51 protein-coding genes and 2 pseudogenes (2 of these 53 only partly in view) are annotated in these 57,671 nt (G+C 66.7%); 27 read left to right on the top strand and 26 right to left on the bottom strand.

What is annotated here, in order from left to right:
- Window positions 1-1,173: the 3' portion of an efflux transporter outer membrane subunit gene (locus tag WS61_RS09830; protein ID WP_059500285.1), read on the top strand. Its footprint begins 294 nt before the window's first position; 1,173 of the gene's 1,467 nt are visible here — the last part of the coding sequence; its start codon lies off the left edge, out of view; its stop codon occupies window positions 1,171-1,173.
- A gap of 87 nt (window positions 1,174-1,260) precedes the next feature.
- Here the strand turns inward: WS61_RS09830 and WS61_RS09825 are convergent, their stop codons facing one another.
- The gene (locus WS61_RS09825; protein ID WP_059500367.1) at window positions 1,261-2,436 is read right to left on the bottom strand and encodes a porin; all 1,176 of its coding nucleotides are present in this window, start codon (window positions 2,434-2,436) and stop codon (window positions 1,261-1,263) included.
- Between the two features lie 329 nt (window positions 2,437-2,765).
- On the opposite strand from WS61_RS09825, the gene WS61_RS09820 reads away from it, so the two are divergent.
- Window positions 2,766-3,038, top strand: a complete 273-nt coding sequence (locus WS61_RS09820; protein ID WP_059500284.1) for a DUF4148 domain-containing protein — start codon at window positions 2,766-2,768, stop codon at window positions 3,036-3,038.
- 275 nt (window positions 3,039-3,313) lie between these two features.
- Here the strand turns inward: WS61_RS09820 and WS61_RS09815 are convergent, their stop codons facing one another.
- The 4 genes from WS61_RS09815 to WS61_RS09800 all read right to left on the bottom strand — a co-directional run bounded on the left by WS61_RS09815 (window position 3,314) and on the right by WS61_RS09800 (window position 6,700).
- Window positions 3,314-3,997: a response regulator transcription factor gene (locus tag WS61_RS09815; protein ID WP_059500283.1), complete on the bottom strand. Its 684-nt coding sequence runs from the start codon at window positions 3,995-3,997 to the stop codon at window positions 3,314-3,316.
- Between the two features lie 58 nt (window positions 3,998-4,055).
- Window positions 4,056-5,474, bottom strand: a complete 1,419-nt coding sequence (locus WS61_RS09810; protein WP_059500282.1) for a HAMP domain-containing sensor histidine kinase — start codon at window positions 5,472-5,474, stop codon at window positions 4,056-4,058.
- Entirely contained in the window at window positions 5,467-6,144 is a 678-nt protein-coding gene (locus tag WS61_RS09805) for a response regulator transcription factor (RefSeq protein ID WP_034206160.1), read from the bottom strand. Before WS61_RS09805 ends, WS61_RS09810 begins: the two co-directional genes overlap by 8 nt.
- 361 nt (window positions 6,145-6,505) lie before the next feature.
- On the bottom strand, window positions 6,506-6,700 hold the full coding sequence (locus WS61_RS09800) for a hypothetical protein (RefSeq protein WP_257127229.1): 195 nt from the start codon (window positions 6,698-6,700) through the stop codon (window positions 6,506-6,508).
- A gap of 289 nt (window positions 6,701-6,989) precedes the next feature.
- On the opposite strand from WS61_RS09800, the gene WS61_RS09795 reads away from it, so the two are divergent.
- Together WS61_RS09795 and WS61_RS09790 are read left to right on the top strand one after the other, a co-directional pair.
- Complete coding sequence (locus tag WS61_RS09795; RefSeq protein ID WP_059500280.1) at window positions 6,990-7,295, top strand: DUF4148 domain-containing protein; 306 nt, start codon at window positions 6,990-6,992, stop codon at window positions 7,293-7,295.
- Window positions 7,296-7,726: 431 nt separating this feature from the next.
- Window positions 7,727-8,896 (top strand): porin, encoded by a 1,170-nt coding sequence (locus tag WS61_RS09790; RefSeq protein WP_059500279.1) that lies wholly within the window; start codon window positions 7,727-7,729, stop codon window positions 8,894-8,896.
- Between the two features lie 251 nt (window positions 8,897-9,147).
- Here WS61_RS09790 and WS61_RS09785 read toward each other — a convergent pair whose 3' ends face one another.
- Window positions 9,148-10,137: a quinone oxidoreductase gene (locus WS61_RS09785; RefSeq protein ID WP_059500366.1), complete on the bottom strand. Its 990-nt coding sequence runs from the start codon at window positions 10,135-10,137 to the stop codon at window positions 9,148-9,150.
- Window positions 10,138-10,269: 132 nt separating this feature from the next.
- Window positions 10,270-11,229, bottom strand: a complete 960-nt coding sequence (locus WS61_RS09780; protein ID WP_059500278.1) for an aldo/keto reductase — start codon at window positions 11,227-11,229, stop codon at window positions 10,270-10,272.
- 170 nt (window positions 11,230-11,399) lie between these two features.
- On the opposite strand from WS61_RS09780, the gene WS61_RS09775 reads away from it, so the two are divergent.
- The 5 genes and pseudogenes from WS61_RS09775 (at window position 11,400) to WS61_RS09755 (ending at window position 16,840) form a co-directional block, all read left to right on the top strand.
- Window positions 11,400-12,299, top strand: a complete 900-nt coding sequence (locus WS61_RS09775) for an AraC family transcriptional regulator (RefSeq protein WP_059500277.1) — start codon at window positions 11,400-11,402, stop codon at window positions 12,297-12,299.
- A 161-nt stretch (window positions 12,300-12,460) separates the two neighbouring features.
- A pseudogene (locus WS61_RS09770) lies at window positions 12,461-13,377 on the top strand (LysR substrate-binding domain-containing protein).
- A gap of 214 nt (window positions 13,378-13,591) precedes the next feature.
- Window positions 13,592-14,641 carry an Ldh family oxidoreductase gene (locus WS61_RS09765; RefSeq protein ID WP_059500276.1) on the top strand — a complete coding sequence of 350 codons (1,050 nt, stop codon included), beginning with the start codon at window positions 13,592-13,594 and terminating at the stop codon, window positions 14,639-14,641.
- 141 nt (window positions 14,642-14,782) lie between these two features.
- Complete coding sequence (locus tag WS61_RS09760; RefSeq protein ID WP_059500275.1) at window positions 14,783-16,063, top strand: MFS transporter; 1,281 nt, start codon at window positions 14,783-14,785, stop codon at window positions 16,061-16,063.
- A gap of 45 nt (window positions 16,064-16,108) precedes the next feature.
- Window positions 16,109-16,840 carry an ABC transporter substrate-binding protein gene (locus WS61_RS09755; protein WP_059500274.1) on the top strand — a complete coding sequence of 244 codons (732 nt, stop codon included), beginning with the start codon at window positions 16,109-16,111 and terminating at the stop codon, window positions 16,838-16,840.
- A gap of 31 nt (window positions 16,841-16,871) precedes the next feature.
- On the opposite strand, the gene WS61_RS09750 is transcribed toward WS61_RS09755, so the two are convergent.
- The 9 genes and pseudogenes from WS61_RS09750 to WS61_RS09715 form a co-directional block, all read right to left on the bottom strand.
- Window positions 16,872-18,074, bottom strand: a complete 1,203-nt coding sequence (locus WS61_RS09750) for an MFS transporter (protein WP_059500273.1) — start codon at window positions 18,072-18,074, stop codon at window positions 16,872-16,874.
- 213 nt (window positions 18,075-18,287) lie between these two features.
- Window positions 18,288-20,684 (bottom strand): dockerin, encoded by a 2,397-nt coding sequence (locus tag WS61_RS09745; RefSeq protein WP_257127228.1) that lies wholly within the window; start codon window positions 20,682-20,684, stop codon window positions 18,288-18,290.
- On the bottom strand, window positions 20,681-22,954 hold the full coding sequence (locus WS61_RS09740) for a LamG-like jellyroll fold domain-containing protein (protein WP_059500271.1): 2,274 nt from the start codon (window positions 22,952-22,954) through the stop codon (window positions 20,681-20,683). The genes WS61_RS09745 and WS61_RS09740 overlap by 4 nt, the downstream gene beginning before the upstream one ends.
- A gap of 405 nt (window positions 22,955-23,359) precedes the next feature.
- Window positions 23,360-23,762 (bottom strand): annotated as a pseudogene (locus tag WS61_RS33005) (M20/M25/M40 family metallo-hydrolase); the annotation flags it as partial.
- A 36-nt stretch (window positions 23,763-23,798) separates the two neighbouring features.
- Complete coding sequence (locus WS61_RS09730) at window positions 23,799-24,893, bottom strand: TrkA family potassium uptake protein (protein WP_059500269.1); 1,095 nt, start codon at window positions 24,891-24,893, stop codon at window positions 23,799-23,801.
- A 61-nt stretch (window positions 24,894-24,954) separates the two neighbouring features.
- Window positions 24,955-26,289: an FAD-binding oxidoreductase gene (locus tag WS61_RS09725; RefSeq protein WP_059500268.1), complete on the bottom strand. Its 1,335-nt coding sequence runs from the start codon at window positions 26,287-26,289 to the stop codon at window positions 24,955-24,957.
- A complete protein-coding gene (locus tag WS61_RS34820; protein WP_157692717.1) occupies window positions 26,286-26,486 on the bottom strand; it encodes a hypothetical protein in 201 nt (66 codons plus the stop codon). The genes WS61_RS09725 and WS61_RS34820 overlap by 4 nt, the downstream gene beginning before the upstream one ends.
- A 445-nt stretch (window positions 26,487-26,931) precedes the next feature.
- Window positions 26,932-27,207: a hypothetical protein gene (locus WS61_RS09720; RefSeq protein ID WP_059500267.1), complete on the bottom strand. Its 276-nt coding sequence runs from the start codon at window positions 27,205-27,207 to the stop codon at window positions 26,932-26,934.
- Between the two features lie 168 nt (window positions 27,208-27,375).
- Window positions 27,376-27,585 carry a hypothetical protein gene (locus WS61_RS09715; RefSeq protein WP_059500266.1) on the bottom strand — a complete coding sequence of 70 codons (210 nt, stop codon included), beginning with the start codon at window positions 27,583-27,585 and terminating at the stop codon, window positions 27,376-27,378.
- A 487-nt stretch (window positions 27,586-28,072) separates the two neighbouring features.
- On the opposite strand from WS61_RS09715, the gene WS61_RS09710 reads away from it, so the two are divergent.
- Both WS61_RS09710 and WS61_RS09705 read left to right on the top strand, forming a co-directional pair.
- Window positions 28,073-28,927 carry a helix-turn-helix domain-containing protein gene (locus WS61_RS09710; RefSeq protein ID WP_027780902.1) on the top strand — a complete coding sequence of 285 codons (855 nt, stop codon included), beginning with the start codon at window positions 28,073-28,075 and terminating at the stop codon, window positions 28,925-28,927.
- 118 nt (window positions 28,928-29,045) lie between these two features.
- Window positions 29,046-30,713 (top strand): ATP-dependent helicase, encoded by a 1,668-nt coding sequence (locus tag WS61_RS09705; protein WP_059500265.1) that lies wholly within the window; start codon window positions 29,046-29,048, stop codon window positions 30,711-30,713.
- 48 nt (window positions 30,714-30,761) lie between these two features.
- Here WS61_RS09705 and WS61_RS09700 read toward each other — a convergent pair whose 3' ends face one another.
- Window positions 30,762-32,321, bottom strand: coding sequence for a methyl-accepting chemotaxis protein (locus WS61_RS09700; RefSeq protein WP_059500264.1), 1,560 nt, complete (start codon window positions 32,319-32,321; stop codon window positions 30,762-30,764).
- A 230-nt stretch (window positions 32,322-32,551) separates the two neighbouring features.
- Between WS61_RS09700 and WS61_RS09695 the strand changes: the two genes are divergently transcribed.
- Window positions 32,552-34,066, top strand: a complete 1,515-nt coding sequence (locus tag WS61_RS09695) for an MDR family MFS transporter (RefSeq protein ID WP_059500263.1) — start codon at window positions 32,552-32,554, stop codon at window positions 34,064-34,066.
- 55 nt (window positions 34,067-34,121) lie between these two features.
- Here the strand turns inward: WS61_RS09695 and WS61_RS09690 are convergent, their stop codons facing one another.
- Window positions 34,122-35,120, bottom strand: coding sequence for a quinone oxidoreductase (locus WS61_RS09690; RefSeq protein WP_059500262.1), 999 nt, complete (start codon window positions 35,118-35,120; stop codon window positions 34,122-34,124).
- A gap of 131 nt (window positions 35,121-35,251) precedes the next feature.
- Here WS61_RS09690 and WS61_RS09685 point away from each other — a divergent pair, with 131 nt between their 5' ends.
- The 5 genes from WS61_RS09685 to WS61_RS09665 all read left to right on the top strand — a co-directional run bounded on the left by WS61_RS09685 (window position 35,252) and on the right by WS61_RS09665 (window position 38,699).
- Window positions 35,252-36,124: a LysR family transcriptional regulator gene (locus WS61_RS09685; protein WP_059500365.1), complete on the top strand. Its 873-nt coding sequence runs from the start codon at window positions 35,252-35,254 to the stop codon at window positions 36,122-36,124.
- Window positions 36,125-36,204: 80 nt separating this feature from the next.
- Entirely contained in the window at window positions 36,205-36,765 is a 561-nt protein-coding gene (locus tag WS61_RS09680; protein WP_059500261.1) for a GNAT family N-acetyltransferase, read from the top strand.
- A 9-nt stretch (window positions 36,766-36,774) separates the two neighbouring features.
- Entirely contained in the window at window positions 36,775-37,614 is an 840-nt protein-coding gene (locus WS61_RS09675) for a MerR family transcriptional regulator (RefSeq protein ID WP_059500260.1), read from the top strand.
- 378 nt (window positions 37,615-37,992) lie between these two features.
- Window positions 37,993-38,196 (top strand): cold-shock protein, encoded by a 204-nt coding sequence (locus WS61_RS09670; RefSeq protein ID WP_011549079.1) that lies wholly within the window; start codon window positions 37,993-37,995, stop codon window positions 38,194-38,196.
- 278 nt (window positions 38,197-38,474) lie between these two features.
- Entirely contained in the window at window positions 38,475-38,699 is a 225-nt protein-coding gene (locus WS61_RS09665; RefSeq protein ID WP_059500259.1) for a hypothetical protein, read from the top strand.
- Between the two features lie 213 nt (window positions 38,700-38,912).
- Here WS61_RS09665 and speB read toward each other — a convergent pair whose 3' ends face one another.
- Window positions 38,913-39,875 (bottom strand): agmatinase, encoded by a 963-nt coding sequence (gene speB / locus WS61_RS09660; RefSeq protein WP_059500364.1) that lies wholly within the window; start codon window positions 39,873-39,875, stop codon window positions 38,913-38,915.
- Between the two features lie 359 nt (window positions 39,876-40,234).
- Between speB and WS61_RS09655 the strand changes: the two genes are divergently transcribed.
- The 5 genes from WS61_RS09655 to WS61_RS09635 all read left to right on the top strand — a co-directional run bounded on the left by WS61_RS09655 (window position 40,235) and on the right by WS61_RS09635 (window position 45,505).
- Window positions 40,235-40,906 carry a lysoplasmalogenase gene (locus WS61_RS09655; RefSeq protein ID WP_059500363.1) on the top strand — a complete coding sequence of 224 codons (672 nt, stop codon included), beginning with the start codon at window positions 40,235-40,237 and terminating at the stop codon, window positions 40,904-40,906.
- Window positions 40,907-41,152: 246 nt separating this feature from the next.
- Window positions 41,153-42,736 (top strand): NAD(P)/FAD-dependent oxidoreductase, encoded by a 1,584-nt coding sequence (locus WS61_RS09650; protein ID WP_059500258.1) that lies wholly within the window; start codon window positions 41,153-41,155, stop codon window positions 42,734-42,736.
- 21 nt (window positions 42,737-42,757) lie between these two features.
- Window positions 42,758-43,684, top strand: a complete 927-nt coding sequence (locus WS61_RS09645; RefSeq protein WP_059500257.1) for an SDR family oxidoreductase — start codon at window positions 42,758-42,760, stop codon at window positions 43,682-43,684.
- The gene (locus WS61_RS09640; RefSeq protein ID WP_059500256.1) at window positions 43,681-44,586 is read left to right on the top strand and encodes a metal-dependent hydrolase; all 906 of its coding nucleotides are present in this window, start codon (window positions 43,681-43,683) and stop codon (window positions 44,584-44,586) included. Before WS61_RS09645 ends, WS61_RS09640 begins: the two co-directional genes overlap by 4 nt.
- Before the next feature lie 4 nt (window positions 44,587-44,590).
- Window positions 44,591-45,505 carry an alpha/beta fold hydrolase gene (locus tag WS61_RS09635; RefSeq protein WP_059500255.1) on the top strand — a complete coding sequence of 305 codons (915 nt, stop codon included), beginning with the start codon at window positions 44,591-44,593 and terminating at the stop codon, window positions 45,503-45,505.
- Here WS61_RS09635 and WS61_RS09630 read toward each other — a convergent pair.
- On the bottom strand, window positions 45,457-46,020 hold the full coding sequence (locus WS61_RS09630; protein WP_059500254.1) for a putative glycolipid-binding domain-containing protein: 564 nt from the start codon (window positions 46,018-46,020) through the stop codon (window positions 45,457-45,459). The genes WS61_RS09635 and WS61_RS09630 overlap by 49 nt on opposite strands.
- Before the next feature lie 123 nt (window positions 46,021-46,143).
- Between WS61_RS09630 and WS61_RS09625 the strand changes: the two genes are divergently transcribed.
- The 5 genes from WS61_RS09625 to WS61_RS09605 all read left to right on the top strand — a co-directional run bounded on the left by WS61_RS09625 (window position 46,144) and on the right by WS61_RS09605 (window position 53,684).
- The gene (locus WS61_RS09625; RefSeq protein ID WP_059500253.1) at window positions 46,144-47,034 is read left to right on the top strand and encodes an urea transporter; all 891 of its coding nucleotides are present in this window, start codon (window positions 46,144-46,146) and stop codon (window positions 47,032-47,034) included.
- The gene (locus tag WS61_RS09620) at window positions 47,012-47,785 is read left to right on the top strand and encodes a class II aldolase/adducin family protein (RefSeq protein ID WP_059500252.1); all 774 of its coding nucleotides are present in this window, start codon (window positions 47,012-47,014) and stop codon (window positions 47,783-47,785) included. Before WS61_RS09625 ends, WS61_RS09620 begins: the two co-directional genes overlap by 23 nt.
- Before the next feature lie 65 nt (window positions 47,786-47,850).
- Complete coding sequence (locus WS61_RS09615) at window positions 47,851-48,039, top strand: 4-oxalocrotonate tautomerase (protein WP_059500251.1); 189 nt, start codon at window positions 47,851-47,853, stop codon at window positions 48,037-48,039.
- A gap of 431 nt (window positions 48,040-48,470) precedes the next feature.
- The gene (locus WS61_RS09610) at window positions 48,471-48,692 is read left to right on the top strand and encodes a hypothetical protein (protein WP_059500250.1); all 222 of its coding nucleotides are present in this window, start codon (window positions 48,471-48,473) and stop codon (window positions 48,690-48,692) included.
- A gap of 150 nt (window positions 48,693-48,842) precedes the next feature.
- Window positions 48,843-53,684 (top strand): NAD-glutamate dehydrogenase, encoded by a 4,842-nt coding sequence (locus WS61_RS09605; protein ID WP_059500249.1) that lies wholly within the window; start codon window positions 48,843-48,845, stop codon window positions 53,682-53,684.
- Between the two features lie 25 nt (window positions 53,685-53,709).
- Here the strand turns inward: WS61_RS09605 and WS61_RS09600 are convergent, their stop codons facing one another.
- From WS61_RS09600 to WS61_RS09575, 6 genes are all read right to left on the bottom strand, one after another.
- On the bottom strand, window positions 53,710-54,570 hold the full coding sequence (locus WS61_RS09600) for a class I SAM-dependent methyltransferase (protein ID WP_059500362.1): 861 nt from the start codon (window positions 54,568-54,570) through the stop codon (window positions 53,710-53,712).
- A gap of 10 nt (window positions 54,571-54,580) precedes the next feature.
- The gene (locus WS61_RS09595) at window positions 54,581-54,931 is read right to left on the bottom strand and encodes a glyoxalase/bleomycin resistance/extradiol dioxygenase family protein (protein WP_059500248.1); all 351 of its coding nucleotides are present in this window, start codon (window positions 54,929-54,931) and stop codon (window positions 54,581-54,583) included.
- A 1-nt stretch (window position 54,932) separates the two neighbouring features.
- Window positions 54,933-55,109, bottom strand: coding sequence for a ribbon-helix-helix domain-containing protein (locus tag WS61_RS09590; protein WP_059500247.1), 177 nt, complete (start codon window positions 55,107-55,109; stop codon window positions 54,933-54,935).
- A 99-nt stretch (window positions 55,110-55,208) separates the two neighbouring features.
- The gene (locus WS61_RS09585) at window positions 55,209-56,036 is read right to left on the bottom strand and encodes an arylamine N-acetyltransferase (RefSeq protein ID WP_059500246.1); all 828 of its coding nucleotides are present in this window, start codon (window positions 56,034-56,036) and stop codon (window positions 55,209-55,211) included.
- A gap of 127 nt (window positions 56,037-56,163) precedes the next feature.
- Complete coding sequence (locus tag WS61_RS09580) at window positions 56,164-56,850, bottom strand: hypothetical protein (RefSeq protein ID WP_059500245.1); 687 nt, start codon at window positions 56,848-56,850, stop codon at window positions 56,164-56,166.
- Window positions 56,851-57,208: 358 nt separating this feature from the next.
- On the bottom strand, window positions 57,209-57,671 hold the 3' portion of the coding sequence (locus WS61_RS09575) for an amidase (RefSeq protein WP_059500244.1). It continues 1,022 nt past the right edge of the window; the window shows 463 of its 1,485 coding nt (coding positions 1,023-1,485); its start codon lies off the right edge, out of view — the gene reads right to left on this strand; its stop codon occupies window positions 57,209-57,211.

The following is a 57,671-nucleotide window of genomic DNA, read 5'->3' as shown; positions in this document are numbered from 1 at the left end:
TCGGGGCTGTTCCCGACCATCGGCCTCGGCGCGCAGGTCTCGAGCAACCGTCAATCGGCCACGCGGCCGCTGCGCGGCTCGAACCAGCCGAACGTCTATGGCGCCAACACGCTCGACGCCGGCTTCGACTACGACCTCGACTTGTGGGGGAAAGTCCGCAACGAGGTCGCGGCCGGGCGCGCCGACGCCCAGGCCAGCGCCGACGATCTCGCGTCGGTGCGGCTGAGCCTGCAGGCGAGCCTCGCCAGCGCGTACTTCAGCCTGCGCGGGCTCGATCAGCAACAACGGCTGCTGACCGACACGATCGACACCTACCAGCGCGCGCTGCGCCTGACGATGAGCCGGCACGCAGGCGGCATCGCGTCCGACCTCGACGTCTCGCGCGCGCGAACGCAACTCGATTCGGCCCGCGCGTCGGCCGAGGACGTACGCGCGCGGCGCGCGCTCTACGAACACTCGATCGCGACGCTCGCGGGCGTGCCGGCGTCGTCGTTCTCGCTGACGCCGAACCTGAACGTGGCGTATCTGCCGACGATCCCGCCCGGCATTCCCGCGACGCTGCTGCAGCGGCGTCCCGACGTGGCGGCCGCCGAACGGCGCATGGCCGCCGCCAACGCGAAGATCGGCGTGGTACGCGCGGCGTTCTTCCCCGACATCACGCTCGGGCTGGTCGGCGGCTACCAGAGCTCGGGCCTCGGTCACTGGCTCAGCGCGCCGAACGAGATCTGGTCGATCGGGCCCAGCCTCGCGCTGACGCTGTTCGACGGCGGCCGGCGCCAGGCGCTCACCGACCAGGCGCGCGCACAGTTGGCCGAGAACGGCGCGAAATACCGCGCAGTGGTGCTCGACGCGTGCCGCCAAGTGGAAGACAACCTCGCACTCGCGCACCACCTCGGCGACGAAGCCGAGCGCGAGCAGGAGGCGCTCGACGCGGCCGAACGCACGTTGCAGCTGTCGATGTCGCGCTATCGGGACGGCGTCGTCAGCTATCTCGACGTGGTGACGGCGCAGGCCACCGAGCTGGATACGAAGGTCGCGATGCTGGAGCTGGACACGCGCCGGCAACTGGCGGCGGTGGGGTTGATCGCCGCGCTGGGCGGCGGGTGGTCGGCGGATGAAGCCGCAGCCGGTACGCAAGCATCGGCCGCGCTGCCGGCTCGTTCAACGAACTGAATCCTTCGCGACATGGACGAGGCGTGTCGCATTTCAAGGCACCCGTCGCGAGGACGGGTGCCGTTTTTTTTACGTCGGACTTGCGGCTCAGAACTTGTGACGGATGCCGGCTGCGACCACGGCCTGACGATCGTTGCCTGACGCCGCCAGGTTGAAGATCCCCGCGTTGCCGAGCACCGCGACGCCATCGGCGCCTGTCACACGCTGGTACACGCCTTCCAGATAGAGATCGGTGCGGCGCGACAGCGCGTAGTCGGCCTGCAGCATGAACTGGTTCCACTTCGGCGCGATGCCGCGGCCCGCATCGTCGAAGCGGCCCTGCGTGAACGTATAGGCGCCGCCTAGCGAGAAGGCCGGCGTGACGAAGTAGCGTCCGTTCAGTTCGTAGTTGCTGAAGGTCAGCAACTGGCCGTTCACACGGCCGTATGCGCCGCCCTGCGACAGCTCGCGCGGGTCGTTCAGGATCGTTCTGGTATAGACCAGGCCGATCGACGCATGGTCGAACGCATAGTGCGCGCCGGCGCCGAACGTGCGCCAGCGGCCGCCGGCCAGCATCGCGTCGCCATCCGAACTGCTCAGCGAACCGCCGGTGTTCTGCGGTGCGTTCACGCCGCCCGGCTGGTTCGACTGCAGGTACGCGACGGCGAGGTCGACCGGGCCGTTCGCATACTGCGCGCCGATGCTGTATGCGTTGTTGTTGCTGAACCCGCCGCCCTGATTGCTGAAGCCGTACGCGCCGCCGAACGTGAAGCCGCCGTAGTTTGCACTGCGGAACTTCACCGCGTTGTTCATCCGCGTGTCATTGGCGAGGTTGTCGTTGTCGTACGGATGATCGGCGAGGTTGCCGCCAAATCCCGACCCCGTCGCCGACAGCGGCGCGACGAAGTCGACCAGGAAATCGTATTGGCGGCCGAGCGTGACGGTGCCCCACTGGCGGCTCGCGAGGCCGACCCACGCCTGGCGGCCGAACGCGTCGCCGCCGTTGCCGAACTTGCCGTTCGCGACGTTGAAGCCGTTCTCGAGGGTGAACACGGCGGCCAGGCCGCCGCCGAGATCCTCGTTGCCGCGCAGCCCCCAGCGCGACGTGCTGACGTTGCCGCTCTGCAGGCCGTAGACAGGCCCCGCGCCTGCGGCCGATTTCTGGTTGCTGATGTAGTCCAGGCCCGCGTCGATCGTGCCGTACAGCGTCACGCTGCTCTGCGCATGCGCCGAACTCGCCAGCAGGCACGCGACGGCTGCCGGAATTGCCAGATATTTCTTCATGATGGTTTCGTTGGAGTGGATCGGTCTGCTCGCATCGCCGGCCCGTGCGACATGGCCGCTCGTGCGCGATGCGATGGCGCCCAATTTAGGCAGCGGGCATGACAGCGCCGTTATCGAAACGGCCCGAAAAATGAAACCTGCTTCATCTTGACGACATGCCGGTTTCACGTCTCCGCGAATGCGCGCCTGTGCATGAATTTCTTTTCACGTTGCGTATGCCGATCCGCTAACGCCCCTCCTCTATGCTTGTCCTCAACCCGTGCGTGACGCCGACATCGACACGCCGCGCCCGGGGAGATGCCCAGTCGATCATCATGAGGACTCCAAACATGAAAACCACCAGCATCGTCGCCGCCGCCATGCTTGCGGCAATCGGCACGCTGTCCGTGCCCGCGTTTGCACTGACCGGCAGTCAGCCGATCCGGATGTCGCCGGCCGCCACCAAGGACGGCACGCCCGGCACGCAGGCCGCCGGCCAGTGGGTGCCGCCCTACGGCCAGCCGATCCACGAGAAGACCCGCGCCGAGGTCCATGCCGAGCTCGTGCAGGCCGAACAGGACGGGCAGCTCAAGTACCTGAATTCCACGCTCTATTCGCATTGATGGGTGCGACCGTGCGGCCGGGCGCGCTGCCCGGCGCACGCCGGCTGTTCCCCGCATTGCCCGCCATCCATGAAGCTGCTTTCCCTGCTCGCCCGTTCTGCCCGTCTCATGCTCCTCGCGATTGCCGCCGGCGCCATGTTGTAGCCCGACGGCCCCGGCCATTGTGTCGGCCCGCCCGACTTCTGCGTGCCCTTCTTCGGCTCGTAAACGCACGACGGGCACGCTGCCGCCGGCAGGGCGCCCGTCGCGTCGGTTGCGCGGCCGACACCGCGCGTTCATGCGTCCGGCAGCGTCACCTGGTAGCCATAGCGGCTCACCGTATCGATGCGGACGTCGGGCAGATGCCGCGCGAGCTTACGGCGTAGCCGCGACACCACGAGATTGACGCTCGACGGATCGACATCCTCCTTGTCCTGCCATACATACCGGATCAATTGGTCGCGCGGCACCGGCGCGTTCGGATGACGCATCAGGCATTCGAGCAACAGGAATTCCCGGCGCGTCACGGCGAGGCGCAGCTTGCCGTCCTTGAGCTCGCGCGCGAGTGTCCCGACCGCGGACGCACCCGCGATCGAACGGCCCGCATCGCGCGGCCCGGCCAGCCGCTGCAACGCCTCCAGGCGTTCGTGCAGCTCGATGAACGAATACGGTGCGCAGAAACATGCATCGGCGCCCGCGCGCAACATATGGATGCGTTCGCGCGCCGACGCCTCGCCGATCAGCACCACGAGCGCGGCGCCGCCGCCGTCGGCAACGAAACGCGGCAGCATCCCGAGCAACGCGGCATCGCTGCCGGGCTCGAACGCGGTCGCGACGATCGCGTCGAAAGCCTCCTGCGACGCGAGGAACAGGCCGTCGCGCAGATCGTCGGCGCGCTGCACGCTGTGCCCGCTTTCCAGCAGCGCCTTGTACAGCCACGACGCTTCCGGATGCGGCGAAGTCGCGAGCAGGATGCGCATCGTCAGCCGGCCTCGCGGTTGCAATATGCGATCGCGTGCAGCGTCGTCCGGACGGCCATCATCCCAGCGACCTCGGCCAGCATTCGATCGTCACGCGCGTGCCGGGTGCGGCATTGCCGATCCGCAGCGTGAAATCGTGCACGTTGACGACCGTCGACACGATGCTCAGGCCGAGGCCAGCCCCGCCGAGATGCCCGGTGCGACGGCTGCGGTAGCGATACCGCAGCACCGCGTCGCGCTCGTCGGCTGCGATGCCCGGGCCGTTGTCGATCACGTCGATGCGCGGACCGGACGGCGTGTCATGAAGCTCCAGGCGTACCGTATCGCCCGCCGTCGTGTACTTGAGCGCGTTGTCGAGCAAGTTGCTCAGCGCCTCGAACAACAGCGCGCGATCGCCGTGAATCCGCGCCACCGGCTCGACGGACTGCACGAACTGGATCGCGCGGCTATCCGCGAGCGGTTCGAACAACTGCCCGACGTCCACGACCAGATCCTCCAGCGACAGCTCCGCAAATCCGCCGCGCCGCTGCAAGGAGCCGATTTCGGCGATACGCAGCATCGCACGGAAACGATCGAGCAACACGTCGGTCTCGTTGCGTGCACGCGAGACGAGACGCTCCAGCACGGCATCGTCGAGCCGCTCCGCGCGCTGCGCCGCCTGCGCGAGCAGCGTGTGCACGTGTGCGAGCGGTGTCCGCAAGTCATGCGCGATGCCGTCGCAGACACCCTTTACCTCGTTCATGAGCCGCTCGATCTCCTCGAGCATATGGTTGACGAGATGGGACAGCAGATCGATCTCGTCGTGTCCGCCCACCGGCAGCCGCTGGCCGAGATCGCCCTGCGCAATGCACTGCGTGATGCGCCGGACTTCCTTCAGACGCCGCATTTGCCGCACGGTGAGCATCAAGCCGCCCACGACGCCCGTGCCAAGGCAGAGCAGCCCGCCGCCGACCAGCGCCTGGATGATCGCCGCGCGGATTCGCAGGATGTGCGTGAGGTCGCGTCCGAGCACCAGCACGTCGCCGTTTGCACGCCGCTCCGCCATCGTGCGGACGACCGGCGGCACCTGGTCTCCCGCGATCGGCATCGTGTGATCGAGCGTCACGCCGCTGCGGTTCGGCTGCAGGCCGGCGGGCAACGCCAGCACATCGCCGGCAATATGCCTGCCGTCCGCGGTAAAGAGCCCGTAGTAGTTGGTATGCATCCGCTCGTGCTCGATCCGGTGCAGGATCGCGGCAGCAAGCTGGCCGTCCTGTATCGAATCGAAATAGATCATCTGCCAATCGATCACCGTGTCGGTTTCCCGTTCCATGTCGTGCGTGATCACCGATGCGATGAAACCGAGCAGCAGCATGACCGACACGGAGAACGTGACGGCATAGACCGACACCAGGCGAAACGTACTCGAGTACCAGCGTCGCGCGGGTGCCGGCTGGACCTGTTGTGCGGCGCACGCCACGGTAGCCGGTTCAGCCAAGGCGATACCCCGCGCCGCGTACCGTCTGGATCATCTGCTTCGCATCGGGGGGATCGATCTTCTTGCGCAACCGGCCCATGTGCACTTCGATCAGGTTCGTGCCGGGATCGAAGTGATAGCCCCATACGGCCTCGAACAACATCGTCCGCGTAATGGTTTGCCCGGCATTGCGCATCATGTATTCGAGCACGCGATACTCGGTCGGCAACAGCACGATTTCTTCGCCGTCGCGAAACGCCTTGCGCGAGATCAGGTCGAGCTTGAGGGGGCCGACGACCAGCGTCGTGTCGAACGGAGCCGGCGCGGCCTGGCTCCGGCGCAGCAGCACCTCCAGGCGCGCGGCCATTTCCTCGGGATCGAACGGCTTGGTCAGGTAGTCGTCGCCCCCCGCACGCAGCCCGCGCACCCGTTCGTCGACATCGCCGAGCGCGCTCAGCATCAGCACGGGTGTGCGCACCCCGACGCTGCGCATCGTGGTCAGGATCGTGAGGCCATCGACGACCGGCAGCATCCGGTCTAGCGTGATCACGTCGAACTCGTTGCCGAGCGCGCGCGCCATGCCATCGCGCCCGTTCGCCACCCATTCGACCGTAAAGCCGCGCCCCTCCAGCTCCCTGACTATCTCGTTCGCGGTGATTTCGTCGTCTTCGATCGTGAGGACGTGCGCGATGGCCGTACGCTCCTCGGCCAGCGTGTCAGGCAAGTTGAGTTCGTTGCCCGGGGAAGCGGATGATGCCATGTACGATTCTCGTCTTCGTCGAAGGAACGTATGCGCGTCGATACCCGACGACCGAACGCGCTCGTGCAGAGCTTATGCGCGCACGCATAAAAGATGCACATCGGCTTCGTGAAGAAAGTTTCATATCCGGCAGCATGGCGCCCAGGCCGTCTTCGATCCTGGCCGATGCGTCGTCGCAACGGTGGCCGGGAACGACGCGGCATGCGGGCCTTTGCGACACGATGCCGTACCGCGACCATCAGTGCACACCGGCCGGCGCGACCGGCTACGAACCGAGCGACGCAACGCGCGATCAGCGCTGGTGAGATCGTGTGTCCGATCCGTCCGTACGATGCGACGCGAGATCGCGTGCGGCATCGATCGCGCGATCCGTCCGTTCGGCTTTCGCATGCGCGAGCGTCACGTCGGCGATCGCGAGCCCGGTTCCCTGCACCTTCGCGAACGCCGGCAGCGACGCACACATCAGCGCGACCAGTCCAGTCATCATGACCGTTGATTTCATTGCATTACCTCAGGCGTGTACCGCGCGGCGCACGGCATCGATCGATTCGTTGCTCGACGATACGCCGCAGCACCTAACCATCCGGAAACACGCACATGAAGGATTCTTTAAATTCCCATGCGACAGCCGATGCATGGACGGATCCGCGCTTGCCTAAAACATCTTTCATCATCGCGCTGCCGTTTAGATAGCCCACCGTGCCTAATCTTCGTCTCGCGGCCGACGCAGGCATTCTGCCGTTCGGCCTCTACCCAACGCTATCCAGGAGCCGAAGATGAATCATCCCGTCCGTTACCTCGTCTGCGCCGCCATGCTCGCATCGAGCGTCTGCGCGCATGCCGAGACGAAGCTCACGTCGGCGCAATGCCATGACTATCCGTTCGTGCATACGAAAGGCCCGGTCTCCCACCGGCAGCTCGTCAACGAACTGAACGAGCTGGAATCCGTCGGCTACAACCCGTCGTCCGGCGACGAGAGCAGCTATCCGGACGACATCGATTCGGCACAGGCGCGCCTGATGCAGAAGTATCAGCACGATTGCGCCGGTGCGGCCAACACCGTCGCGTCGAACGGCAACTGAATCGTCTGCGGCAACCGTTCTCCGAGTTTGCGCGCGAGCCTCGCGGCCGCGCGCGTTTTTTTTGGGTTGATGCGACTCGATCGTCGACGGCACACGCGACCGTTTCCTCGTGCGCTTTGCCCCGACATTCCGTTTCGATATGTCGACTTTTCACGCGAATAAAAACTTCATGTCAACCGGCGAAAAACAGAAAACAACACATCGCCAAGCGTTCGATATGCCAGGCGACTCCAGGGCACCCCATCTTTGCGCGTGAACGTCCATCGCCGCATGACACTTTCGAATACTGAAAGATAGTCTTTCCATGCACGTTGCGGCGCCCGCTTTTCCTCTGCCTACACTGCCTCGTCCGCCGAGATCGCATTTCGGGACGACATCGACGTCGGCGCCATCCGTCGCCGACTACCCAACCACACCATCAGAGCAACGAAATGAAACGTCAATCGATGAAACCGTGCTGGTTCGCATTCGCGCCGGCGCTCCTGCTCGCCGGTGCGGCGCACGCACAGCAGAGCATCACGCTATACGGGCTGATCGACGAAGGCCTCAACTTCACGAGCAACGCAGGCGGCCATCGCGCATGGCAGATGTCGAGCGGAGACACATTCGGCAGCCGATGGGGCTTGAAAGGCAGTGAAGACCTGGGCGGCGGCGACAAGGCCATCTTTCAGCTCGAAAACGGCTTCAACGTGAACAGCGGCAAGCTCGGTCAGGATTCGAGCATGTTCGGCCGCCAGGCGTTCGTGGGCCTGTCGTCTTCACGGTATGGCACGCTCACGCTCGGACGCCAGTACGACACCAGCGTCGACGCGCTCGGCTTCGGCGGTATCACGGCGGCCGGCAACTGGGCGGGTGACATCGCTACCCACCCGTTCGACAACGACAATACGGACTGGGATTTCCGCGTCGACAATGCCGTCAAGTATGTCACGCCGACATACCGCGGACTCACGGCGGAAGCGATGTACGGCTTCAGCAACCAGCCCGGCGGCTTCTCGAACAACCGCGTCTGGGGCGCCACGCTGAACTACCAGAACGGCAACCTGACGGCGGCGGCGTCCTACCTGAAGCTCGACAATCCGGGGCTCGCCGCGGGCGGCGCGGTCAGCAGTGGCGATCTCTTCAACGGGTCGTCGCAGCAGGACATCGGCGTAGCGGCTTCCTACCAGTTCACCCACGTACTCGTTGGCGCCGCGTGGTCCCATGTCGATGTCTACAACCCCGCCGGTAATGCATGGATCGACAATTCCACCCTGCAGAACGGTGCGACGTGGAATGCGTGGAAATTCGACAACTTCGAACTCAATGCTCAGTACTACTTTACTCATGCCCTATGGCTGGGAGCGTCCTATACGTTCACCATGGCGCATCTGTATACGTCCGACACGAAATATGTCCCCAAGTGGCACCAGATCGGCATGATGCTCGACTATGACCTGAGCAAGCGCACTTCGCTGTATCTGCAAGGTGCGTGGCAGCATGTCGTCAGCGCTCGTACCGGCACCGGCTTTGACGAAGCCCAGATCGTCGACGCATCGGCTGGTGCGTCGTCCGGGCCGAACCAGATGGTTTATCGCATCGGCATGTTGCATCGTTTCTAGCCCGCGAGACGCCCGCACCGGAACCCGCTCCCCGCGGCGTCGGTGCGGCGCCGGCATGTCGATCGGCATTCGATGCGAATCATCGTCATGAATTCGCTCGATTACACGCGGACACACGTGCTCAGTCTTCGTGCGGGATACCTTCGATCGGACACTCCGGCGTGCCCGGCGTAGCGCGCGTGAGCGTTTCGACACGGCGATGCCTGCGCATCGCCGGCCCGGCGTCCGCGTCGCATGAATGCCCGGTGGGGCTACCCGATGTCCATCACTGCCTTGCCCGACTGGCGGCGCTCCTCGAGCGCAGCATGCGCTTCTTCGACGTTCTCCAGCGTGTAGCGCCCGTTGATTTCCACATGCAACGCACCCTGTGCGACGGCGGCGAACACGTCGTCGGCGCGGCGCTGCACGGTGATCGCGTCGGCGAGATGATCGGCGAGCCGCGGGCGTGTCAGGAAAAGCGAGCCGGCTTCGCCGAGTTCGTAGGGATCGAGATCGCGGATCGGGCCGGTCACCGAGCCGTAGTTGACGACCAGCCCGCGCACCCGGGTCGCACGGAAGCTGTCGCGCAAAGTGGTCTTGCCGACGGCATCGAACACCACGTCCACGCCGCGACCGTCGGTCAGTTCGCGGATGCGGTCCGCGAAGCCGCCGTTCTCGTAGAACAGCACGTGATCCGCCCCGCGCGCACGCGCGATCGCGGCTTTGTCGGCCGTGCTCGTCGTGGCGAACACTTCGACGCCCCGCCGCTTCGCCAACTGCACCAGCAATTGGCCGATACCGCCCGAGGCCGCATGGACGAGGCAGGTCATACCGACTTCGAGCTTCCCGACGTCGTCGAGCAGATAATGCGCGGTCGAACCCTGAAAGATCGCTGCAGCGGCGAGATCGTACGCAATGTCGTCCGGGATGCGTGCGAGCCGCGCGGCGGGTACGACTGCATACTGGGCGTATGCCCCCCAGACGATGCACCACGCGACGCGATCGCCGGTGTGCACGGATGTGACGCCTGCCCCCACCTCGACGACCTCCCCTGCGCCTTCCATGCCGAGCGTGCACGGAATCCGCACGGGATAGGTACGCGAATCGCGGTACTTCCCCTGTCGCGTATGAACGTCCATGAAGTTGATGCCGGCCGCGACCACACGCACCAGCACTTCGCCCGCGCCCGGCTTCGGCACGTCGATATCCACTCGACGCAGCACGTCGGGGCCGCCGTATTCATGAATCTGAATGGCTCGCATGAGCATGTCTCCTTCGTTCGATCACGTTTGCACGACAGGCACGTCTTGTCGCGGCGCATCGACGAAACGGTGCGTCGACGTGGGGCGGCACGACATCGGCATCGACGTCGGCGACGACTGCGCGCACGGCATTCAGGCCTGCATCTCGTGTTCCCACCAGCCGCGCGTGTTCACGTCCGCAGCGTCGGCGAGCGCTTCCAGCCCGGCGATTTCGTCGGCGGCAAGCGCGATGCGGCTGGCTCGAACCAAGCCATCGACATGATCGGGCCTGGTCACGCCAACGATCGGCGTCGTTCCCTTGGCGATGGCCCAGGCCGTCGCGACATCGGACGCTGCTGCCCCGCGCGTCCGACCGATCGCGGCGAGTGCGTCCGTCAGCGCTTTCAGCCGGGGCAGCATGCGATTGTAGGTCTGCGCCCGGTTGCTGCCTTCCGGCAAAGGATGCGCCGGACCGTACTTGCCGCTCAACGCGCCCTGCTCGAGCACCATATAGGCGAAGAACGGGATGCCGCGATCGCGGCAATAGTCGAGGATGCCGGCGCGTTCGGAATCGCGATAGAGGAGACTGTAGTGGTTCTGGATGGCTTCGACCCGAAACCCGGCTTCGCCGAGAATCCGGTCGGCGTGTTCGATTTCGCTCAGGTCGTGATTCGAGACGCCGACGTGCCTGACCTTCCCGCTCTCGAGCAACGGAATCAGGTGCGGCGTCCATCGCGCCACATCGGCCGGATTGTGAATCCAGTAGAGGTCGATGTAATCCGTACCGAGGCGGGCCAGACTCTGCTCCAGCATGTCCGCCACCGGATCGGCGCCGGTTCCCGCGGCCTGCGGGGTGAATTTCGTGGAAAGCCGGTAGTCGCTGCGCGCGAAGCGCTTCAGCACTTCGCCGAGTAGGGTCTCCGAACGGCCCATGCCGTACACCATGGCGGTGTCCCAGAAGCCGAATCCGGCCGCATGGGCCTTGTCGGCGACTTCTTCCAGGCCAGCCCGGGTGAGGCTGCTGCCGAAGTAGCCATCGCCTGCCTCGCCGCTGTCGCCCCAGGCCCACGTGCCCAGCGCGATCGTGGGTGTCATCGTATTGTCGGTTGTCATGTCGGATCCCTGTTCGTCTGGCGACCGGGTTTGCCGTGCCCCGGCTGCCAGGAACACTATGCTGTACCGCGCCGCCGAACCGTGAGCCCGATACCCCGAAATAGCTGCACGATCCTCCGGAATCAGGTTCGCATTGCCGCCCTCCCGCGTGGCATGCGATAGTCGGACGCATGGAAACACTGACCGAAATCGCTTCCGTCATTGCCCGGCACATCTCGACGGATGGCTTCCAGGCCACCCCGATCGAGCGCGTGACGCTCGTTCGATCGTCCACGGTGACGATGCCGATGCCGAACGTCTACCGGCCGCAACTCTGCCTCGTCGCGCAGGGGCACAAGGAGGTCACGCTGGGCGAGCGCATCTTCAAATACGCACCGGGGCGCTACGGGGTCGTGACCTACGACCTGCCGGCAACGGGCCGCGTGGTCGACGCGACGCCCGACAAACCCTACCTGTGCCTGTACCTCGATTTCGATCCGGTCATGCTGGCGGATCTGGCACTGCGCGTGCCACCGCCGCCGGACGCGCCCTTCCCGCCGATCGGCAAGACGGTGTCCGACGCCGGCGCCGGCCTGCTCGACGCGGCGCTGCGCCTGTTGCGCCTGCTCGACGATCCGGCCGGGCTGCCCGTGCTCGGGCCGCTTGCCGAGCAGGAGATCCTCTATCACTTGCTCGCCGGCCCCGACGGCGCCAGGATGCGCCACATTACCGCCAGCCAGGGCCGGCTGGCTCAGGTCGGTCGCGCCATCGCATGGCTCGGCAAGCATTTCCGGGAACGGTTCAGCATCGAGCGGCTTGCCGCGGAAGCCGGCATGAGTCCGTCGAGCCTGCACGAGCATTTTCGCGCCGTGACGGCGATGACGCCGTTGCAGTTTCAAAAGCAACTCAGGCTGCAGCAAGCGCGCAGCCTGATGCTGGTGCACGACATCGACGTCACGACCGCCGCCTTCCGCGTGGGTTACGAGAGCACATCGCAGTTCAGCCGCGAATATCGCCGTCATTTTGGAGAATCGCCGGCACGCGACATCGCTCGCTTGCGCGCTTCGGCGGATTCGGCAGTGGTCACTTGAGTCGGGATGGCTTCGCACGCCGCGCACCGGGCAAGAATGGAAGCGGCGCGCCGCAACACGGGATGATCGCGCCGGCGAATTCGTGTGCCATACGCACGAATTGACAGCCCCGATCGGTGCACTGAAACTGAGCATCCCTTTCCATCGCGGCGATCACCGGAATGAATTTCGAGATATCGGACTTGCGGGCCTTCGTGGCGACGGCCGACCTCGGCAGCTTTCGCGCGGCGGCCGACACACTGCATCTGTCGGCGTCCGCGCTATCGCGCCGGATCGAAAAACTCGAGGAGGTGCTGGGCGTCAGGCTGTTCGAGCGAACGACGCGGAAGATGGACCTGACGATCGTCGGTCGCGGGTTTCTCGAGCGCGCTCACCGCATCCTCAACGAAGTCGACAACTCGATGCTCGAGTTCGACGATCTTGCACGCAAGATGACCGGCGAACTGACGGTCGCGTGCGTGCCGTCGGCGGTGCGCTACTTCCTTCCGGAAACCATTGCGACCTATCATCAGCGTTACCCGGGCATTCGCCTTCGTCTCATCGACGAGCCGTCGTCGATGGTTTTCCTCGCCGTCGCCCGTGGGGAAGCCGATTTCGGCCTGACTTACGTCGGCACCGAAGAGCCCGACATCGAATTCACGCCACTGCTCGACGACCCGTTCGTTCTCGCGTGCCCGCGCAGTCATCCGCTTGCAAAACGCAAATCCGTCGCCTGGGCGGAGCTCGCCAGCCTCGAGTATCTGGCCATCGCACAAGGCAGCGGCAATCGCGCGGTCATAGACGAAGCGCTGGCAGGCGTCGCCGACCGGCCCAAATGGTTCTGCGAGGTACGCCATGTACCCGCGCTCGTGAGCCTGATCGAAGCGGGGTGGGTGTCGGTGTCGTGCCTCGGCTCGCGATGCCCCGCGGCCCGCACAAGGTACTTGCCAGCGTCGCGCTCGTCGATCCACCGATCCGGCGAACGCTGGGTGTCATCCAGCGGCGCGGCCGCGGTCTGTCCTCCGCAGGCCGCTTCTTCCTTCAGCTGTTGACGGAGATGCGAGCGCCCGGTATGCCGCCCGCAAACGCTGCCGCATAGGCGAAGCGCCGGCCCCGACTCGAGACGGCCCGGCAAGGTCTTCGCGAGTAGGCCAGGGTTGGATTCGATTCGTGCGTACGACGCACCAATCGAACGAAAATATGCGTTTGTTGGGTGAACCGCTCCTGCACGATCATGTGCGAAACGCAAGCGTCGTGCCGTGCGCAGCCGCTTGAACCGCACAGCGTCCAAATCGAAGGAGACAACGCATTCCATGACCCAGCCCACTCCCACCCATGGCATCGTCAGCAAGGCCCATCTGACCGAGCTGACCGTCGAAGCACTCTGCGCGCTCGGCCTGACGCGCGCCGACGCGACGGACACCGCCACGATCCTCGTGCTTGCCGATCTGTTCGGTTTGCGCACGCACGGCACGAGCCGCATCGAGTCGTACGGCGCGCGACTGCGCATCGGCGGCATCAATCCCGCGCCTTCGATCACCGCCGAACAGGTGGCGCCGGCGCTTCACCGCCTCGACGGCGACAACGGCATCGGCCCGCTCGTCGGCTATCGCGCGCTCGATCTGGCGATGACCGCTGCACGCGAACATGGCATCGCCTGTGTGTTCGTGCGCGGCAGCAACCACTTCGGCCCCGTCTCTCCGTATTCGTACCTCGCCGCGATGCAGGGCTTCGCCAGCATCATCGGCAGTAACGCGACGACGACGATCGCGCCGTGGGGCGGCACCGACGCTCGCCTGGGCAACAGCCCCGTCGGCTTTGGCGTCCCGAACCCGAATGGCCGTCCGTTCATGCTCGACATGGCGATCAGCGTCGCGGCACGGGCGAAGATTCGCAACGCGCTCAAGCGCGGCGAACCGATTCCCGACGATTGGGCAACCGATGCACACGGCAAACCGACCACCGATCCGAAAGCCGCGCTCGATGGCTTTCTGCTGCCGATCGGCGGCCACAAGGGCTACGGCCTCGCGCTGGTGGTCGATCTGTTCGCGGGACTGCTTTCCGGCGCGGCCTATCTCACGCACGTCAAGTCGTGGGAAGACGATCCTGAACAACCGCAGAATCTCGGCCACTTCTTCATCCTCGTCGATACGGCCAAGCTCGGCAGCACCGAATGGCTCGCCACGCATATGGCCGACCATGCGGCGATCCTGCACGGCTCCAAACCCGCCGATCCGGACGCGCCCGTGATCGTGCCCGGCGAGATCGAACTCGGCCGCCTGGAGCGCCAGATGGCGGAGGGCATCGATATCGGCGCTGCCCAGCTCGCCATGCTGGAAGCGATCGCGCATCCGCGGCGCTGAACGCGTCGTTCGCGAGCGTGGCCCGCCACGCTCGCGCCGTTCCGAACACACGGCGCGGCGGCGAACCGACCAGGCGGCGGACCGGATGGCGCGTACGAGCGCCCGGCCGTCAAGCACATAACAAGCTCCAGGGAGCGACAGGTGACAAACATTCGATGGCGCATCGTCCTGCTGTTGTTCATCGCAGGCTTCATCAACTATCTCGACCGTGCGGCGCTGTCCGTCGCCGCGCCCGCCGTCATGCGGGAATTGCATATGTCGCCGAGCAGCCTCGGGCTGCTGTTTTCGACGTTCTTCATCGGCTATGCGGTATTCAATTTCATCGGCGGATGGGCGGCGGACCGCTGGGGCGGCAAACGGGTTTTCTCGGGCGCAGTCCTGACGTGGTCGTTGCTATGCGGCGCGACCGGCCTTGCCGGCGGCTTCGGATCGCTGCTGGCCGTGCGCACCCTGTTCGGCATGGCCGAAGGCCCGCTCGCGACGACGATCAACAAGATCGTGAACAACTGGTTCCCGCACAAGGAATCGGCGACCGCGTTCGGCTTCGCGAATTGCGGCCTGCCGCTGGGCGGCGCGGTGGCGGGGCCGGTAGTCGGCCTGCTGACGGCCGCTTACGGCTGGCGCGTCGCATTCGCCGGAATCGCGTGTTTCGGCCTGCTCTGGCTGGTGTTCTGGGTGTTCATGGCGACGGACAAGCCGTACCAGCATGCACGCGTCTCCGCTGAAGAACGCCGGCTGATCGAATCCGATCGAAGCGTCGCCGAAAGCCCTTCCGACCTGCGGCCCCTCGGCTTCTACCTCAGGCAGCCCGCCATTCTCGCGGCGATGATTTCGTACTTCGGTTACAGCTACATCCTGTTTTTCTTTCTCACGTGGTTCCCGACCTTTCTGACGATGGACCGTCACCTGAGCCTCAAAAGCATGAGTCTCGCGACGGTGCTGCCCTGGCTGCTGGGATTCGTCGGCTACGGACTGAGCGGCGTGCTGTCGGACCTGATCTTTCGCCGGACGGGCAATGCCCTGCTTGCGCGCAAGCGGGTATTGATCGCCTGTCTCGGCACGGCAGGCGTGTGCGTCACGCTGGCCGGCGCCGTGACCACGACGCTCGGTGCGCTGCTGTTGATGGCCGTTGCGGTGTTTGCCCTTTATCTGAGCGGCAGCGCCTATTGGGCGCTGATCCAGGACACGATCCCCGGCCCGAAACTCGGCAGTGTCGGCGGATGCGTACATGCGATTGCAAACTGCGCAGGCATCGTCGGCCCGGCTGCAACCGGCTTTCTCGTGCAGGAAAGCCATACGTTCCTCAGCGCGTTCTTTCTCGCGGGCGGTATCGCGCTGGCCAGCGTGCTCGCCGTGGCGATACTGCTGAGGCCTCGCGCGCCGGCGCCACGCGCATCGAGCGATGCGCGGGTCTGTGGTTGAAGGCCCCGCGCCCACCCATGAAAGTCAGTTCTTCTTACCATCGACATGAAACCCGATCCATCCGTCATTCGCGCATTCACCCCTGCCGGCAAGCTGCGGGCATCCATCAATCTTGGGAATCCCATTCTCGCGGGCAAGGACACCTCGGGCGCCCCGACCGGTGTGTCGGTCGACCTGGCGCGCGCCTTTGCCGCAACGCTCGGTGTCGCGCTCGAATTGGTGGTCTTCGATACGGCGGGCAAGTCCGTTCAGGCGGTCGGCGACGAGCGGGCAGACGTCGGCTTCTTCGCCATCGATCCACGGCGAGGAGAAACCATCGCGTTTACCGATCCGTACGTTCTGATCGAAGGCTATTACATGGTGCGCGATGCATCGCCGATTCGCACCAACGACGATGTCGACCGGCCGTCGATCCGCGTGGCCGTTGGCGAGGGAAGCGCTTACGACTTGTTCCTGACGCGCGAATTGAAGCATGCGCGGATCGTTCGTGCGCCGACGTCTCCGACCGTTGTCCGCACCTTCCTCGACCAGGGTCTGGAAGTCGCCGCCGGCGTCAAGCAGCAGCTCGAGGCAGACGCACGTCGAGCCCCCGGCCTGCGCTTGCTCGACGAGCGATTCATGGTGATCCGTCAGGCGATGGGCTTGCCGAAGCGCCGCGGTGCGGCGGCAGCCGAGACGTTGCACGCCTTCGTCGAGGAAGCGAAGACATCCGGGTTCGTCGCCGAGGCACTCGCGCGGCACGGGATTACCGGCGCGTCGGTTGCACCTGCCGCATAGGCCGATACGGCCCACGCGTCGCGGCCTGGCGTCAGTCCGGCACGCGCGCAGTCGATCGGGTTCGGACCACGCCGACGGCGACGAGCGCGCCGCCCAGTATCGCCATGCCGATCGACGTCAGCGTCACGACGAGTGCAACGCGCCCGTGATCGGAGAAGAGCCCGACGAGCAACCCGGCAAGCGGCTGTGTCGCGTTGTTCAGCAGGACGATGACGCCCGTCGTCTTGCCGTAGTCCCGAGCGGGGATGATCGCCTGCCGTGCGCTGCGGATATACACGTTGAACATCTTGTCGAAGCCGATGACCATCAGGAAACCGGCAACGTAAATCGCAATCGAACCCGACGTGCCCATCACGAGGCCGCCTGCCGCGATCGCAACGAAGGCGACGATGCCAAGCCGCACGCGCGATACCTCGATACGCGCGACGAACAACAGGATCGCGACCGTCGCGACGGCGCCCGCGACCTGCAGCCCGGCATAGAAACCGCCTGACTGCCGAAACGTACCGGTCACCATTGCGGCCGACGTCGCAAGTGTCGTCCCGATCACGAGGTTTTCCGCCGCCGCGAGCAGGACCAGCCGCAAGAGCCCCGGCAGCGTGACGACATGCGTCAGCGCCACGCCGAACGGCGCATACCATGGCCCCGTCGCGCGTTCGGGAGGCGCCACGCGCGCCGTGCTGGTCCGTTGCCATACGAACATCGCCATATCCGCCGCGACAAACAGCAACGCCGCGCAAGCGACGGCCCACTCCCAGGTGCGCCATCCCAGTAGCGCCGCCGCGACGATCGGCCCGAGCACGACACCCGACTGATCGGAGAGCTGCGTATGGGCCAGCACTTTCTCGAAACGCTGCCGCGGAAAAATCTGTGGCAGCAGCACCTCCCGGGCGACGAGACCTTGGCTCGTGAGTGCACCGCATACGGCGGACAGCGCGATCAACCAGCCGATTCCGCTCCAGGCGACATAGCCGGCGATGCCGATCAGGCAAGCGACGGCCCGGCTGGTCTGGCTCACTCGCAACACACGAATTGGCGACACGCGGTCGCTCAGTGCGCCGCAGATCGGAAAGGCGATGAATCGCGGAACCGTTTCGACGAAAAACGCGAGGCCGGACCATGTCGCTTTCTGAGTGACCTGAAAGACGACGAGCGGCACCAGAAAGAGCAGCATCTGGTCTGCCAGACGCGACAGAAAGAGAGAACCTAGAAAGGCCGGCTGCTCGACACGCATTGCGCGTATGCCTCTGCAAGATTGATCGGAAGGTGCCCGCTGGGTACGCCTGCTTCGCCGGACGCTCGGTACGTCGATCCGGACGCGCCGCCGATGTTGCGCGGCTCGGAGCGGACCCGCCGACAAGCACGAGATCCTCGCCCTTGCCGCCATTCAACCACGCGCTCCGTCCGGTTGCAAACCGCAACCGGACGGTCGACAGGCCGATCGACCTCAATTGCTGAAGATCAGACCGCGAGCGGCGCCATTGACGTAAATCCGGCCGTATGTGTTCCAGTCGCCAGCCATCACGCCGGAGTCGCCGAATTGGTGCGTGTCGTCGTTGAAGCGCGCCCACGTTGCGCCGCCGTCGTCGGAATGGTAAATGCCCCAGACACCGTTCAGCGTGCCTTCCACGTACACCGCGGCCGAGTACGGCGAACCGGTCGGCGCCTTGCCCAACGCGATCACCGTGGCGCCCGGCGTGCCGTTGGCCGACGCAAAGGCGCCGAGCTTCGCCCAGGTCGCCCCGGAGTCCACCGAGTGGTACACGGCCGTGCCGTCGGCCAGCCAAAGATCGCCCTCCGCGTTCGGATTGACCGCCATCGACGTATCCCGCCACGAATTCCAGGCCAGATTCGCGTTCACCGAGCCCTGGCTCAGCATGAACGTGTGGCCGCCATCGTTCGAGACGTAGATCTTGCCGCGCTGCCAGCTCCACGACGCACCGCCCGAATCGTACGCATAGACCTTGTTCGGGTTCTTGCGGTCCGCGGCCAGGCGATAGGCACGCGGGAAGCCGTACCAGGTGGCGCTGAACGCCGGCAGGTTGGTCGCCGTCCAGCTGGCGCCATTGTCGGTGGTGTACGACGGCACCGAGTCCGGCGGTGCCCAGGTCACGTTGTTGCGGGACGGGACCGCCAGGTTGCCCACGTTGCTCTGGCTTGCCGCGGCGCCGTTGGGCAGCGACGCGAACGTCGCCCAGCTATTGCCGCCGTTGCCCGACCAGAAGCCCTTGGTGGCATGGCCGTTGGCGTTGTCGACGCCCGCGGCAGCGATGTACGTCGGATCGGACCACGACATATCGGCCGAATTGCCGCTGCTCCACGTGTTCAACGGGCCTTTCGTCGGCCTCGTCGAGAGGTCCGTATTGACCCACGTGCCGATGTCGCCGGCGCTGTTGATGAAGTTGTACGACGCACCGGGCGGCGCCGTGACGAGTGCGAGCGTCACGGTTTCCTCGAGGTTGTCGACCTTGGGGCTCCAGGTTGGCGTGGGCGACGACGCGTTCATGGTTTCACAGATACCGCCGCCGTGGACGTGCATGATGTGATCGCGATTGGCGGGGTCGATGGTGACGCTTTCCACCCAGCCGGCGCAGCCATCCGAGGCCGTGCCCGTATGCGGCATGCCGGCCTCGATTTCGCGCCACGTGTTGCCGCCGTCGTCGGACAGCTGGATGGTCTTGCTGGTGTCGCTCCAGCCGGTCATGCCCAGTGCAATTCGGGCGGACGAGCCCAGACCGGAGACGGACAGGCCGCCGAAGCCGTTGCTGCTGGAACGGTTGAGCAGCGTCCAGTTGCCGTCGTTGCTGCCGCCGAACTTGTAGAGATAGCTCGGTCCGCCGATGCCCTGGCCGACGCCCGCGTTGAACACCACGTAGAAGTTGCCGTCGGACGTGCGCACGACGTGCGGGATGTAGTAGCCGGACACCGTCGGCGGGACGGACACCGGGGTCCACGAGAAGCCGCCGTTGGTGGACTTGTACAGCGTCGACGTCAGGCCCGCTGCGTTGGCGTAGTCCGGGGCGACGGTGGCCCACATGATCCAGGTCGGCTGGCCGCTGCCCTTGCCCGACGTATCGAAGATCACCTGTTCGACGCCGATCGGGGAATTGCCGCCGCCGATCGTGGTGGAGGACAGACCCGTGACCTGCGCCCACGTGCGGCCCGAATCGGTACTCTTCCACAGGCCGGCCGTGCGCGATCCGTAGAACAGCGTCGACGGATTGTTGGGGTCCACCTGCAGGCGCTCGCCGGTGGCCCGGCCGTTGTCGTTGCCGCCCACCGGGAACGGCAGATCGTAGTGCGTCCAGCTGTTGCCACGATCGCTGGAGATGTAGATGCGGCCGTTGTGACCTTGCGTCACGGTAATGCCGGCCATCATGTAGACGAGCTGGTCGTCGTTCGGGTCGAGTGCGAGGCTTTCGACGCCGTGGAAGTCGCCCTCGCCCGCGCCGAAACCGATGCCGTCGGTGATGGGTGCCCATGTCGAGTCGGTCGCGTTCCAGCGGTACGCGCCGCCGACGTCGGTGCGTGCGTACAGCAGGCTCGCGTTGGTCGGATGATAGATCAGGCCGGTGACGTAGCCGCCCCCGCCCCACTTGACGCTGGTCCAGCTGGCCGCCGGCAGGTTGCTGCCGCTGCCGTTTCCGCCGATCTGGTCAAGCTTGGCGGCGACATCGGCCCCCAGGCTGGACGTGCCTGTCGTGCTGTCGGATCCGCCACCACAGCCCCATAACGTACACGCCATCGCCGCGACTGCGATCCGTCGTCGAGAAAACACGGTCATCGGAGATATCCTTGAAGGAAGAGGTTCATCGCAGGGCCCGCCATGGGCCCGCGCAATCAATTCGCCATGAGCGATGCAATCTGCGCAGCGCCGAGCGCACCGCGATAGATGCGGAAATCGTCGATCAGGCCGTTGAACGTGGCGTCGGCACTGTATTGCGATTTGCCCAGCCAGTTCTGCGTGGTACCGCCAAGGCGGAACGGCGCCTGGAACATCGCCGTGTTGGTGCTGACGGGCGTACCGTCCACGTAGATCGTGCCGGTCGACCCCGACAGCGTGACGGCCACATGCACCCATCGCTTGCTCGGCAGCTCGGCGGGGGCGTCGATGACCTGTTCCGGAGGGCCGTCACCGGGGCCGTTGGCCGTCATGGCGAAGCGCATGCCGGCCCAGCCGTTGCGCGACTGCCCGCGCGGCGTGAACATCATGTAGCGGTGGAAGCCCGTGCCGAAGTCGAACAGGCGTGCCCACGTCTGCGAGCCGTTCCAGAACACCCAGCTGGCGATGGTGAAGTCCGACACATCGGTCAGCACATCGTCGGGCAACGCCACATACGCGCCCGAGCCGTTGAGCGAGACCGCGTTGCCGTTGCGCCCCGCTGCCCACGTTGCGCCGTTGAGCGTGCCATTGCGCCCGTTGCCCGAACGATCGGCGGCCGTGATGCCGCTGCCTTCATCGAAGGCGAGGTGCGCAAGCAGCTGCTGCGCCGTGATCACTTTCACTTCGTTGGAGTGCGCCGATTCGCCCGCAATCGTTTGCGCTGTCACGACATAAAAATACGTGCCGGCACCGGCTGGCATGTCGGTATAGGTCAGCAGATCGGTGATCCCGCTCTGGATGGTGCTGTACGGTCCGCCGGCAATGGTCGCGCGCTTGACGTCGTAGCTCGTGGCACTGCTGCTGCCCCACCACGACAGCACCACCTTGCCCGCGCTGGCGTAGCCGGTCAGGCCGGTCGGCGTGGCGGCAGCGGGGCCGGGGTCGAGCGTGCAGGTGAGCGTGCCGTAGCCGAGCTGGTCGAAGCCGCCACTGTTGGGGCCGTAGTTGCCGCCACCGCCTTCCGGTGCCACGAGTTCGGCTGCGCGCTTGGTGTAAGGCGCCGCCAGGCCCTTGCGGTTGATGTAGTGATTGGCCACCAGCGCCCAGCAGGGCCGCCCCAGCGCGCTGCCTTGCCCGCCGGCGGCGAACTGCGTCTGGATGACGCCGGCGCTGTTCTGGTACGTGACGAAAGGCACCGTGTAGAACGCGCCGTCTGCCTGCTTCAGGTTCGCCTTGGCCACGTATTCGGCGCCCGCCAGAAAGCGGTTGTTGTCGTAGCCGTACAGGTCGATGCCCTGATTCCACGCCATTTCGCAAATGGCGCCCGTCAGTGCAATGCCCAGCACACTGTGCCCCTGGTCCCGGCCGGCTTCCTGCCATTGCCCGAGGTTGCCGGGATGCATGTAGTACACGGCCTGGCGGATACAGCCGTTACTGCCACCGGTCTTGAAATGGGTGACGGCCTCGTCGACGAGCCCGGCATCGTCGCACAGCACGCCAATGGCGAGGACGCACGCGACGTTGGCCAGTCCCCAGTTGGCCCAGTAGTGCGTGTCCATCGCGGTGTCGATACGGGTCAGGAAAGCATGGCTGACCGGGTAGAAGACATTGCGCATCATCGCCTGAAACGCGGCGAGGCCGGCCGGGCTCCAACCGCTGTAGCTGCGCATGATTTCGGCTACGTTGGCGAACTCGTAGCCATAGATGCCGGCAGCGAGTGCCACGTCGCTGCCGCCGAGCGTCGTCAGCGTCGAGGCCCATCGGTCCAGATACTCCACTGCCTTGTCGGCGTAGCGCTTGTCGCCCGACACCTTCCAGCGCAGCGCGTCGCCGTAAGCGGCGGCGATGTCGTTGTAGAGGGCGCCGTAGTTCTGACCATGCGTCGGATCGTTGCCGCGATAGATGCCGACCTGCGGGTTAGGCTCGTTCGTCAGGCGCGTGTGACCGTTGGCAGCGAGCACGTTCCAGCTGTCGATCCACGGGGAAGCGTGCGCGCCGACTTTCGCGCGCATGCGTTCGAAATCCGCGTCGGTATGCAGCAAGCCAGGATGCGTGAAGGTGCGGGTTTGGGCAGTGCCTGCCGACGTCGCACCTGCGTCGATACCGTCCGAAGTCGGGGCCACGGCGGACGCTTGGCCGCCGCTGTTTGCCGATGCACGCTCACCGCCTGTAACCGCGTTCCCTCCGTCGCCGCCGCATCCGGCCAGAAGCGTTGCACCGAGCCCCATCACGAAATGGCGTCGTGCAACATTGTCGATGTCGCCAAGTGCGACGATTTCCCCGGATAGCATCGTCGATGCTCCCTTGTCTCGCATGTCTGGATCCCCTGTTTTTAGCTATCGTCAACGCGACGAAAATGTACTATCCGTTCCGTATCCATCAGGAACGGGGTGCATTCTATCCAGTGTGATAGGGATCCAATCAAGCGGAAAATAACAAATTCACCGATGACACGCACTTGTCACATCGGTGATGCAGGGATCGAGGAATGTGCGGAGCGGTCGGGTACAGCCGCAGAACTGGGCAAAGGTCGTCATCGCTTGCGAAGTACGAATGTCGCTTCATCATCCGACACCGACGCGAGACCTGAAAACTTTCACGGAATCCTTTCTATTCGTTAAACGAAATAAAATCGTCACCGGCCGTGATGTCGTGAAAAGCGGCGTCAACTCCCCTGCAGTGCCGGCACTGCCTCCCTACCGCCCCAAAACCCGCTCCACCAGCCTCACGAAATAACTCGCCCCCACCGACAGCAACGCATCGTTGAAGTCATAGCTGGCGTTATGCAGCAGGCAAGGCCAGCCGCCATGCCCGTGCACGCGATGATCGCTCGCCCCGTTCCGGAGAAACGCATAACAACCCGGCTTCTCACGCAGCATGAACGAGAAATCCTCCGCCGCCATAGTCGGCTCAACGGCTGCTCACCTGCGCGTCGCCCACCAGCTCACGTATCACCGTCACCGCCACCGCCGTCTGCTCGGCGTCGTTCACGGTCGCCGGATACTGGCGCTGGAAATCCACGTCGCTCTCGCAATCGAAGGCTGCGGCCGTCGCGGCCACCACGGCGCGCATGCGCGTCTCGATCAGATCGAGCGTCGCATGCCCTCATGGGCACATGACCCGAACCAGACGCCCTCACGCATCCGCATCCGGAATCCGCGCCGACTGAATCACCACCAGCGTATCGCCCGCCTCGATCCTGCACGGCGGATCCTCGTAAAACGAATGGATCTTCCCGCAGCGATCGAGCCCGACCACGATCGCGCCCGGCACGACGTTCGTCATGCAGCCGATTTCATGCGGCAACGCCTCGCGCTCCAGCAGCGTCGCGCGACCGCGCGTCGACAGCATGTCGTTCACGAACGGCACGATGTAGCGGCTATGGACCGCGTCCGCCAGCAACAGCGCGCCGATCTTCGTCGACGACACGATCACGTCCGCGCCGGCCTGCCGCAGTTGCCGCTGGTACAGGTTTTCCTGGATCCGCACGACGATCTTCGTATCGGGCGCGATGCTGCGCACCGACAGCGTCAGCAGGATCGCGGTCGGATCGTCGGTCACCGAGATGATCACGGCCTTCGCCGCGCGCACCTGCGCCTGCTGCAGCAGATCCTCGTGCGCCGGATCGCCGAGCAATCCCGTCACGCCGAGCGACGTCGCCGCTTCGAGGGCCTGCTGTTGCGAATCGATCACGATGATCGTGGCCGGATCGACGCCGCTCTCCAGCAACTCGCGCACCGCGATCGACCCCGACAGGCCATAACCGCACACGACGATGTGATCGGACAGTTGCTTCTGCAGGCGTTTCATGCGGAATTCCTCGACGACGCGCTGGATCACGAACTGATACGCCGTGCCCAGGAAAATGAACCAGATGCCGATGCGGATCGGCACGATGAAGAATGCATCGAGCAGGCGCGCCCGCGCCGTGACGGGCACGATATCGCCATAGCCGACCGTCGCGACCGTGACCATCGTGAAGTACACGAGATCGGCCACGGTCATCGGCGTGCTCTTGGTCGAATCGCGCAGGCCGTCGCGATCGAGATACAGCACGAGAAACGCAAGCGTGCACAACAGCACGACCGCGCCGAGGCGGAACAGCAGCGTGCGCCGCGGCGACGTCGCGGGACGCGTGAACAGCGTGCGTGCGCGCGGCGCCTGCCACGGATCGCGGGCGCGACGCAGACGCAAGCGCAACGAGCGGCGCTGATCGGATGGCGTTGCCAACGGGAAATCTCCTGAAGGATGCGGGCTCGATTCTACGACGGGAACGCGTGTGCGCGGCCGGTCACAGCATGCTGCGCGGCCGCACCATCGTCCCGTCGACGAAACGCCGCGCGCGAAACGCCGAGAGGTCGAGCGACGGCGCGCCCGTGTCGATCCATTCGGCGAGCAGCCGGCCGACGATCGGCCCCATCGCGAAACCATGCCCGCAGAACCCGGTCGCGATCGCGAGCCCCGCCGGCGTGCCGGGCGCATCGATCACCGGAATGCCGTCGGGCAGCACGTCGATCAGGCCGGCCCATGCCTCGACGACCTGCGCATCCTTCAGCGCGGGAAAGATCGCCTTGAGCTTCGCGAGCGCGCGCGGCGCATGTGCGCGATTCGGCTGGGGCTGCGGATCGCGCGGCTCGATCGGCCCGGTCGAGCCGTTGATGCGTGCGAGCACGTCGCGCCATGCGGACGCCCCCAGATGCAGCCGGAATTTGTCGCGCTGCGACCAGAATTCCGGCCAGAAGAGACTCAAGCCGCGCAGATGGCCGAGCGTCAGGTCGACGTCGACCTGCATGTCGTCGGCGAGATTGATCGCACCGTTCTTGCGCTGCCGGATGCCGAGACCATGGCCCCACACCGTCGCCGCGGACACCGGCGGAACCACGTTGGTGCGCATGCAGGTGCCTCGCACGGCCTGCTGCGGCAGCCGGATGCCGACGCCGTCGAGCAGCCGGAAACTGGTCGCGCCGGCCGCGCAGATCACGCGACGCGTGCGGATCGTGCCGCGCTCGGTCGCCACGCCGACGACCGCGCCGCCGGCCGTCTCGATCGCGGTCACACCGCAGCCTTCGAAGAAACGCGCGCCGGCCTCGGTCGCGCGCGCCGCGAATGCGGCGGCCACGCGACGCGGCTCGGCCTGCCCGTCGGTTGCCGTATACAAGCCGCCGAGGGTACGCGCGTGCGTCGACAGCCCTTGCACGCGCTCGTCGATCTGGGCGCGCGTCAGCGTGCGCGTGTCGAGCCCGTGCTCGCGCGCGACGGCGAGCCACGCCTGGAACGAGGCCCAGTCGTCTTCGTTGTCCGCCATGTAGAGGCAGCCGCCCTGCCGCCATTCGAGATCGAAGCCGAGCGCCTGCTCCAGGCCTTCCCATATCCGCATGCCGGCCATCATCAGCGGCACTTCGGCCGATTCGCGCCCCTGCTGTCGCACGAAGCCCCACGCGCGCGTCGATTGCTGCCCGGCGATGCGCGACTTGTCGAGCACGACGGCTTTCAGGCCGCGCAGGCCGAGGTAGTAGGCGGCCGCGCAGCCCATGATGCCGGCGCCGGCGACAACGACGTCGGCTTCGGATGGAAACGCCGTATCGGCGTGGCTCAATGCGTCGTGCAGCGGATAGGTGGTGGTCATTGTTTTCTGTCGGAGGTCGATGCATGCCCGGCGAAGCTTATCGCGGCGACGGCGTCACATGAAGCGATAAATTTCGGAAAACCGTCATTCGGCCATCCCTTCGGGTCCGTCATCGCATTGACGCCGACCGCGGTGGCGCGGCCTGCCGAAGCCATGGAGCCTGAGCCGGAGCCGCATGTTGCGCCGACGATTGCCATCGCTCGAGCGTCGATACCGGCACCGGTGGAATCGTCGGCCGATGCCGGCTCTCCGACACCCGGCGTCGTTGCGGAAATTCCATCCGACAATGCGGGGTCGCCGAGCGCAACGCGAACTGCTGCGTCGAGAGGAGCTCGGCGCCCGACGCGATCGCCTTCTCGCCCATCCGGATTTTTTATCGATAAGGACTACAAATGTAACGACAGGCAATACCCGATCAATGCCGGAGCTGTTCGCGCTGGATCAGCTTCGGCGGCTGCTGTCCGTCGAGCGGGACGACGGCGAGCCGTTCGCGTATATGCCGACGTAGCGCGAACGCGCAATCGATGTGCGTCGGCTCGGCGGCGTCGACGGCGACATGTCGAGCGCTCGATAAACCACGCGGCCGTTTCAATCGGGACTTAGCGGTCGGCGCGGCGGGAAGCCGCCGCCACGCCGGCGTCCTCAGTGCGAATAGCGCGTTTGAGTGCCTGCGGTGCGGTCGAACGGCTGCAGCCTCGCAAGCTGCTCGATCGACATCGTGACGACTTCGAGAACATGCCGCGCGATTTCGTCGTCGGCCATGCCCGCGTTGATGTACCGCTCGATGCTCATCGTGCGGGGCGGATAGCTGCCGGTTTCGTCATCGACGATGTCGATCCTGGCTGTACGCTGCTCGGGCGACAGCACGATCTGGACAGTTTTGCCGTGAACGACGGTCTGCATGCACAAAGTGGACATTCGCAGTCTCCGATTGCGTTGGCTTCGGACGATCGATACCTCACAACAGGAGTCGTCAATCTACAAATTTCCGGACGCATTCGCAATATTCAGGCACGAATTCCCCGTCGTTCGAGGCGCAGCACCGCCGGTCGACCCGATGCCCGCATTGCACGGGCATGCGCTGCGCTACGCATAGCGGCTCAGCCATTCTTCGGAGAATTGTCTCGCGTACGCGACCGCTTCGGCTTCGGTGTCGAATTCGCCCAGCTTGCGGAACGCAGCCTCACGGCTGAAACCCACTTTCGTGACCTCGACCTGCGCGGCGTATTTGCCGGCCTCCGTCATGCGCGGCTCGCAGTTCATTTCGTATCCGCGCATCAAGAATTTCTTCTGCATCGGTTCAACACGTTTTTTGAAACGGCGGAATCGTAGCACGCAGCTACGCCGGCCTGAAAAGTGTATCCGCGTCGGTCTCACTAGAGGAAACCGTCGATGGATCGCCTTCCACGAACTTCGACGATCCGTCGCGCGATATCCTGAAAAAATGGGGCGGATACGTCGGTCCGGCGCGTCCGCGCCCTGCGTTGGTGCATCGTGCGGCGATTACCTGCCGCCTCGTGTGGAATCGCATTGCGGCCGACAGGAATGCGGACCGAAAGGTGTCGAACGCGTCATCACAGGCATGCGCCGCGTCAAGCCTGGCGTAACTTCATGACACACCTTTCACACAAACGCACCTTTCACCGCACTGAATGACGACCATTTTGCGGTAAAGTTATCTTTTCCGTGCGTGGCCGGTCGGCTCGCCATTGGACGTCATGAAGACTGTCCGCCGAGACTGCCGCAAGGCGTCGTTCTGAACGTCACGATCCGTTCCCGTAGCATGACCACTGAAGCAATCACCACGGATTCCCTCGCGGTTGCCGAGCGCGTGCGCGAGCTGATGACCCGCAACGGCATCGGCAAGCGCCAGCAAACCACCGAGCTGTGCCGCATCCTCGATCTGAGTTTCTCGCAAGGCCACCGCAAACTGCGCGGCAGCAGCCCCTGGACGCTCGCGCAGATCAAGAAAGTCGCGGAAGCGTACGGCGAACCGGCCGCGCAGCTGTTCGGCGCGCAAACACTCGACCCCGGCATGGTCGGCGCCTATTCCCAGGAAGCCGTCCTGTATGCGGGCGTCGCCGAGATTCCGTGCACCGCCTGGATCGGCGCGCCGCTCGAAGCCGGTGCGCGCCCCGAGTTCGTCGCGTACGAACAGAACGGCCGCTGGCGCGTGCTGCGCCACACCGGCGTGCTGTACCAGAACGCGTACGACGTGCACAAGATAGAGATCTACCCGCGCCGCGCGGAGAGCGACAAGCTCGTCGTCGCGGTGATCGATCCCGATCGCGTCAGCGCGACCGAGCTGTGCCGCTATCTCGAACGGCAGGGTTTCGCGACGGCCGCGTTCGACGGGCTCGCAGCATTCGTCGACGCGCTGCAGGGCCAGGCCTTCGACGCGGTCCTGACCGAATGGCTGTTCGACGACGGGACGGCCGCGACCGCGATCAAGGCCGTGCGCACGTCCGACAATCCGGGCGCGCCGATTTTCGTGCTGACGGGCGACCTGCTCACCGGCCGCGCGAGCGAAGCCGACATCAGCGAAGTGATCCGCGCGTTCGACGTGGTGTGCTACGAAAAACCCGCACGCATGGCGATCCTCAGCGCCGATCTGGCGAAGCGCCTCGCGCGCGGCTGACGTCCGCCGGGCCGGCCGCCCGTCGAATGGCCAACGCATGCGCCGCGGGCATGAACCGGTTCCTCAGTACAATAGCCGCACCCGTTCACGCGCACGCCGGCATCCGCCGCCCGACTCCATGGCCCGCCTCATCCCCGACGACTGGAAAAGCCTCGCCGCGACCGGCGCGGCCGAACGCGAGCGCGAAACGCTCGCCGCGCTCGAACACGCGCTGCCCGACAGCTACACCGTGTATCACGGCGTCCACTGGACGCGCGCCGACCAGGCGTTCTCGGTGTTCGGCGAGGCCGCGTTCGTCGTCGTAAGTCCGGCCGGCCGCGTGCTGCTGATCGAGCAGAAGGCCGGCTTCCTGCGCGAAACGCCGAAAGGGCTCGTGAAGGTCTACCTGCAGAAGGAACGCAATGTCCCGATCCAGCTCGCGCGCACGCAGGAGACGCTGCACCGGCGCCTGACGGCCGCGCTCGGCGCGGGCGTCTACGGCGTCGAGGCGCTGCTGTACTGCCCGGACTATTCGATCCGCGATGCGTCGATCGCCGGCGTCGCGCCCGAGCGTATCGTCGATGCGTCGCGCAAGGCGCAGCTCGCGCAAGTGATCCTGCAGATCCTGCCCGAGGACGACGCGCCCTTTCCGAACGCGCCGAAGCTCCACCATTTCCTCGCGGACGAGCTCGCGCTCACGCCCGACACGAGCGCGCTCGTCGGACAGGCCGGCACGCTCGTCACCCGGCTGTCGGGCGGGCTCGCCGCATGGGCGCGCCAGCTCGCGTTCACGCCGTTCCGGCTGCGCGTCACCGGCACCGCGGGTTCGGGCAAGACACAGCTCGCGGTGCAGGTGATGCGCGATGCGGTCGCGGCCGGCCAGCGCGTGCTCTACGTATGCTTCAACCGGCCGCTCGCCGACTACATCGCGCGCATCGCGCCGCCCGGCGCGAAGATCGCGAACTACCACCAGCTGTGCGACTGGGTCGCGCGCGACGGCGGCTATACGCCCGACTTCCAGGTGCCCGGCGAATTCGAACGGCTCGAGGTGCGCTTCGCGCAAACGCCGATTCCCGAACGCTGGCGCTTCGACGTGCTGGTCGTCGACGAAGGGCAGGATTTCCACGCGCCGTGGGCGGCCGCGCTGGAGCGCCTGCTCGCGCCGGACGGCGCATGGTGGTGGCTGGAAGATCCGCTGCAGAACCTGTACATGCGCGAACCCGTCGCGCTGCCCGGCTGGGTCACGCTGAAGGCGCTCACGAATTACCGCAGCCCGCGCGACCTGCTCGAATTCGTGCGCGACGTCGTCGGCCGGGCCGAGCCGCTCGCGGCCGAACTGCGCTCGGGCAGCCCGTTCGACGGCTCCGATCCGTCGGTGTCGGCATACGGGGAAGATGGCGCGTCGGGCGACGCGTTGGCCCAAGCCTGCATCGATGCGACCAAGCGTGCGATCACGCATGCGCTGTCGCTCGGCTTTCGCAAGCAGGACATCGCGGTGCTGTCGTACCGCGGCCGCGAAAGCTCGGTGCTGGCATCCCTCGACCAGCTCGGCCCGCACCGGATCAAGCGCTTCACCGGCAAGTACGACCTGTTCGGCAACCCCGAGTATCGCGACGGCGACGTGCTGCTCGATTCGATCTACCGCTTCAAGGGCCAATCGGCGCCGTGCGTGATCCTGACCGAAGTCGATTTCGACACGCTCGACGCGCGTGCCGCGCGCAAGCTGTTCGTCGGCGCGACGCGTGCGACGATGAAGCTGCTGATCGTCGCGTCGTCGCGCGCGGCCGGGCAACTCGCGGCCGGTTGACGCGGCGCGCGGTGCGCCTGCCCGCCGCCGCGCCGCCGTCATTTCGCTTCAAGCGACCCGAAACGCCCCCACCGCGCGACGCAGCCCATCCGCCTGCTCCTCGAGCGACGCGGCAGCCGCGGCCGCCTGCTCGACCAGTGCCGCGTTCTGCTGCGACACCTGATCCATCTGCGACACTGCGCGGTTCACCTGCTCGATCCCGTCGCGCTGCTCGCTCGATGCGGCCGCGATCTCCGTCATGATGCCCGTCACGCGCCCGATTGCCTGCTGGATGTCCTGCATCGTCGCGCCGGCCGTACCGACGAGCCGCGAGCCGGTCGCGACACGCTCGACCGATTCGCCGATCAGCGTGCGAATTTCCTTCGCCGCGGACGCCGAGCGTTGCGCCAGCGTGCGCACCTCGCCCGCGACCACCGCGAAGCCGCGGCCCTGCTCGCCCGCACGCGCGGCTTCGACCGCCGCATTCAGCGCGAGGATGTTGGTCTGGAACGCGATGCCTTCGATCGTGCCGATGATGTCGGCGACCTTCTGCGAGCTCCGGTCGATCTCGTTCATCGTGCCGATCACCTCGCCGACGACCGTCGCGCCCCGCGTCGCGATCTCGCTCGCGCTGTCCGCGCAAGCCTGCGCCTCGAGCGCGTGGTCGGCGTTCTGCTTCACGGTCGCCGTCAATTGCTCCATGCTCGCGGCCGTCTCCTGCAGCGCCGACGCCTGTTCCTCGGTGCGCTGCGACAGGTCGGTGTTGCCGGCCGCGATCTGGTGCGTCGCCGTCGAAATCGCCTCGGAACCCTGGCTCACCTGGCGCACCGTATCCGCGAGGCTGCGCTGCATGCCGGTCACGCCCTTGACCAGTTCGGCCATCTCGTCGCGCGACGACCAGTGCACTTCCGACGTCAGGTCGCCGTCCGACAGCCGACGGAAATGCGACAGCAGGCGATTCACCGGCTGCGTGATCGCGAAATGCAGGCCGACCGCGCAACCGAGGCACGCGGCCAGGCCGAATGCGATGCCCGCGATCGCGCCCATGCGCATCCAGCCGTAATAGGTCTGCGCGGTGTCGTACACGTCCTTGCCGCGCGCGGCCTGGTATGCATCGAGCGCGTCGGTCGCCTGCGTGAGCGCGACCGACAGGGGCGGCGCGACCGTCATCAGCAACCGGTCGGCTTCGTCGCGCCGCCCTTCGCGAATCGCCTCGATCATCGGCTTCAGCGCCTGTCCGATCAGCGCCTGGCGCGCGGCATCGAGGCGGCTCGCCAGCGGGCCTTCGTCGTCGCCGTGCGGCATCGCCGCGTAGTTGCGCCACGCCGTGTCCGCCTTCGCGAGATAGCCCTCGGCCTTCTTCACGAGATCGGGCACCTCCGGCGCTTCCGGATGCAGCAGCGCACGGTCGAGCGTCGTACGCACGATCGTCAGGTTCAGGCTCGCCGCGGCCAGCGCGGTCTTCGCCGCCAGTTGCCGCGTATAGGCCTCGTCGAGGGCGCGGTTCGAGCTCTGCATGCCCGCGAGGCCGATCAGCCCCGACACGACGAGCAGCGCGGCGACGAGGCCGAGCGTGGAGAAAATCCGCGTACGGATCGAGAAACGGGAAAACAGGGCGTTCAGGTTCATGACGGCACGTGAGCGATGAAAAGCGCCGCGGCAATCGGTCCGCGGCAAGCTGTATTACGGTTTGCCTGCAAAAAACTTGAGTCCGTCCCTGCTTCGCGGCTGACCGCGATCAATTTTTCGGGCGGCAATTTCCTGTTACGACTGCAACATATCGAGTCTGGGCAGAAATTGACTAGGCAATCATCCATGGCTATATTTCGACTCAATTCCCTGCCATGGCAGATATTTCGATGACACCCCATACGCTCCTCACTTCCCCGTCCGCGGACGCGGCCCGCCGCAATGCGCCGACCGGGCTGATCGTCGCCGCGCTGCTGCTCGTGATGCTGCTGTCCGCGCTCGACCAGACGATCGTGTCGACCGCGCTGCCGACGATCGTCGGCGAACTCGGCGGGCTCGACCAGTTGTCGTGGGTCGTCACCGCGTACCTGCTGTCGTCGACCGTGGTGCTGCCGCTGTACGGCAAGCTCGGCGACCTGTACGGCCGCAAGATCGTGCTGCAGGTCGCGATCGTGCTGTTCCTCGCCGGCTCCGCGCTGTGCGGCATCGCGCAGGACATGACGCAACTGATCGTGCTGCGCGCGCTGCAGGGGCTCGGCGGCGGCGGCCTGATGGTCGTCACGATGGCCGCGATCGGCGATCTGGTCCCGCCCGATCGCCGGGCGCGCTACCAGGGGATGTTCGGCGGCGTCTACGGCCTCGCGACGATCGTCGGCCCGCTGCTCGGCGGCTTCCTGGTCGAACATCTTTCATGGCGCTGGATCTTCACGATCAACCTGCCGCTCGGTGCGCTCGCGCTCGCGGTGATCGGCATGGCGTTCCGGCCGCACACCGCGCACGTGAAGCACCGGATCGACTACATGGGCGCCGCGTTCCTCGCGACCGCCCTGACCTGCGTGATCCTGTTCACGAGCGAAGGCGGCTCGCTGCTGCCATGGACGTCGCCCCAGCTGTGGATGACGCTCGCGCTCGGTCTCGTCGCGATCGGCGGCTTCATTTACGAGGAGCGCATCGCGGCCGAGCCGATCATGCCGCTCGACCTGTTCCGCCATCGCACCTTCGTGCTGGTCAGCCTGATCGGCTTCGTGGTCGGCATCGCGTTGTTCGGCTCGGTCACGTTCATCCCGCTCTACCTGCAGGTCGTGAAGGGCTCGACGCCGTCGCAGGCCGGCATGCAACTGCTGCCGATGATGGGCGGCATGCTCGCGACGTCGATCGTCAGCGGGCGGCTGATCTCGCGGTTCGGCTCGTACCGGCTGTTCCCGATCGGGGGGACGCTGATGGGCGGCGTCGCGATGGCGTTGCTGTCGACGCTGGCGCTCGATACGCCGCTGCACACGATGTACGCGTACATGGCGCTGCTCGGGATCGGGCTCGGGATGGTGATGCCCGTGCTGACGCTCGCCGTGCAGAACACGGTCGAATTCCGGCACATGGGTGTGGCGACGTCGGGCGCGACGCTGTTCCGCTCGATCGGCGGCTCGCTCGGCGTCGCCGCATTCGGCGCGCTGTTTTCGCACGGGCTGCAGTCGCGGATGATGCACGCGCTGCCGGCCGGTACCGAGCTGCCGCCCGCGCTCGGCCCGGCCGCCGTGCACCAGTTGCCGGATGCCGTGCGCGACGCGTACCTGCACGCGTTCGCCGGTTCGCTGCACGTCGTCTATCTGTCGGCCGCTGCGGTGATCGCGATCGCGTTCGTGCTCGCATGGTTCGTCGAGGATGCACCGCTGCGCAAGCACCACTGAGCGCCTGCGGTTCGCGATGCGACCGCCGGGCCGCCGCGCGAGCCGCCCCCCACCGTCACGCCAGCAGCACGACCCCGCCCGTCGTCGCACGCGACTCCAGCAACCGGTGCGCGTCGGCCGCCTGTTCGAGCGGCAGCCGCGCGCCGATCTCGACGTGCATGCCGCCCGCCAGCCGGTCGAGCGTCGCACGCGCGGCGTCCCGATACGCGCCGACGTCGCGCGCGATGAAACCGAGCACGCTCGGCCGCGCGAGCGCGATCGAACGGGCCGGGCCCAATTCGTCGAGATCGAACGTCTGCCGCGCGCCGATCGCGGCCACCTGCCCGATGCTCGCGACCATGCCGAACGGACGAATCGCCCCGAGCGTGCGGGTCAGCACGTCGCCGCCGATGCCGTCGATCGCGTAGTCGACGCCCGCGCCGCCGCCGAACGTGCGCGCGGCCGCGACGAAATCCTCCTCGCGATAATCGACCACCGCTTGCGCGCCGTGCGCGCGCACGAGCGCGGCCTTCACGGCCGATCCGACCGTGCCGATCACCCGCGCGCCGAGCGCACGCGCCCACTGCGTCGCGAGCAGCCCGACGCCGCCGGCCGCCGCATGCACGAGCACCGTGTCGCCGGCGCCGACCTGCCGGACACGATGCAGCAGCATGTAGACGGTGATGCCCTTCAGCAGCCCGGCGGCAACGGCTTCGTCGCTCAGCCCGTCGGGAATCGGCAGCACGCGCTCGGCCGGCATCGTGCGCAGGCTCGCATAGCTGCCGGTCGGCAGGCCGGCATACGCGACGCGCTGCCCGGGCACGAGATCCGTCACGCCCGGCCCGACCGCGTCGATCACGCCGGCCGCCTCGACGCCGAGCGCTTCCGGCAGCGCGGGCAACGCGTGCGCGCCCGTTCGGAAATAGATGTCGACGAAATTCACGCCGATCGCGGTCTGGCGAATCCGCACTTCTCCGGCCCCGGGCGGCCCGACGGGCGCATCGACGCGGCGCAGCACGTCGGCGTCGCCGTAACGGTCGATCCCGATCCGGATGGCATGGGCGGTTTGGGTCATGGTGTTCCTCGCTATCGAATGAAGTGACACGATCATCTCATCGTGCATAATCGAACGGAATTCACGTTCAACGCCCATCTACTGTGCAAAATTCAACCGATCGAGATTCTGTGGCCGCGCCCATGCTGCCGATGAGCTGGGATGACATTCGCTATTTCCTGGCGGTGATGCGCGGCGGCAGCCTGTCGGCCGCCGCCCGGGCGCTGCAGGTCCAGCATTCGACGGTCGCGCGGCGGATCGACGCGCTGGAGTCGGCGCTCGGGATCCGGCTGTTCGACCGGCTGCCGCGCGGCTGGCCGCCGACCGACGAAGGGCTGCACGTCGCCGAGCATGCCGCGCGCCTCGAAGCCGACGCGCATGCGTTCGCGCGCGCGGCGCAGGGCGCGGCCGCGCTCGACGGCGTGGTGCGCGTATCGGCGTCGCCGGTATTCGCCAGCCATTTCCTCGCGCCGCGTCTGGCCCGCGCACAGCGCGCATGGCCGGCGTTGCGGATCGACCTGATGGGCGAGATGCATGCGGCGAACCTGTACACACGCGAAGCCGATCTCGCGGTGCGGCTGTCGCGGCCGAGCGAACCGGGGCTCGCCGCGCGCCGGCTCGGCACGATGCGCTTCGCGCTGTGCGCGGCCCGGGAATGGGCGGACGCGCCGCCCGATAGCTGGCCGTTCGTCGGCTACGACGATGCGCTCGCGCAAACGCCGCAGCAGCAATGGCTCGAACGCTTCGCAGCCGGGCGTCGTTTTGCGTTCATCGCCAACGACCTGGCCGCGCAGCATCGCGCCTGCGCAGCCGGGGCCGGCGTCGCGCTGCTGCCGCGGTTTCTCGTCGACGATCCGGCCGCGCACGCCGGCGCGCCGCTCGTCGAGCTGACGGCCGCGCCGCGCTGCGACATCGAGCGCGAGATCTGGCTCGTCGTTCACCCGGACGTGCGCCGGTCGCCCCGCGTGCAGCGCGTCGCCGACGCGATCGCCGATGCGGTTCACGCGGCGGACGGCAGGCTGTAAGCCGCCGAAACCGCAAACGGCTTTGCCACATTCGCCGGCGGCCGGCATAGTAGCGTTTTGATTTCATTCGCCCTAACGCCATGCCTGCCGCTCCCGCCTGCGTCGTTCGCGACGCGACCGACGCCGATCTCGATGCGATCCACGCGATCTATGCGCACCACGTTCACCACAGCGTCGCGTCGTTCGAGGAAACGCCGCCGGACCTCGCCGAACTGCGCGCACGCCGCGACGCAGTGCTGCGCCACGGGTTGCCGTATCTCGTCGCCGAATGCGACGGCCGCGTGGCCGGCTACGCCTACGCAACGCCGTACCGCACGCGCAGCGCGTACCGCTTCACGGTCGAGGATTCGATCTACATCGACGATGCGCAGCGTGGGCGCGGCATCGGCCGCGCGTTGCTCGCGGCGCTGATCGAGCACTGCGAACGCGGCCCGTGGCGACAGATGATCGCGGTGATCGCGGACGGCGGCACCGGCGGCTCGACGTCGCTGCATCGCGCGTTCGGCTTCGAGCCGGCCGGCCTGCTGAAAGCGGTCGGGTTCAAGCACGGCCGCTGGATCGACACGGCGCTGCTGCAGCGCCCGCTCGGCGACGGCGCGAACACGCGCCCCGCCTCGCCCGAGCCTGGCGCGGCGCGCTAGAATGGCCGCATGCCAAAACAGACTCATTCCACGCCCGACGAGGCCGCGCCGGATTCCCGCAACGAGTACACGGTCGACGAACTCGCGCGCGTGTCCGATACCACCGTGCGCAACGTCCGCGCCTATCAGGATCGCGGGCTGCTCGCGCCGCCGGAGAAACGCGGGCGCGTCGGCATCTACGACGACACGCACGTCGCGCGCCTGAAGCTGATCAACCATCTGCTCGCGCGCGGCTACACGCTGTCGAACATCCAGGACCTGATCAAGGCGATCGACGAAGGCCACGACCTGCGCTCGATCCTCGGCCTCGAAAACGCGATCGGCGGCCGCTGGTCGCACGAACTGCCGAAAACCTATTCGCTCGCCGCGCTCGCGCAGATGTTCGGCCCGCAGGCAACCACGCAACTGTCGCGCGTGACCGAGCTCGGGCTGTTGGAACGGCGCGGCCTGTCGTTCGTCGCGAAAAGCCCCGCGCTGCTCGAGGCGGCGGCCGCGATGACGAAGGAAGGGATTCCGCCGCGCGAGCTGCTCGACGTGATCAGCCTCGCGCGCCCGCATTTCGACGCGATCGCGCGGTTGCTCGTCGATCTCGTCGTGAAACGGCTCGACCGCTACGACGCCGGCACGCTGCCGCCGGCCACCGACGTGCCGGCACTGGTCGACGCGATCTGGCGCCTGCGCCCGCTCGCGGCCGTGTTCGTCGAGGCCGAGACGAACCGCGCACTCGAAACGGCCGCCAGCGCGTATCTCGGCGGACGGGTCGCGACGATCCTCGACAAGAAGCTCAGCGACGAAGCGGCACGGCAGGCCGGTACGAGCGAGACGCAAGGCGACGGCGACGACGCATAGGGCCGCCGCTTGCGTCGGCTCGTCGCTGACAACGCGCGCGTACCCGGTTCGCGGAAAGACCGGCGGCCGTTGCAGGCAGGAACCGCCGTTCTCATGGGTCGGCGAAAGGCCGGCAGCGCCGTTCGGCCCTCGTTCCCGCCGGACGGCACCGCATCGCTCCGCCTACGGTAACCCGCCGCGCCGCAACACAGTTACAAGTTATCGGTTGACGCTAACCCGCCCGGCGGTTACTGTATGCGTCGAAGTCCAAGAAGTCCGATTGCTGTTCATCAATTGCTCGCTCTCCCCCCAGCGGTATTCGTTGTCCTCTCCCTCCTTGACGCTTCAGGCGCTCTCCAACAGAGCAACTCCCCGTATATTTTTTCTCAAGGAATCTTCATGGATACCGGTATCGTCAAGTGGTTCAACGACAGCAAAGGCTTTGGCTTCATCACGCCGGACAAGGGCGGCGACGACCTGTTCGCTCACTTCTCCGAAATCCGCGCCGACGGCTTCAAGACGCTGGCCGAGAATCAAAAAGTGAGCTTCGAAACGAAGCAAGGCCCGAAGGGTCTGCAAGCGGCCAACATCAAGCCGCTGTAAAGTTTGAAGGGCCCGGCCTCCCGCGATGGACGCCGGGTCGCAGCGACATCCCCACGGAGCTTCGTCTCCCAAAGTTGGCGCGATCGGCTCGATCTGCATCTGTTCGGTCAGCAGCTTGCCCAGCGCCACACGTCTCGTTGCACTTCATCCCCCCTCCGGCCGCAACGCCTTATTTTCACTTTCCGACTGCGTCAGATTCCGCTCGCAATGGCGTTGAATCGGCGTACCCGTGCGTATGGCGCACGGCACGCGCGCACTCGGCCATCATTAAAATTAAAATGGACAACCAACGAATTCAACAGTACAACGGCTATGCCGTCCAACCCTCGGCGCATCGCCTGCCCGACGGGTGTTTTTCATCCAACCTGCTGCTCGAACGTACCGACAGCACGCACGACGAAGGCCGCTACCAGTTCTATTCGCTCGATTACTTCGCGAGCGAAGCGCAGGCGCTGGCGCATTCGGCACGCTGGGCACGCAACTGGGTCGATACGCGCGGCTGACGGCAGCGGCCCCAGTACCGGTGCTCATCGTGCATGAGCCGTCGGTGCGGTCGATTCGAACCTCCGGATCGTCCCTCCGACGTCGTCGTCATCGCTGCATCCTCTGCGCGCGGACGTCGACGACGTACTCGCGACATCAGTGCAGACGACCATCAAAAAACCGGCGGGCAATCTGCCCGCCGGCCTGCTGCATCACCCGTCCGTTCACCGACTTCACCGCCCCGCCACCTTCTTCTGCCGCCACAGACACAGCAGATCGCAAGCCACGTGCGCGGCCGCGATCGCCGTGATGTCCGCGTGATCGTACGCAGGCGCCACCTCCACCACATCCGCCCCGACCAGATTCACCGCCCCGAGCCCCCGCACGATCGCCAGCGCCTGCGCCGACGACAATCCGCCCGCGACCGGCGTCCCCGTTCCCGGCGCGAAGGCGGGATCGAGGCAATCGATATCGAACGTCAGATACGCAGGCCGCGCGCCGACGATCTCGACGACCCGCTCGACCGCCGCCCGCGCACCATGGTCATGCACCCACGCGGCATCGAGCCGCTCGATCCCGAGAAAGTCCTCGTTCCACGTGCGGATGCCGACCTGCACCGACGTCGCGGGATCGATGAGCCCTTCCTTCACCGCCTTGTAGAACATCGTCCCGTGATTGAGGCTGTCCGGATCGTCATCGGCCCACGTATCGCAGTGCGCGTCGAAATGGATCAGCGACAGCGGCTTGCCGTAGCGCTCCGCGTGCGCGACCAGCAGCGGATACGTGATGTAGTGGTCGCCGCCGAGCGTCAGCATCTTCGCGCCCGAGTGCAGGATCGTGCGCGCATGCTCGACGATCGCGGGCTTGATCGACAGCGGATTGTGCGCGTCGAACCAGCAGTCGCCATAGTCGACGGCCGCGAGGTCGTCGAACGGATCGAAGCCCCACGGGTACGGATGGAGCTCCGCGAGCTGCACGCTCGCCGCACGAATCGCGGCCGGCCCGAGCCGCGCACCGGAACGATAGGTCGTCGCGAGATCGAGCGGCACGCCGGAGATCGCGACGTCGATACCGTCGAGCGTGCGCGAGTAATTGCGGCGCATGAACGACAGCACGCCCGCATAGGTGTTTTCGATCGAGGAGCCGTACGGCGTCGTGCGACGGATCGCGCCGTCGCCGTGAAGAAGTTCGGTCATGGTCGGGTTCGGGTTCGTGGTGGCCGGGCCGCCCCGCTTCGAGCGAGCGCTCGGCCGGGCACGGCGTGGATACGTCATGCCTGCACCGGCTCGCGCATCCAGTCGCGAGGCGAGGCGGGACATCGACAGCGACAACGGCAATACCGCGGCGATCATAGCAAGCCGATCCGCCGCCGTTGCCCCGGTTCAGCCGGGGCAACGCGCGGAAAAATCCGCTGGCGGCGTCGCGGCCCGTCGCCGTCGTTTCCTAGAAGGATTCGCCGGTTTTCGCGCCCCCGTTCTTCCGGATAATGGCCGGCAGCCGCGCCATCGACCGCGCGCCGTCCGCCGCGGACGACAACGAACCGGAGACCCCCGCCTTGATCGCCACGCTTCCCGCCGCCTACCGCCGGCTCTGGCCGCTCGCCATCGCCGCGGCGCTGCTGTACGGGCTGTCGCTCGCCGCCGCGCCCTATCCGGGCCAGGCCGCCGCGAAAGCCGCGATGGGCATCCTGCTGCTCGCGGCGGGCAGCACCTGCGGCGCACCGCGCGAACGCACGTGGCTGTGCGCGGCGCTCGCGACCGCCGTGCTCGGCGACGTGCTCCTCGCACTGCCCGACTGGCCGCTGTCGTTCGTCCTCGGCCTCGGCGCGTTCCTGCTCACGCATCTGTGTTATTGCGCGATCTTCTTCCGGTGGCGCGCGCGGCCGCACGGCTGGCGCATCGTTGCGCTCGTCGGGCTGTGGATCGCCGCGCCGGCGTTTTACATGGCGTTCCTCCCGCATCTCGGCGAGCTGCTGGCGCCGGTCGCCGTCTACATGCTCGTGCTGTGCTCGATGGCGAGCTTCGCGCTCGCCGCCCGCACGCACGGCCCGCTGGTCGCAATCGGCAGCCTGGTCTTCGTCGGCTCCGACACGCTGATCGGCGTCGGTCGGTTCCTCGGCGGTTTTCCGGGTATCGACTATTGCATCTGGGGCCTCTATGCGCTCGCGCAGGTCACGATCGTGGCCGGGGTTTTCCATGAGACGGCCAACCGGCCGATCCGTCCCTGATACCGTTTCAAACAGGCCGCCGCGTGCCGGCGGCCCCACTTCTTCCGTGTCTCGCCCTGTCGACGGCCTTGTCCGCTCATCCCGCATCGCGGAAACCGGACCGTTCCAAACCGCGCTCAGCCTTTTCCCGCCTGGTTTTCGGCCCTTAGAGCGCCGCTTCTAGCCTCTTGCGGTTTCCGGGTTCACGCACTATCGTTACATCAACCAATGTAACATTAAAAAATGAGCCAAATCGGAGACACCCGGATGAATGCTCGCACGTTGCCTTTCGGTCCACCCGGCCATGACGGCCTGGACGAAACCATCGACATCGCCATCATCGGCACCGGCTTTGCCGGCCTCGGGATGGCGATCCGCCTGAAACAAACGGGCGTGACCGACTTCGTCGTCCTCGAGAAAGCCGCGTCGGTCGGCGGCACATGGCGCGACAATCATTACCCCGGGTGTGCATGCGACGTGCAATCGCACGTCTATTCGTTCTCGTTCGCGCCGAACCCGCGCTGGACGCGCATGTTCGCGCCGCAGCCGGAGATCCGCGCGTATCTGGAAGACTGCGTGCAGCGCTTCGGCGTCGGCCCGCACCTGCGGATGAATCACGAACTGCAGCGCGCCGAATACGACGAAGCCGCGCAACGCTGGCGCCTCACGTTCGCGAACGGCAAGCGACTATCCGCGCGCGTGCTGGTGTCGGGAATGGGCGGCCTGTCGCGCGCCGCGCTGCCGGCGATTCCCGGCGTCGAAACCTTCCAGGGCCGCGCATTCCATTCGCAGCAGTGGGATCACGATTACGCGCTCGAAGGCAAACGCGTCGCGGTGATCGGCACCGGCGCGAGCGCGATCCAGTTCGTGCCGCAGATCGCGCCGCGCGTGAAGTCGCTCGCGCTGTTCCAGCGCACGCCGCCGTGGATCATGCCGAAGCCCGACCGCAACCTGACCGGCTTCGAGAAATGGCTGTTCCGCACGCTTCCGTTCACGCAGAAGGTCGTGCGCAGCGGCATCTACTGGATGCTCGAATCGCGCGTGCTCGGCTTCGCGATCCATCCGTCGCTGATGAAGAACGTGCAGAAGCTCGCGCTGCGCCACATCCGCAAACAGATTCCCGACCCGGCGCTGCGCAAGACGGTCACGCCGAACTACACGCTCGGCTGCAAGCGCGTGCTGATCTCGAACGACTACTACCCGGCGCTGTCGCGCAAGAACGTCGACGTGATCACGACCGGCATCGATCGCATCGAAGCCGACGCGGTCGTGACGACCGACGGCAAGCGTCATGAAATCGACTGCCTGATCTACGGCACCGGCTTCCAGGTGGCCGACCCGTATCCGCGCGGGGCGATCGTCGGCCGCGGCGGCCTCGACATCGTCGACGCGTGGCGCGACGGCGCGCATGCGTATCTCGGCACGACGCTGCCGGGCTATCCGAACTTCTTCATGATCGTCGGCCCGAACACGGGCCTCGGCCACAACTCGATGGTGTTCATGATCGAATCGCAGATCGAGTACATCCTCGGCGCGCTGCAGGCGATGCACCGCGAACGCGCGGATGCGATCGAGGTGCGCCCGCTCGTCGAGGCGCAGTTCAACCGCGACCTGCAGGGCAAGCTGAAAAAGGCGATCTGGTCGACGGGCGGCTGCAAGAGCTGGTACCTCGACCCGCGCACCGGCAAGAACACGACGCTGTGGCCGGGCTTCACGTGGCGCTTCCGCCAGGCGACCGCGCACTTCTCGATCGCCGATTACCACACGTATCGCGCGCCGCAGCACGACACGACCGCGCGGCCCGTCGCCGCGCCGGCCGCTTCCGCTTCCACGTCCGCCGAAGCGGCCTGAGCCAGACAAGGAGCCATCGACATGAAAGATTTTGCCAACAAGGTCGCCGCGATCACGGGCGCCGGCTCGGGCATGGGTCGCGCGCTCGCGATCCAGCTCGCGCAGGCCGGCTGCCACGTGTCGCTCGCCGACAAGAACGGCGTCGGCCTCGCCGAGACCGAACGGATCGTCCGCGCGATCGCACCGAACGTGCGCGTGTCGACACGCGTACTCGACGTCGGCGATCGCGACGCGATGTTCGCGTGGGCCGACGACACCGCGAAGGAGCACGGCAAGGTCAACCTGATCTTCAACAATGCGGGCGTCGCGCTGTCGAGCACGATCGAAGGCATGGAATACGGCGATCTCGAGTGGATCGTGAACATCAACTTCTGGGGCGTCGTGCACGGCACGAAGGCGTTCCTGCCGCACCTGAAGGCATCGGGCGACGGCCACGTGATCAACACGTCGAGCATCTTCGGGATCTTCGCGCAGCCGGGCATGAGCGGCTACAACGCGACCAAGTTCGCGGTGCGCGGCTTCACCGAATCGCTGCGCCAGGAGCTCGACATGATGAAGTGCGGCGTGTCGGCCACCTGCGTGCATCCGGGCGGCATCCGCACGAACATCGCGCAGTCGAGCCGCGTCGCGAAGAACATGGTCGGCTTCATCGTCGAGAGCGAACAGCAAGGCAAGGACAGCTTCGAGAAGTTCTTCATCACGACCGCCGACGAAGCTGCGCGCACGATCCTCGCCGGCGTGCGCAAGAACAAGCGCCGCGTGCTGATCGGCCGCGACGCGAAGGGCGCCGACTGGATGGCACGCATCCTGCCGGCCGCCTACCAGGCGCTCGTCGTGCTCGCGACGCGCCGCGAGGCCGCGAAGGCCCGGCGCCATGCCGCGCGCGGCACGCCGGCGCCGGTGCACGCCACCTACAACAATGCAGGCAACCAGGGAGAACAATCATGACGACACCGAACATGATGCCCGTGCGGCGCGACATCCGTTTCGCGCTGCCGCCCGAACGCGCGAAGGACTGGCATGTGCAGGGCGTGCCGGTCACGCACTTCATGAACGCACTGTCGCTGCTGTTCCCGGCCGGCGAACGCTTCTTCATGGATTCGGTGCGCCACTACCGCGACCGGATCGAGGATCCCGAGCTGAAAAAGCAGGTGCTCGGCTTCATCGGCCAGGAAGCGATGCACACGCGCGAGCACATCGAGTACAACGACCTGCTGCAGGCGTCCGGCCTGCCCGCGCACAAGCTCGACAAGCGCCTGTGGACGATCCTCGGCTGGTTCAAGAAGGTGCTGCCGCACTCGATGCAACTGGCGATCACGATCGCGCTCGAGCACTACACGGCGATCCTCGCGAACCAGTTGCTGTCGGGCCACGAGCACCGGATCGACGGCTCGGTCGAAGGCTACCGGCAGATGTGGATGTGGCACGCGATGGAGGAAACCGAGCACAAGGCGGTGTCCTACGACGTGTGGCGCACCGTGATGAAGCCGGGCCTCGGCAGCTACCTGCTGCGCACCGGCACGATGCTGACGACGACCGTGTTCTTCTGGGCCATCGTGTTCGACTTCCACGTGCGGCTGATGCGCGCCCACCGTCGCGAACACGGCAAGTTCGGCGGCATGTGGCGCCTCGTGAAGTATCTGTACAGCCCGAAGAACGGCGTGTTCCCGAGCATCGCGCGCGAATGGCTCGACTACTTCCGCCCGGGCTTCCACCCGTGGGATCACGATAACCATCAGTACTTGCAGGAGCTCGACGCGCTGCTCGAGAACATCGACGCGACCAACGCGCGCTATGCGGCGCAAGCCGCCCCGCGCCGCGTGCCGCTGCATTCGGTGGCGCAGGCATGACGCCATGGCGCGCGCTCCCGAGATGCTGACCGTCCAGTCGGGCGACGTGAAACTCGCCGTCTACGCAAGCGGCTCGCGTCGCGCGCCGCCGCTGATCCTCGTGCACGGCTATCCCGACTCGGCGGCCGTGTGGGCGCCGATCCGCGCGCGGCTCGCGAAACGCTACCGCGTGATCGCATACGACGTGCGCGGCGCCGGTGCATCGGATGCGCCGCGCCGCCGTGCCGACTACACGCTCGAACGGCTCGCCGGCGACCTGAAGGCGGTGGCCGATGCGACCTGCGGCGGCCGGCCGTTCCACCTGGTCGGCCACGACTGGGGCTCGATCCAGTGCTGGGAAGCCGTGACCGATCCGGCGTTCCGCGGCCGCATCGCGTCGTACACGTCGATCTCCGGCCCGTGCCTCGATCACGTGTTCCGCGCGAAGATGCGCGTCAAGCAGAGCCTGAAGTCGTGGTACATCGCGTTCTTCCACCTGCCGCTCGTGCCGTCGCTGGTGTGGCGGCTCGGCGGTGCCGCGCTGTGGCCGCGCTGGCTCCAGCTCACCGAACGCGTGCGCGCCGAGCGCGATCCCGCGCAACTGAAGAACGCGCTGAACGGGATGCAGATGTACCGCGCGAATTTCCTCGCACGAGCCCGCAGGCCGCGCGAACGGTACGCGCAGGCGCCGGTGCAGATCCTGGTTCCAGTGCGCGACCGCTACGTGACGCCCGAAATGTCGGTCGACCTCGATCGCTGGCTCGGCGACCACGTGCGCGAGGAAATCGACGGCACGCACTGGATCGTGCTGCGTCACCCGGACATGATCGCGTCGCGGATCGACCGCTTCGCATCCGCGCAGGAGCGGCCGGCGGCGACGCACGCCGCGGTTCAGCGTGCCGTCGGCGGCGCCGGCAGGCGTCTGAACAGCGTCTCGTAATCGACGACGAGCCCGTCGTCGTCGATGTCCATTTCCGCGGTGAAATTCCGGAAGATCCCTTCGTAGCGATAGCGACGGCCCGGTTCGATGCACGCATAAGCCTGCTTGACCGGCTTGACGGTCAGGTCCGGCGTCGAGATGTAGGCGACGTCGATCGGCCGTCGCTCGCCGCGCGCGAGCCCAAGACGGCCGATCGGCAGCGAATTCGTGAACGGCGTCGCCGCGATGTCGATGTCGATGCAACCCTCCAGTTCCGGCAGTGCACGGCATGAACCGTCGCGCCAATGCCCGGCCCCGTCGCCGCGCAATTCGAGCGTGCCGCCGCCCATTACCTTGAGCACTGCGTAAGTCACGCGCCATTGCGCATCGCACTCGACGCGATACGCAAGCCCATACGCGCGACCGTACCGCTGGCCGACCACCGCGCTTTCGACGACGAGCGCGCCGCCGCTCCGGTCGAACGTCAGATGTTCGACCCCGTCGCCTTCGAGCGACGCCCACCGCACTTCACGCATCGTTCCGCCTCCCGGTTTCCCATTGCAGGGCATCGTCGCACAAATCCCGACTATCCAGAATTCCCTATTCCGGTGCATGGGATTGTGTCCTATGCTCGCGGCTCATCCTGTTCCGCCGTCATCATGCCTACCGCCCGCCCTGCCTCGCCGCCGATCGACCTGCGCATTCTGCTGCGCGGCATCGGGCAGGTCGTGCTGCAGGCGAACGCGCTCACCGGCACGCTGCTGCTCGCCGCGCTCGCGCTGACCGACCTGCGGCTCGCGTGCGCGGCGCTGGTCGGCACCGCCGCCGCCAGCATGACGGCCGTGCTGACGGGCGCCGAGCGCCGCGACGTCGAACAGGGGCTGCACGGCTTCAACGGCGCGCTGGCCGCGCTGATCGCCGTGCTGTTCGCGCCCCATCAACTCGCCGCCGTCGCGCTGGCGCCGCTGGTGGCGATCGGCGCGGCGCTCGTGCAACGCACGATGCGGGGATCGCTCGCCCGCTGGCGCCAGTGCCCGTATTCGAGCCCGTGCCTGGCCGTCACCGCGCTGTGGTTCCCGTTTATCGCACTGCAACAGGCGGACGGCGTAACCGCCGGCCCGCTGCTGACGCCGGCTTGCGCCACCGACGCGCTGCTGTCCGGGATCGCCCAGACCACCTTCGCGCAGGGCGCATGGGCCGGCGCGCTGGTCGTCGCCGGCCTCGCCGTCGCGTCCCGCCGCGCCGCCGCGTTCGCGCTTGGCGGCGCGGCCGTCTCGACCGTGCTGCTGGTCGCACTCGGCGCAAGCGGCGCGTCGTTCGCCGGCGGCCTGCTCGGCTTCAACGGCGCGCTCGCCGCCCTTGCGCTGATGTCGCGCGGGCCGCGTGCGGCGTTCGCGGCCGCCGCACTCGCCGCGCTGATTCAATGGCTCGCGATGCGCGCGGGCATCCCGGTGTTCACGGCCCCGTTCGCGCTCGCGTCGTGGGCAACCGTAGCAGTCGCGCGCCGCCTCACCCTCGGAGAACCCGATGTCGTTCGCACACCGTCCTGATGCCGTGAAGCCCGGCGGCCCGATCTCGGACGCCGAGCGCCGATTGCGCGTCGACCTCGCCGCCGCATACCGGCTCGTCGCACTGAACGGCTGGGACGACCTGATCTACACGCATCTGTCCGCGACCGTGCCCGGCGAGCCCGGCCACTTCCTGATCAACCCGTTCGGCCTCACGTTCGACGAGGTTCGCGCATCGAACCTCGTGAAGATCGATCTGGCCGGCCAGCGGATCGGCGACGGCGAGCACGCCGTCAACGTGACCGGCTTCGCGCTGCATGCGGCCGTGCACGCCGCGCGCGCCGACGCCGTCTGCGTGATGCACCTGCACAATACGGCCGGCATCGCCGTGTCGATCCAGCGCGACGGGCTGCTGCCGGCGTCGCAGCACGCGTTACGCTTTCATGGCGATCTCGCGTACCACGACTACGAAGCGCTCGCGTTCTCGCCGGCCGAAGGCATGCGGCTGACCGCGAGTCTCGGCGCGAAATCCGCGATGCTGCTGCGCAACCACGGCACGCTGACGGTCGGCCGCACCGTCGCCGAAGCCTATGTGCTGATGGATACGCTGATCAAGGCGTGCGACATCCAGGTGCGCGCGCAGGCCGGCGGCGGGCCGCTCGTGCTGCCGGAGCCGGCCGTCGCCGAGCGCACCGCCGAACAACTGCGCGACGGCGGCGCGATCGAAGGCGAACTGGAATGGCCGGCGCTGCTGCGCCGGCTCGACCGGATCGATCCGTCGTATCGCGACTGACGCCGCCTCCACACCCGACCGAATCGTTCGTCGTCAATCGTTCAATCCCAACCGGAGCATCTGTCATGCCGACTTTCAATATCCAGCTCTTCGAAGGCCGCACCGTCGAGCAAAAGCGCGCATTCGTCGAAGCAATCACGCGCGTCACGTGCGAAACGCTCGGCTGCACGCCGGGCTCGGTCGATATCATCCTGACCGACGTGAAGAAGGAGAACTGGGCGACGGCCGGGAAGCTGTGGAGTGACGAGCGCTGAAAGCGCGTCGCACCAAAACGGCGCGCTTCCGAAACACGGGAGCGCGTCGTCATCGTCCGATCGCGACGCGGTTCCGATCCGACCGCCCCCTCAGTCGACATCCCGCAGCGTCTTCAAATATCCGATCGCATCAGCTATCTCGAAATATCGCCGTTGACAACGATTCTCGCTACCACTAACTTTCGGGAACATCGCGGCGTCCAGCGAGCATTCCGATCCAACTGCGAAGTGAATCAAAGGCTTTTCTCAGATTTTTGTGAAAATACCTTCGCATAACGAATCATTGCTTCTGCCTTGGCACGCGAAGCAGCGTTGTTGTTTTCGTCGGCAACCCGACCATCGGCAACGCACTTGGGCCCCTACCGCAGCCCCGAATGCGGAGAGAAATATGCGAGCAAATACTCGCCAATGACCGTACCGACAGGCAATACATGATCTCGGACCAACACGTCGCACGTGCGCTGAACGATCTGATCCTGCAAATGGGCGCCGATCTGGACCGCTCCTTGCTAACAGTGAAAGCGTCGTGTCCCGACGCCGAGTTCGTGATCTATCGCAAATTCGTTTCGTCGCTGTTGACCACGATGCTGGTCGACTTCATGAGTCCGCTCCATGCACGGCACCCCGACCTGAAGCCTCCCGAACTCTCGTGATCCCGGCCCACGCCGCCCGTCACGGGCGGTGCGGGCGGCTTTCGCGGCGCGGGCCCTCGCCCATTGTGCGCCCGCACATCGCTTTGTCACGCAATCGGCGCATAATGCCGGACAGACGCAGCAGCCAATGGCCACCCGACGGAGACCGCCATGGAAGCGAAGAACGAGGAAGTCGTCGCACACCTGCTCTCCGACGTCGTCGAATTCGCGCGCGCTCGGCTGCCCGAAGCCACGTTCCGGATCGTCGAACCCTTCCTGCGTCACTACTACGATTTCGTCGACGCCGACGATCTGCAGAACCGCAGCATCGCCGACCTGTACGGCGCCGCGATGGCGCACTGGCAAACCGCCCAGAAATTCGTGCCCGGCAGCGAACGCCTGCGCGTGTACAACCCGATCCTCGAACAGCACGGCTGGCATTCCGACCACACGGTGATCGAGATCGTCAACGACGACATGCCGTTCCTGGTCGACTCGGTGACGATGGCCGTCAACCGTCTCGGGCTCGCGCTGCACTCGGCGCTGCACCCGGTGTTCCGCATCTGGCGCGGTGCCGGCGGCGGCATCGAGCGGGTCGACGCGGGCGGCGCGACGTCCGCCGACGGCCAGTCGCAACTCGCGTCGTTCATCCATTTCGAAGTCGACCGCTGCGGCGACGCCGCGTTGCTCGACACGCTGCGCGAGGACATCGCGCGCGTGCTCGGCGACGTGCGCGCGTCGGTCGAGGACTGGCCGAAGATCGTCGACATCGCCCGCGCGACGATCAAGGAGATGAAGGCGCGCGAATCGACCGCGGAGGACATCGAGGCGCGCGCGTTCCTCGAATGGATGGCCGCCGATCACTTCACGTTCCTCGGTCAGCGCGACTACGCGCTCGTATCGGACGGCACGGGCTTCGGCCTGCGCGGCATCGAGGGCTCGGGCTTCGGCATCCTGCGCGAATCGCTGCGCACGTCCGATGCGCCCGACGTGACGCCGCTGCCGCAGGCCGCCGCCGACATCATCACCGGCGCATGGCCGATCTTCCTGACCAAGGCGAATTCGCGCGCGACCGTGCACCGCCCCGGCTATCTCGACTACGTCGGCGTGAAGCTCGTCGGCGCCGACGGCAAGGTCACCGGCGAGCGCCGCTTCATCGGGCTCTACACGTCGACCGCGTACATGGTGTCGAGCGCCGAGATCCCGATCGTGCGCCGCAAATGCGCGAACATCGTGCGGCGCGCGGGCTTCTTGCCGAAGGGGCATCTCGGCAAGTCGCTGGTGACGGTGCTCGAAACCTATCCGCGCGACGAACTGTTCCAGGCCGACGAAGACCAGCTCTACGACATCGCGCTCGGCATCCTGCGCCTGCAGGAACACCAGCGCACGCGCCTGTTCGTGCGCCGCGACCGCTTCGACCGCTTCGTGTCGTGCCTCGTGTTCGTGCCGCGCGACAAGTACAACACCGACCTGCGCCGCCGCATCGCGAAGCTGCTCGTCGATGCGTACAACGGCGTGAACGTCGAATTCACGCCGCTGCTGTCGGAATCGGCGATCGCACGGATTCATTTCGTCGTGCATGCCGAACCGGGCACGATGCCCGACGTCGACACGCGCGAACTCGAAACGCGGCTCGTGCAGGTCACGCGCCGCTGGCAGGACGACCTCGCCGACGCGCTGCTCGACGCATTCGGCGAAGAGCAAGGCAACCGTCTGCTGCAGCGCTACGCGGAATCGTTCCCGGCCGGCTATCGCGACGACTATCCGGCGCGTACGGCCGTGCGCGACATCGAGCTGATCGAGCGCGTGAAGGATTCGGGCCAGCTCGCGATGAACCTGTACCGGCCGATCGAGGCCGAGCCGCGCGCGTTCCGCTTCAAGGTCTATCGCGCGGGCGACCCGATCGCGCTGTCGCGCAGCCTGCCGATGCTCGAACACCTCGGCGTGCGCGTCGACGAGGAGCGGCCGTACCGGATCCAGACGCAGGACGGCACGCATGCGTGGGTACACGATTTCGGGCTGGAGCTCGCCGACGATACCGAATTCGACATCGAGCGCGTGAAAGGCCTGTTCGAGGATGCATTCGACCGGATCTGGAGCGGCCGGATCGAGAACGACGACTTCAACCGCCTCGTGCTGCGCGCACACCTGAGCGCACGGGAAGTGACGATCCTGCGCGCATATGCGAAATACCTGCGGCAGGTAGGCTCGACCTTCAGCGATGCCTATATCGAACGCGCGCTGACCGGCAATCCGGCGATCGCGCGGCAACTCGTCGAGCTGTTCCTGCTGCGCTTCGACCCGCACATCGGCAACACGCGCGACGTGCAGGCCGAACGGCTGCTGAAGGCGATCGAAGGCGCGCTCGACCAGGTGCCGAATCTCGACGAAGACCGCATCCTGCGCCAGTTCCTCGGCGTGATCAACGCGACCGAGCGCACGAACTACTTCCTCGCCGACGCGAACGGCGAATCGAAGCCGTACCTGTCGTTCAAGTTCGATCCGGCGAAGGTGCCCGGGCTGCCCGAACCGAAGCCGATGTTCGAGATCTGGGTGTATTCGCCGCGTGTCGAGGGCGTGCACCTGCGCGGCGGCCGCGTCGCGCGCGGCGGCCTGCGCTGGTCGGATCGCCGCGAGGATTTCCGCACCGAGGTGCTCGGGCTGATGAAGGCGCAGATGGTGAAGAACGTCGTGATCGTGCCGGTCGGCTCGAAAGGCGGCTTCGTCGTGAAGAACCCGCCGCCGCCGAGCGATCGCGAAGCATGGATGCGCGAAGGCATCGCGTGCTACCAGACGTTCCTGCGCGGGCTGCTCGACCTGACCGACAACCTCGCCGGCAACGCGATCGTGCCGCCGCCCGACGTCGTGCGTCACGACCCCGACGATCCGTACCTGGTCGTCGCCGCCGACAAGGGCACGGCCACCTTCTCCGACTATGCGAACGCGATCTCGCACGAATACGGCTTCTGGCTCGACGACGCGTTCGCATCCGGCGGCTCGGTCGGCTACGACCACAAGAAGATGGCGATCACCGCGCGCGGCGCGTGGGAATCGGTGAAGCGGCACTTCCGCGAGATGGGCGTCGACACGCAGACCACCGACTTCACCGTGGTCGGCATCGGCGACATGTCGGGCGACGTGTTCGGCAACGGGATGCTGCTGTCGCCGCATATCCGGCTCGTCGCCGCGTTCGATCACCGGCACGTGTTCCTCGACCCGAACCCCGACCCGGCGACGAGCTTCGCGGAGCGCCAGCGCATGTTCGCGCTCGAACGCTCGAGCTGGGCCGACTACGACACGGCCGCGATTTCGCCGGGCGGCGGCGTGTATCCGCGCACCGCGAAGACGATCCCGCTGTCGCCGGCCGTGCAGGCCGTGCTCGGCATCGACGCGCACGCACTGCCGCCGACCGAGCTGATCCGCGCGATCCTCCAGGCGCCGGTCGACCTGCTGTACAACGGCGGCATCGGCACCTACGTGAAGGCGACGCGCGAAACTCATGCGCAGGTCGGCGACCGCGCGAACGACGCGGTGCGCGTGAACGGCGCGGACCTGCGCTGCAAGGTCGTCGGCGAAGGCGGCAATCTCGGCTGCACGCAGTTCGGCCGCATCGAGTTCGCGCAGCGCGGCGGCCGCATCAACACCGATGCGATCGACAACTCGGCCGGCGTCGATTGTTCGGATCACGAAGTCAACATCAAGATCCTGCTCGGACTCGTCGTCTCCGACGGCGAGATGACCGAGAAGCAGCGCAACGCGCTGCTCGCCGAGATGACCGACGAAGTCGGGCTGCTCGTGCTGCGCGACAACTACTACCAGACGCAGGCGCTGTCGATCGCGGGCCGCCATGCGGTCGAACTGCTCGACGCCGAGGCGCGCCTGATGCGCTGGCTCGAACGCGCGGGCCGCCTGAACCGCGTGATCGAATTCCTGCCGACCGACGACGAAGTCGCCGAGCGGCAGGCCGCGAAGCTCGGCCTCACGTCGCCGGAGCGCGCGGTACTGCTCGCGTACAGCAAGATGTGGCTCTACGACGCGCTGCTCGAATCCGACGTGCCCGAGGATCCGCTGGTGGCCGCGATGCTCGTCGACTACTTCCCGAAGCCGCTGCAACAGCGCTTCAGCGAGCCGATGCGCCGCCATCCGCTGCGCCGTGAAATTCTCGCGACGCACCTGACCAACGCGCTCGTGAACCGCGTCGGCTGCGCATTCGTGCACCGGCTGATGGAGGAGACCGACGCGAAGCCCGGCGACATCGTACGCGCGTGCATCATGGCGCGCGACGTGTTCGACCTCGATGCGGTATGGCGCGACATCGACGCGCTCGACAACCGCGTCGCCGACGACGTGCAGGCGCGCATGTTCGTCGACGTCGCGCGGCTGCTGGAGCGCGCGGCGCTGTGGTTCCTGCGGCATCTGCAGTCGGGTGCGGTGGCCGACGGCGGCGTCGCCGGATTGATCGCGCGCTGCCGCGACGCGGTGCAGCGCATCGCGCCGCAACTGCCGTCGCTGCTGCCGGCCGACGATCTCGATGCGCTGTCCGAGCGGCAACGCGTGCTGGTCGACGCCGGCGTCGACGCCGCGCTCGCCGGGCGCGTCGCGAGCGGCGACATCTCGGCCGCGCTGCTCGACATCGCCGAAGTGGCGGCGACCTGCCATCGCAGCCTCGAACTGGTCGCGGGCGTCTACTTCTCGCTCGGCACGCTGCTCAACTACGGGTGGATCGGCGAACGCGCGGCCACGCTGCCGACGCCGACGCACTGGGACATGCTGGCGCGCGCGGCCGCGCTCGCGGAAGTCGCGCGGCTCAAGCGCACGCTTGCCACCAGCGCGCTGGCGGAATCGCCCGATTCGACCACGCCGGACACGATCGTCGGCGCGTGGCGCGCGCGCCGCGAGACCGCGCTCGCGCGCTACGAGCACCTGCTCGCCGATCTGCGCGCGTCGGGCGGCGCGAGCCTCGCGGTGCTGCTCGTGGTCGTGCGGGAGATGGCCGTGCTCGAACGGGCGTGAAGCTCACACGCGCGGCACGCCGCGGTCACACCGTCGCGACGAGCAGTTCCTCCGCGCGATTCGGCGGGCGCAACCCGTCGGTACGATCGGCGAAATAGCGGCGCGTGAGGTCCGCCGCCGACACGTGCTCGGCCCGCGTGAAGCCGGCTTGCGTCGCGAGCGCGCAAATCTGCGCCGGCGTGAAGAAACTGATGAACGGCGTGCCGCTCTCGCGCGCGCCCTTGGCGGCCATTTCGAGGCCCGGGCGCACGTCGGGATCGGCATGCTCGAGCGGCAGCAGGAAGGTCATCGCGAACGTCGAGCCCGGCGCGAGCGACGCCACATCGCGCAACGCCGCCACGTTCGCTTCGTGCGTCAGGTACATGCTCACGCCGGTGGACACCACGACTGCCGGTTTGTCCGCATCGAAGCCCGCCCGCACGAGCGCGTCGTGCCACGATTGCTTCGCTTCGAAATCGACCGGCACGAAGCGCAGCCAGTCCGGCACGCCGAAGCCGAGTTCGATCAGGCGGCGGCGTTTCCACGCCTGAGGCGCGGGCGGATCGACCTCGAAGACGGTCAGTTGCGACGCCATCTCGGGCCGGCGCTGCACGAAACTGTCGAGGCCCGCGCCCAGGATCACGTACTGGTTCACGCCCCGCGCGGCCTCGTCGACGACGAGATCCTCGATGAAGCGCGCCCGCGCGACGATCGACGCGCGAAACGGCCGCGTGAAGCGCTGATCCATGTCGCCACGCCGCTGCCAGCCGGGCGGCGGCGCGAGCAGACGCAGGCCGACTTCATCGGCGAGCACGTGCGGCGGCTCATCGAGTTCGACGTGAAGCGCGCGCCACAGCGCGACGCGCTCGGCGGTGCTGTCGGGCCCATCCTGATGGCGGTCGGTCATCGTCATCACCTCATGCACCGGACTTGCCCGGCGCCTGCAGGCGCCACACGCGCCCGTCCGGATCGCGCACGGTCATGTCGCGCGTGCCCCAGTGCGTATCCTCGAACGGCGTGACCACGTCGACGATCGGTTGCGGCCGCACGGCCTGCTCGTCGGGCACCTTCAGCACGACCTGCATGTCGGGCTTCTCGCTCGCCGGCACCTCGGCGATGAACAGGAACGGGCCGTCGCCGCACCTGAGCTGGCCCGAGTGATGATCGGTTTCGAATTCCAGCGTGAAGCCCAGCGACTGGAAAAACTTCGCCGACTTGCCCCAGTTGTGCGTCGTCAGGTACACGGCTTCGATTCGCTCGGATGACATGTCACTCCTCCTTGTCGGATGGGCCGGCCCCCGGTTGCGGAGCGGCCAGATACGCGCGCAATGCGTCGGCCACCAGCGCGGACAGCGATTGCTCCGTCTCGATGGCGCGATGCTTGACCTGCCGGATCAGGCTCAGCGGCAGGTACACGTTGAATTGCTTCACTTCTTCGTCGGTCATGGTTACTAGTATGCTAGCAAACTAGCAAAAGTCAACCGAAGACGATGGCGGGACGGTCACGGCCCGCGTGCGAGCCGCCGGCGATGTCGTGTATCCGTGTTACGTCGCGCGCGCCGCGAGCCGCGCGAACAGCGCGTCGAGATCGAATCCCGCCGTATCGATGCCGATCGTGTCGCGCAGGCACGCCGCCCAGTCGGCCGCATCGTCGAACGTGACCGTGCGCCCGGCTCCCGCCGCGTCGCGCAGCGTCAGCACGGTGTTGAGCAACGCCGCGCGGCCGTCCGGCAGCACACGGCACGCGATCAGGTCGTTCACGAAGATCGATTCGGGATACGTCGACGTAAACCAGTTCGCGGCTTCGTAATCGATCCACTCGGCCGGCTTCAGCGAGAAGCGGTAGGTCGTCTGCCAGCCGTCGGGGATCTCGAACTGCATGTCGAATTCGCCATCGACCGGTGCATCGATCACGCGAAACGCGCCGTGCGGCGTCAGTTGCCGCTCGCCCGGCACGAAGCGCAGCGGCGCGGTCAGCGTCGCGCTGCCGAAGCCGATGTCCGCGAGCCACGCCGCGCCGTCGAGATCGATGCGCAGCAGCATGTGCGTCTGCGCGGTGACGATCTCGGGCGGCCGCATCCAGCGCACGCGCGCGATCAGCGGCGTCACGCGAAAGCCGATCGTCGTGAGCGCGGTGTAGAACAGCTTGTTGAGTTCGAAGCAGTAGCCGCCGCGGCGGCGTTCGATCACCTTGTCGACGAGCGCGGGCAGGTCGAGCGCGACCCGCGCGCCGGTCAGCGGATTGAGGTTTTCGAACGGGATTGCCTGCGGATGCAGCAGATGCAGCCGGCGCAGCACGTCCAGCGTCGGTTCGGCCGGGCCGTCGTAGCCGATGCGGGAGAAATAGCGCGAGAGGTCGAACGAGTCAGTCATGAACCGGCACCGATGGGAGGAACACGCCACGATAGCATCGCGCGAAATCCCCATGTTGTGCGGGGCCATGGCGCGTCACCGGCGCGCACGATGCCGGCCACAGCATCGCGCACGCCACCGCGCGGCGTTACGGCAGCAGCTTCAGCGCGGACGACGCGACCGACGGCACCGAAATGCCCTGGCTCGTCGCGAACTGCACGGCCTGGCCGAGCGTCGCGGCAAGCGACTGCAACTGGCCCGGCGCGCTTTGCGCGATATACGTCGCGGCCTGCATGTTCTGCGGATTCAGGCCAGATTGCAGCAACGACGCGGCGCTCGTCGAGCCGAGATTGCCGAGCCCCGACTGCAGTTGCGAATACTGCGTGAGGCCCTGCCCCAACGACGCGAGGCCGTTGCTGAACGCCTGCTTGTCGATCGGGCCGTGCGTGGCGCCCCCGCTCGCGAATGCCTGGCCGAGCGCCTGCGACACCGATTGTTGCGCGCCGCCCATCTGCGACAGCGTGGCCGGCGACAGCGCATCGCCGCCGGACAACTGGCTCGCGGCCTGCTGCGCTTGCCCGGCCGCCCCCGTCAGCCCCATCGCCGACGCGAGCGACGACTGGCCGTTCAGCACCTGCTGGTTCGCACCGACATAGGCCTGCAGCAACTGCGCGACACCGCCCTGCGCAGGCGCCGCCTGCTGCTGCCCGCCGCCGAACAGCGACGCGCCGATCGACTGCAGGTCGAGCTGCGCGTGCGCGGCGCCGCTCACCAGGATGCCGAACGCGATGCCTGCCGAGGCCAGATGCCGGCCCGTCGCGCGAATGTGCTTCATGTGTTTCCCTCGTGCCCGAATGGTCGAGGCGATATTGTCGAAGCGCGTCGCGCGCCGCCGCAACGACTGAAACACATCGAAACGAAATCGGGCCGCGCCGCCGCTTGCAATCCGGCGGCCGACAGGACCCGTCGCGCAGATTCCCGTGCGGTTGCCGCGCGATGTCGCACACGTACCGCGATTCTTTCTCCGGTTGCATCAATGGATGCCGGCTTCGACCTGCGCCGGCGACGCGACGCAATGCATCCGCCACGCGCTTCGCGTCGAGCGATGGACAACGAAACGGGCAGCCCGTCGCCGCCCGTTTCGTCGCCCGGCTTACCGGCTGCCTGCCGGCCGCGGTATTACGCTGCCGTTCTTACGCTGCCATCCACGCCGGCACTCGCCGGGCCACCCAGCCGGCCGCCTGCTCGTAGCCGCGCGCAAGCTGCAGCACGGCGAGATCGGCGCGCGGACGACCGATCAGTTGCATCCCCATCGGCAAGCCGGCGTCGTTGAAACCGACCGGCACGTTGATCACCGGGCAGCCGGCCAGCGTCCACGGCACGACCGTTTCCATCCAGCGGTGATAGGTGTCCATCGCGCGGCCCGCGATCTCCTTCGGCCAGCGCTGGTCGACGTCGAACGGGAACACCTGCGCGGTCGGCGCCGCGATGAAGTCGTAACGGTCGAAGAAGCTCAGCGCCGCCTGATGCCACGCGGTCCGTTCGACGCTCGCGTCGAACACCGCCGCGCCCTGCATCGCGAGCAGCCCCTCGACCTCGTAGATCGCCTCGGGCTTCAGCAGCGCGCGCCGCGCCGGGTCGCGATAGTGCGCGAGC

Source organism: Burkholderia sp. ABCPW 11, assembly GCF_001523445.1.
In the GTDB taxonomy this organism is placed as follows: Bacteria; Pseudomonadota; Gammaproteobacteria; order Burkholderiales; family Burkholderiaceae; genus Burkholderia.
This window is presented reverse-complemented; position numbering and strand designations above follow the sequence as displayed.

Coding starts and splice junctions, on each gene's coding strand:
- WS61_RS09825 (WP_059500367.1), bottom strand. CDS start 2,436: ATGAAGAAATATCTGGCAATTCCGGCAGCCGTCGCGTGCCTGCTGGCG.
- WS61_RS09820 (WP_059500284.1), top strand. CDS start 2,766: ATGAAAACCACCAGCATCGTCGCCGCCGCCATGCTTGCGGCAATCGGC.
- WS61_RS09815 (WP_059500283.1), bottom strand. CDS start 3,997: ATGCGCATCCTGCTCGCGACTTCGCCGCATCCGGAAGCGTCGTGGCTG.
- WS61_RS09800 (WP_257127229.1), bottom strand. CDS start 6,700: ATGATGACTGGACTGGTCGCGCTGATGTGTGCGTCGCTGCCGGCGTTC.
- WS61_RS09795 (WP_059500280.1), top strand. CDS start 6,990: ATGAATCATCCCGTCCGTTACCTCGTCTGCGCCGCCATGCTCGCATCG.
- WS61_RS09790 (WP_059500279.1), top strand. CDS start 7,727: ATGAAACGTCAATCGATGAAACCGTGCTGGTTCGCATTCGCGCCGGCG.
- WS61_RS09785 (WP_059500366.1), bottom strand. CDS start 10,137: ATGCGAGCCATTCAGATTCATGAATACGGCGGCCCCGACGTGCTGCGT.
- WS61_RS09780 (WP_059500278.1), bottom strand. CDS start 11,229: ATGACAACCGACAATACGATGACACCCACGATCGCGCTGGGCACGTGG.
- WS61_RS09775 (WP_059500277.1), top strand. CDS start 11,400: ATGGAAACACTGACCGAAATCGCTTCCGTCATTGCCCGGCACATCTCG.
- WS61_RS09765 (WP_059500276.1), top strand. CDS start 13,592: ATGACCCAGCCCACTCCCACCCATGGCATCGTCAGCAAGGCCCATCTG.
- WS61_RS09755 (WP_059500274.1), top strand. CDS start 16,109: ATGAAACCCGATCCATCCGTCATTCGCGCATTCACCCCTGCCGGCAAG.
- WS61_RS09750 (WP_059500273.1), bottom strand. CDS start 18,074: ATGCGTGTCGAGCAGCCGGCCTTTCTAGGTTCTCTCTTTCTGTCGCGT.
- WS61_RS09740 (WP_059500271.1), bottom strand. CDS start 22,954: ATGCTATCCGGGGAAATCGTCGCACTTGGCGACATCGACAATGTTGCA.
- WS61_RS09725 (WP_059500268.1), bottom strand. CDS start 26,289: ATGACCACCACCTATCCGCTGCACGACGCATTGAGCCACGCCGATACG.
- WS61_RS34820 (WP_157692717.1), bottom strand. CDS start 26,486: ATGGCAATCGTCGGCGCAACATGCGGCTCCGGCTCAGGCTCCATGGCT.
- WS61_RS09720 (WP_059500267.1), bottom strand. CDS start 27,207: ATGTCCACTTTGTGCATGCAGACCGTCGTTCACGGCAAAACTGTCCAG.
- WS61_RS09715 (WP_059500266.1), bottom strand. CDS start 27,585: ATGCAGAAGAAATTCTTGATGCGCGGATACGAAATGAACTGCGAGCCG.
- WS61_RS09710 (WP_027780902.1), top strand. CDS start 28,073: ATGACCACTGAAGCAATCACCACGGATTCCCTCGCGGTTGCCGAGCGC.
- WS61_RS09705 (WP_059500265.1), top strand. CDS start 29,046: ATGGCCCGCCTCATCCCCGACGACTGGAAAAGCCTCGCCGCGACCGGC.
- WS61_RS09700 (WP_059500264.1), bottom strand. CDS start 32,321: ATGAACCTGAACGCCCTGTTTTCCCGTTTCTCGATCCGTACGCGGATT.
- WS61_RS09695 (WP_059500263.1), top strand. CDS start 32,552: ATGACACCCCATACGCTCCTCACTTCCCCGTCCGCGGACGCGGCCCGC.
- WS61_RS09690 (WP_059500262.1), bottom strand. CDS start 35,120: ATGACCCAAACCGCCCATGCCATCCGGATCGGGATCGACCGTTACGGC.
- WS61_RS09685 (WP_059500365.1), top strand. CDS start 35,252: ATGAGCTGGGATGACATTCGCTATTTCCTGGCGGTGATGCGCGGCGGC.
- WS61_RS09680 (WP_059500261.1), top strand. CDS start 36,205: ATGCCTGCCGCTCCCGCCTGCGTCGTTCGCGACGCGACCGACGCCGAT.
- WS61_RS09675 (WP_059500260.1), top strand. CDS start 36,775: ATGCCAAAACAGACTCATTCCACGCCCGACGAGGCCGCGCCGGATTCC.
- WS61_RS09670 (WP_011549079.1), top strand. CDS start 37,993: ATGGATACCGGTATCGTCAAGTGGTTCAACGACAGCAAAGGCTTTGGC.
- WS61_RS09665 (WP_059500259.1), top strand. CDS start 38,475: ATGGACAACCAACGAATTCAACAGTACAACGGCTATGCCGTCCAACCC.
- speB (WP_059500364.1), bottom strand. CDS start 39,875: ATGACCGAACTTCTTCACGGCGACGGCGCGATCCGTCGCACGACGCCG.
- WS61_RS09650 (WP_059500258.1), top strand. CDS start 41,153: ATGAATGCTCGCACGTTGCCTTTCGGTCCACCCGGCCATGACGGCCTG.
- WS61_RS09645 (WP_059500257.1), top strand. CDS start 42,758: ATGAAAGATTTTGCCAACAAGGTCGCCGCGATCACGGGCGCCGGCTCG.
- WS61_RS09640 (WP_059500256.1), top strand. CDS start 43,681: ATGACGACACCGAACATGATGCCCGTGCGGCGCGACATCCGTTTCGCG.
- WS61_RS09635 (WP_059500255.1), top strand. CDS start 44,591: ATGGCGCGCGCTCCCGAGATGCTGACCGTCCAGTCGGGCGACGTGAAA.
- WS61_RS09630 (WP_059500254.1), bottom strand. CDS start 46,020: ATGCGTGAAGTGCGGTGGGCGTCGCTCGAAGGCGACGGGGTCGAACAT.
- WS61_RS09625 (WP_059500253.1), top strand. CDS start 46,144: ATGCCTACCGCCCGCCCTGCCTCGCCGCCGATCGACCTGCGCATTCTG.
- WS61_RS09620 (WP_059500252.1), top strand. CDS start 47,012: ATGTCGTTCGCACACCGTCCTGATGCCGTGAAGCCCGGCGGCCCGATC.
- WS61_RS09615 (WP_059500251.1), top strand. CDS start 47,851: ATGCCGACTTTCAATATCCAGCTCTTCGAAGGCCGCACCGTCGAGCAA.
- WS61_RS09610 (WP_059500250.1), top strand. CDS start 48,471: ATGATCTCGGACCAACACGTCGCACGTGCGCTGAACGATCTGATCCTG.
- WS61_RS09605 (WP_059500249.1), top strand. CDS start 48,843: ATGGAAGCGAAGAACGAGGAAGTCGTCGCACACCTGCTCTCCGACGTC.
- WS61_RS09600 (WP_059500362.1), bottom strand. CDS start 54,570: ATGACCGACCGCCATCAGGATGGGCCCGACAGCACCGCCGAGCGCGTC.
- WS61_RS09595 (WP_059500248.1), bottom strand. CDS start 54,931: ATGTCATCCGAGCGAATCGAAGCCGTGTACCTGACGACGCACAACTGG.
- WS61_RS09590 (WP_059500247.1), bottom strand. CDS start 55,109: ATGACCGACGAAGAAGTGAAGCAATTCAACGTGTACCTGCCGCTGAGC.
- WS61_RS09585 (WP_059500246.1), bottom strand. CDS start 56,036: ATGACTGACTCGTTCGACCTCTCGCGCTATTTCTCCCGCATCGGCTAC.
- WS61_RS09580 (WP_059500245.1), bottom strand. CDS start 56,850: ATGAAGCACATTCGCGCGACGGGCCGGCATCTGGCCTCGGCAGGCATC.